The following is a 54,561-nucleotide window of genomic DNA, read 5'->3' as shown; positions in this document are numbered from 1 at the left end:
GGGTTCGCCGGTTCGGGTGCGGGCGCGGCGGATCCCGGGGCGGGCCCGGCTCTTCAGACACCGCCAAGGAGTCCGCCGCGATGCCGTTTCCGAGCAGAGCCCTTCTCGCCGTCGCGGTACCCGCGGCCGCGCTCTGTGCCGCACTGCTGCCGGGCGGCGCCCGGGCGGAGACCGGCGCGCCCGCTCTCCCGTCACCCGAGAAGGCCGCCGCGACCTGGACGGCCTCCCGGCTCACCGAGGGCACCCACGCCTCCGGCGACCAGGGCCTCACGGCCGACATCGTGATGGCGCTCGCCGCCACCGGCACCGGCGGCGCGACCGCGGAGAAGGCCACCGACTGGCTGGCCGCGCACGCCGCCGACTACATCGACCGCGGGACCCCGGGCCGGGTCTTCGCGGGCGGCACCGCCAAGCTCGCGCTGGTCGCCGCGATCGAGCACCGCGACCCGGGAGACTTCGGCGGCATCGACCTGACCGGGACCCTGCTGGGGCGGATGCAGGACAGCGGCCGGTTCACCGACGACCTGCCGAACGGCGACGGCTCCAACCAGTTCACCCAGTCCCTCGCGGTCCTCGCCCTCCAGCGCACCGGCGACCTCCCCGCGAAGGCCGCCGACTTCCTCGCCGCCTCCCGCTGCGCCGACGGCGGCTACCCACTCTTCTTCAAGTCCGATCCGGCCAAGTGCACTTCGCACACCGACAGCACCGGACTCGCCGTCCAGGCCCTGCTGGGCGCGGGCCGCACCGCGGACGCCGAGGCGGGGCTCGACTGGCTGGAGAAGCAGCAGCTCCCGGACGGCAGCTTCCGCGACAACGGCTTCGGCACCCCGCCGGGCAACGCCAACTCCACCGCCCTGGACGTCCAGGCGCTGGCGGCGGGCAAGCGGACCGCGGCCGCCGCCGAGGGCACCGCCTGGCTGACGTCCCGTCAACTCGGTTGCGGGGCACCGGCCGCCGACCGGGGCGCGGTGGGCTACGCCGAACCCGTGGTGGACGGCACCACCCTGCGCGCCACCGCCCAGGCGGTCCCCGCCCTCGCGGGCAAGTCCCTGGCCCGGATCGACGGCAAGGACTCCGCCTCGGCCCTGGAACCCGTCGACTGCGCTCCCGGCGACGGCAGCACGGGCGGCAGCGGCGGTACGTCGGGCGGCGACACCGGCGGTACATCCGGGGGCGGGACCGGGGGTTCGGCCGGCGGCGACTCCGGGGGCGGGGACGGCGGCACCGGCTCCGGCGGGGACGGCAACAGCGGTGGCAGCGGCGGCAGTTCGTCCTCGGGCTCGGCCTCCGGGACACCGGCCCCGGGCACCGTCGGCGGCGGTGCGGCCACCTCCGGCAGCACGGGCGGCTCGGCGACGGGCGGCGGTGGCCTGGCGGCGACCGGCTCGGCCGCGCTGCCGTACGCCGCGGGCTCCCTCGCCCTGCTGGCCGCGGGCGCCGCGGCGGTGGCCCTCACCCGCCGGGGCCGCAGGAGCCACTGAGCGGCACAGGAACCACCGCGTACGACACCGCCACCGCGCGCACCGGGCGGGCGACACCGGGACCATCACCGGCACGCGCGGTGGGCGGCCCCTGCCCTGTGCCGCCCGTCAGCAGAGGCCAACTCCACTCCCCCGCACGCCACTTGGCCTTCCCGGGCCGCAACTCCCCACCTCCACAAGCCCGCGCCTCCGCGAACCCGTGAAGACGCGAACCCGTGAAATCGCGAACCCTTCAAGACGCGAATCCGCGAACTCCCCTCCCACGAAAGCAGGTCACCATGTCCGCTGCCCTCCTCAGACGTGCCGCCGTCCTCACCGCCGCGCTCGGACTCGCGCTGACGGCCGCCCCCGCGGCCCACTCCGCCGAGGCACCGCTCGCGGTCAAGGCCCCCGTCACGGTGACGCTGACGGTCACCGGTCCGGACAGCACGGTCTTCGACGGCACGGTCTCCACGACCGGCCACGACGTCACCACCGCCTCCGGCGGCACCCACAAGTGCGACGGCACCAACAACGGGGCCAACCCGAGCGCGGGCCCGACCCCGACGGCCGCCCTCGACGACGCCGCCGCGCAGGCCGGCTTCACCTGGGACGGCGAGTGGTACGCCTCCTTCGAGGACTACTTCGTCTCCACCGTCGACGGCGCCACCGGGGGCCAGGACGCGTACTGGAACATCGCGGTCAACGGCACGGCCACCCCGGTCGGCGGCTGCCAGTTCCGGATCGAGGCGGGGGACGAGGTCGCCTTCACCTGGACCGCGCTCTGAGCCGTACGAGACGGGTCCGGTGACCGTATGGACGGTGATCCCGGGCATTGCCGGCACCCATCGGACATCCTCTCCGGCGGGTGTCCGGCGATGCCGCCCGCGCTCTCGACATCGGCCGCCGCGCCTCCCATACTCGTGCGCCGTATCCGAGCGACGGAGGCGTGATGACCGACCCTTCCCACCCGGTGACCGGCCGCCGGGCACTGCTGCGCGGCGCGACCGCCACGGTGGCCGCACTCGGCCTCGGCGCACTGGGCACCGGAACCGCCCAGGCACGGACGCCGGGACTCGACTCCCGCCGCAGGACCGCCCGTTCGGGCGCCGCGGCCGAACTCCTGTGGGCCGCGGACTTCTCGGCCGCGGACTCCAATGCCGCGGGCTTCGGCAATGTGCAGCGCCAGTACGAGGACGGCGACATCGAGAACAGCCGGGATCCCGTACCGGTGGTGGACGCGCCCTACGGCATGGGCCGGGCGGGCGAACTGCACCTGGTCGAGGGGCAGATGAGACTGGAGGCCGCGCCGCAGGAGGGCAGCGACCTCGCGGACGGGACCCGCCGGTTCTTCCGCTTCGACTTCGCCCTGGGCCCGGACTATCCGCTCGACCAGGACAACTCCTTCTGCCTGCTGAACCAGATCCACCACGCGGGCAACGACGGTTCGCCGCCGCTGGAGTTCGACGTGTACAGCAACCAGCTGGCGATCCGCGGCGGCTGGAACTCGCCCTCGGGGCGCACCTACGAGGAGCACGTCTGCGAGGTGGCCAAGGAGCGGCGCTACTCGGTCGTCTACGGGCTGACCCTCGGCTCCGGGGAGGCCGACTCGGTCATCGACGTCTGGGTCGACGGCGAGCAGCTGATCGCGGACTACCACCCGGCCTGCGGACTCACCTACGGCCAGGGCCCCGCGTACTGGAAGGGGATGACCATGTACTGCGACCCCTCCCTGTCGCCGCTGACGGTCTACGAGAACAACATCGCGACCGGCACGACGTACGCCTCGGTGGCCGAGTTGTAGCGGCTGCGGGCGGGAACTGCCGTCTGTCGCAGGGGACTTCACCCTGAGTCGGCGGCCAACTCGCGGGCGCGGCGGAGCAGGTCGGTGAGCATGGGCGCGGTGAGGGTGCCGGTGGCCATGTTGCGGCGGCTCGGGTGGTAGCAGCCGAGCAGGTGCAGCGGCGGGAGTCCGGCGCCGCCGGTGAGCAGGGTGTGCGCCCCGTGGCCGAAGACGGGCTGCGGGCGCGGCAGCTGCCGGCCGGCCGCGCGCAGCACCGGGAGCAGGGCGCGCCAGCCGAAGCCGCCGAGGCAGACGATCACTCTCAACCGGGGTGCCAGCAGGCCGAGTTCGGCGGTGAGCCAGGGCCGGCAGGTGTCGCGTTCGGCGGTGGTGGGGGCGTTCTCCGGCGGGGCGCAGTGCACCGGTGCGGTGATCCGGGTGTCCAGGAGCCGCAGTCCGTCGTCCGCCGCGCGGGAGGTGGGGCCGCTGGCGAGCCCCACCTCGTACAGGGCGCGGATCAGTACGTCTCCGGAGGGGTCGCCGGTGAACATCCGGCCGGTACGGTTGCCGCCGTGCGCCGAGGGGGCGAGCCCGACCAGGGCGATCGAGGCGTCGGGCGGCCCGAGCCCCGGCACCGGGCGGGCCCAGTACCGCTCCGCGCGGTGGGCCGGTGGTGCCTGGCGGGCGGCCTGTTCCCGCCAGGCGACGAGGCGGGGGCAGGCGCGGCAGCCGGCCACGGCGGTGTCGAGTGCGGTCAGGGTGGCGCAGCCGGGGGCGGCGCGCCCCGGGTAGGCCGCGTCCCCGGGGCCGGGTGGCGCCGGGACCGGTGCGTCGTTCATCTCCACGACGGTAGTCCGCCCCCGGCATCCGCACGACGCGGTCCGCCTCCCGCGCGGGCGCCGGAAGCCCGGGCCGGAGCCGCGGTGCGGTGCCGCGGGGCCCGCCCGGCGGTCCGCTCTCAGCCCATCGCGCGGTCCAGGTTCACGGCGGCGCTGATCAGTGCCAGATGGGTGAACGCCTGGGGGAAATTGCCGAGTTGCTCCCCGGTGACGCCGATCTGCTCGGCGTACTGCCCGAGGTGGTTGGCGTAGGTGAACATCTTCTCCAGGGCGAGCCGGGCCTCCTCGACGCGCCCGGTGCGGGTGAGGGCCTCCACCCACCAGAAGGAGCAGATGGAGAAGGTGCCCTCGGTGCCGTCGAGGCCGTCCGCGGACTCGGAGGCGTCGTAGCGGAAGACCAGGGAGTCGGCGACGAGTCCCGCGCCGATCGCGTCGAGGGTGGACAGGAAGCGGGGGTCCTTCGGGGAGAGGAACTTGACCATCGGCATCACCAGGAGGGATGCGTCCAGGATGCCGGGCGGCGGGCTGCCCTCCCCGCCGAGCCGCTGCACGAAGCTGCCCAGCTCCTCGTGCCAGCCCTCCGCCATCACCTGCCGGTAGAGCAGGTCGCGGACCGCCGTCCAGCGCGGCAGGTCGGCGGGGAGCCCGCGCTGGTGGGCCATCCGGATCATCCGCTCGACGGCGACCCAGCACATCACCCGCGAGTAGGTGTGCCGCCGGCGGCCCGCCCGGGTCTCCCAGATCGACTCGTCGGCGCCGTCCCAGTTGTCCAGGAGCCAGTCGAGCGCCGCGCACAGATCGGACCAGGTCTCCCAGGAGATGCCCTTGCCGTACTTGTTGAACAGGTAGATGGAGTCGACGAGTTCACCGTAGATGTCCAGCTGGAGCTGGCCGGCCGCGCGGTTGCCGACGCGTACCGGGGCGGAGCCGCGGTAGCCCTCCAGATGGGTCAGCTCCTCCTCGGGCAGATCGGCGTGGCCGTCGATGGAGTAGAGGACGCGCAGCGGGCCCGGTTCCCCGTCGCCGCCGCGCCGCAGGCAGCGCACCAGCCACTCCACGAAGGCCTCCGCCTCCTCGGTGAAGCCGAGCCGCAGCAGCGCGTAGAGGGAGAAGGCGGCGTCGCGGATCCATACGTAGCGGTAGTCCCAGTTGCGGCCGCCGCCGATCTCCTCGGGCAGGCCGAGGGTGGGCGCGGCGATGACCGCGCCGGTGGGCTCATGGGTGAGCAGCTTCAGTGTGAGGGCCGAGCGGTGCACCATCTCCCGCCAGCGGCCGGTGTAGCGGGACTGGCCGAGCCAGTCGCGCCAGAAGGCGACGGTAGCCCGGAAGAGTTCCTCGGCCCGCTCCGGCCGCAGTGGCTCGCGCGGGCAGTCCGCGCCGGGCTCGCAGGTCTCCAGGACGAAGAGCGCGCTCTCCCCCGCCCGCAGGGAGAACTCGGCCACGGCATCCGCCCCGTCCCCCTCCCGCGCGGTCAGCGGCACACTGCCGCGGACCCGGACGGTCAGCGCCCCGGAGCTGAACTCGGCGGTGTAGCCGTGCAGTTCGCGTACGTGGCGGTCGCGGCCGTAGTTCAGCCGGGGGGCGATCAGCGAGCGCATCGTCATGGTGCCGCGCACCGCGCTCACCCGGCGCACCAGGCGCTGGCGGTGCCCGGGGTCGTGGCGGCGCAGGACCGGCATGAAGTCCTGCACCTCGACGATGCCGTCCTCGGTGAGCATCCGGGTGATCAGGATGTTGGTGTCGGGGAAGTAGAACTGCTGCCGGGAGGCGACCCCGCAGACCGGGTCCATCCGCCAGCAGCCGCCCCGGTCCGCGTCGAGCAGCGAGCCGAAGACGCTCGGGGAGTCGAAGCGGGGCGCGCAGAACCAGTCGATACGGCCGTCGGCGGCGACCAGGGCGGCGGTGCGCAGATCGCCGATGAGCCCGTGCTCGGCGATCGGCACATAGGCCGCGTGGGCGTCCTCCCCAGCACCGGTCCGCGCCGTGCTCATGCCGCCCCCTTGTGTGGGCGGTGCCCGGCGGTGGGCTGCGGCAGGCGGTCCGCGTCCGGCAGGCGGTCGGGGGCGGTCGTGTCTCGTACGCGCTCCATGGCGGTCATGCTCTGCCGGGTCCGCGCGGCACGGAACCCGCCTCGCCGAGGGCGGCCCGCGCGCTCCCCCGTCCGCCCGGAGCGGGGCGTATGTTGCCCCTCATGAGTCCTTCCACAGCGAGCAACACCCGGGTCGACCTGAACGGTCTGCTGGACTTCGTACGGCCGCGGCACCGGGCCCTGCTGATCACCCGCCGCGCCGACGGTTCCCCGCAGGCCTCGCCGCTGACCGCGGGCGTGGACGACGCCGGGCGCGTGGTGATGTCGACCTATCCCGAGCGGGCCAAGACCCGCAACGCCCGCCGCGACTCCGCGGTCAGCGTGGTCGTCCTCTCCGACGACTGGAACGGCCCCTGGGTGCAGATCGACGGCGAGGCGGAGGTCCTCGACGCGCCCGATTCGGTGGAGCCGCTCGTCGAGTACTTCCGCAACATCTCCGGTGAGCACCCGGACTGGGACGAGTACCGGGCCGCCATGCTCAGGCAGGGCAAGTCCCTCATCCGGGTCACCCCGCGCCGCTGGGGCCCGCTGGCGACCGGCGGCTTCCCGGCCCGGCTCGTCGAGTAGGGCGCGGATACCGCGGACGCACGGGCCGCGCATGCTCCGGGCGGAAACGGATACGTTCCGAAGATGCGCCGTCATGATCTCCTCGTCCTCGGGGCGGGCACCGGCAACGCCCTCCTCGACGACCGGTTCGCCTCGCTGGATGTCGCCCTGGTCTCCGAGGGCCCCTTCGGCGGCACCTGTCTGAACGCGGGCTGCATCCCGAGCAAGATGCTCGCGGCCACGGCGGATGTCGCCGAGGCCGTCCGGGACTCCGCCCGGCACGATGTGGACGCCCGGCTGGACGGGGTGCGCTGGCGAGCGGTCCAGGAGCGCGTCTTCGGCCGCCTCGACGCGGACTCCCGGGAGGGTGAACAGGGGCGCCGGGACTCCGAGTTCGTCACCGTGCACCGGGGCCGGGCCCGCTTCACCGGCGAGCGCCGCGTGCGCGTGGACACCGAGGACGGGCCCCTCGACCTGGCGGCGGACCGGATCGTGATCGCGGCGGGCGGGCGGCCCGTGGTCCCGCCGGTGGTCGCGGACTCCGGACTGCCGTACGAGACCTCCGACACCGTGATGCGGCTGGCGGCGCCGCCCCGCCGTCTGGTGGTGCTCGGCGGCGGGTACATCGCCGCCGAGCTGGCGCAGGTGTTCCATGCCATGGGGAGCAGGATCACCGTGGTCGAGCAGCGGGACCGGCTCCTGGAGCAGCAGGACGAGTCGATCGCCGAGGCCTTCACCGAGGCGGTGCGCGGGAAGTGGGACCTGCGGCTCGGCCGGGAGCTGACCGGGGTGGCGGGCTCCCCGGGCGCGCTGCGGCTGACCCTGGACGACGGCGCGGAGCTGACCGCGGACACCCTGCTGGTCGCGGTGGGCCGCCGCCCCAACAGCGACCGGCTCGCTCTCGAGAAGGCCGCCGTCGAGGTCCGCGAGGACGGGCGGATCGAGGTCGACGACCGGCTGCGCACCAGTGCCGAGGGCGTCTGGGCGCTGGGCGACATCGCGACCCCCGTACCGCTCAAGCACGTGGCCAACCGCGAGGCCGAGATCGTCGCGCACAATCTCCTGCACCCCGACGACCCGCGCACCATGAGCTACCACGCGGTGCCCTCCGCGGTGTTCACCCGCCCGCAGATCGCCCAGGTCGGACTGACCGAGCAGGAGGCCAGGTCGCAGGGGCTCGACTACGCCGTGGGCATGCGCCGCTACGAGGATGTGGCCTACGGCTGGGCGCTCGAGGACACCACGGGCTTCTGCAAGGTGCTCGCCGACCGCGCGGACGGACGCCTGCTCGGCGCCCACCTCTTCGGGCCCCAGGCGGCCACCCTCGTCCAGCCGCTGGTGGTGGCGATGACGGCGGGCATGACGGCCCGCGCCCTCGCCGAGCAGCCGCTGTGGATCCACCCGGCGCTGACCGAGGTCGTGGAGAACGCGCTGCGGGAACTCGGGTAGCCGGGGCGGACTCCGGCGACGGCGGCCGGGGCCGGGGCGAGATCGGCAGGGGCGGGCAACCCGGGCCGCCGTCGCGACTCGGCCAATTCCGTGATCCGGGGCCGGGCACCTTCCCCGCGTGGGAACATCCCCTCCCCCAAGATTTACCCAGAGTGATTCCCCATGGATAGGTGCCCCATACAGGCACAGCCCGGCAACTCCCCACCCCCGCCCGGGGAATGAGAGATTCCGCCGATCCACCACAGGCCAGGAGGCACATTCGGGCCAGTCTCCCGCACGGGCCCGAAGCACCCTTTCCGGGCCGCGGAGTGGAGCATTACCGTGACGGAAGGTTAGGTGCCTGAGGCACCTTTCCGGCTGTTTCCCCACTCCACGAGGAGGCCTCCCCATGGCCGTGCCCGCACCGCAGACCCTCACGGAAGTGCCGGCGCCGCGCCGCAGCGGCTGCCCCTTCGACCCGGCGCCCGCCTACGAACAGGCCCGCAGAGCGGAGCCGGTGAGCCGGATACGGCTGTGGGACGGGACCTGGTGCTGGCTCGTCACCCGGCACCAGGACGTCCGTACCGTCCTGCGCGACCAGCGTTTCAGCGCCGACTCCAGCCGACCGGGCTTCCCCTTCCTGAGCCCCGGCCGCCGGGTCCTCGGCACCGGGCGGACCAGCTTCATCCGCCAGGACGACCCCGAGCACGCCCGGCTGCGCCGGATGCTCACCGCCGACTTCATGGTCCGGCGCACCGAGGAGCTGCGCCCGCGGATCCAGGAACTCGCCGACGCGCTCCTCGACACCATGACCGCGCACGGGCGCCGGGAGGCCGATCTCGTACCGGAGTTCGCCCTGCCGCTCCCCTCGGTGGTCATCTGCCTGCTGCTCGGTGTGCCCTACGCGGACCACGGCTTCTTCCAGCGCCTCAGCAGCGTCATGCTGCGCACCGCGTCGAGCCCGGCCGAGATCAGCGCGGCACAGGACGAACTCCAGGCCTATCTGGCCGACTTGGCCGGCCGCAGGCGCGGGCAGCCCGACGAGGGCATCCTCAGCAGGCTGGCCGCCGAGGGCGAGCTGGACGACGAGGAGATCGCCTCCGTCGGCCGGCTGCTGCTCATCGCCGGGCACGAGACCACCGCCAATATGACCGCCCTGTCGGTGCTCGCCCTGCTGCGCCACCCGGACCAGCTGGCACGGCTGCGCGCGGGCGGTCCGCAGGAGCACAAGGCCGCGGTCGAGGAGCTGCTGCGCTATCTGACCATCGTGCAGGACGGGGTGGTGCGGCTGGCCACCGAGGACGTCAGCCTCGGCGGCACCGCGATCGCCGCGGGCGAGGGCGTGCTGTGCATGCTCAGCAGCGCCAACCGGGACGAGGCCGCCTTCCCCGGTGAGGCGGGCCTCGACCTCGGCAGGGACGCCAGGCGGCACCTCGCCTTCGGCTTCGGCGTGCACCAGTGCCTCGGCCAGGCGCTGGCCCGGGTCGAACTCCAGGTGGCGCTCGGCACCCTGCTCTCGCGGCTGCCGGAACTGCGCCTGGCGGTGCCCTTCGAGGAGATCCGCTTCCGCGGGGACATGCTCGTCTACGGGGTGCACGCCCTGCCGGTGACCTGGTGAGCGCGGGAGTGCGTACGACGTCGGAGACGGCCCGGGAGGCGCGGATGCGGGTGGCGGTGGACCGGGAGAAGTGCTGCGGCGCGGGGCTGTGCGTGCTGACCGCGGGCGGGGTGTTCGACCAGGGGGAGGAGGACGGACTGGTCGTCCTGCTGGTGGCCGAACCCCCGGCGGCCGAGGCCGAGGACGTACGCGAGGCGGCTCAGGGCTGCCCTTGCGGGGCGATCACGGTGGAGGAGACGGCGGGGCAGTGACGGTGCCCCAGGACGGGGCAGGGACGGGGTGCGCCTCGCGGCGGGCCAGTGACGGGGGCGCCTCGGGACGGGGCGGCTCCGGCTGCGTCCCGAGGCGCGCCCCCGGCCGCCGGGCTCAGCTCTCCCGGTCCGCCTGCGCCTCGGCCGCCACGGCCGCGTCCAGGTGGCGCCGCTCCCCGGCGGCCCTGATCCGGTCGTGCACGGTGGCCTCGGTGACGTCGAGGAAGACCTGGTCGGCGAGCGGCCACCGGCGGGTGACCTCCTGTTTGATACGGACGAGCACCTCCTCGACCTCCTCGCTGTCCAGCCCGCCGACCAGGTCGACGCGGGCGGCGACCAGGGTGGAGCGGGTCCCCATCCGCATCGTCAGGAGAGTGGTGACCGCGTCGATCTCCGGCTCGCCGTCCAGGAAGCCGCGGATGTCCCGGCGCAGCGCGGGGTCGACCGCCTCGCCGATGAGCTGGCCGCGGGACTCCTTGGCCAACTGGTAGGCCACGTAGACGAGGAGGACGCCGATGAGCAGGGAGGCGCAGGCCTCGTAGACGACCTGGTGGGTGACCATGTGCAGCGCCATGCCGACCAGGGCGAAGACCACGCCCAGGCAGGCGGTGGAGTCCTCGGCGAGCACGGTCCGCAGCGCCGGGTCGTCACCGGCCCGCAGCTGACGGAGCATGCCGCGCCCCGCGGCCTTCGCCGCGTCCCGGACCTGGAGCAGCGCCCGGACCAGGGAGGCGCCCTCGGCGAGCAGCGCGACGCCGAGGACGGCGAGGCCGACCAGGTAGCCGGTGTGGCTCTCGGAACCCTCCGAGCGGAAGGCCTCGATGCCCTGGAAGAAGGAGAAGCAGCCGCCCATCACGAAGATGCCGACCGCGGCGAGCAGCGACCAGAAGTAGCGCTCCTTGCCGTAGCCGAAGGGGTGCCGGCTGTCCGGCTTCCGGCGGCTGCGCTTGAGGGAGGCGAGCAGGAAGACCTCGTTGAGGCTGTCGGCCACCGAGTGCGCGGCCTCGGAGAGCAGCGCGGGCGAGGCCGCGAAGAGCCCGCCCACCACCTTGGCGACGGCGATGACGAGATTGGCGGCGAGGGCGACCAGGACCGTCACCGCGGTGCGCTGGTCCTCCGCCGAGGGCTCCTCCTCTCCCGGGTGCTCCTCCTCCGGTGCCTCCGGATACCTCTCCTCCGGCTCCGTCGGCACCCCGGCCTCGGTCGTGTTCTTCGGTGCTCCGGCCTCGGGCAAGTCCGGCCTCCTTCCTCGGGTCCACCACCGGGTACCCAGGGACCTCTGCGCTACGCACGCGGCCGGCCCTCGACCGGGGGTACGCGGAACACCCCCGCCTCCCCTGCTCGGGGAGCCGCCCTCCGCAACAGATGAACCCGTACGGACCGGCCCCCTGGCCCTGTCTTCACTCCCTGAACACCGCGCGCCCGCGCCCTCACCTCCGCGCTCCCGGGCGGAACCGGCGCCGAACTGCCCCTGGCCGCCCGCACCTTGGGGAATCACCAGGCCGGGCGGCCCCGGGTGCGGTGCGCACCGGGTGGGCGGGCCCCGCACGGGGAGCGGCCCCGGGTGCCGGGCTTTTCAAAGGTTTGAGGCACAGGTCCAGACCAAAGTATTGACACGTACATGGTCGACTCCTTCAATCGGTGTCCTGTCCGCACGGCTGACGGCATCCGCCTCCGCCCCCCACCGGAACGGCCAGGCAGAAAGGGACGACATGACGACCCGGATCCCCCGCACCGCACTCGCCACGGCGGCCGCCGTGGCGGCACTCGCCGGACTGGCGCAGGCACCCGCCGCCGGTGCCGCGCCCGCCACCCCGCAGGCCGATGCGGCGGCCGCCCCCGCGATGGCGGTCGCCCCCTACCTCTACAACGGCTGGGGCAGCCCGCCCGACCCGAAGACGGTGATGGACGCCACCGGGGTCAAGTGGTTCACCCTCGCCTTCGTCCTCAGCAACGGCACCTGCGACCCGCAGTGGGACGGCAGCCGCCCGCTGAGCGGCGGCGTGGACGAGGGGACCGTCGAGTCCGTACGGGCCGCGGGCGGGGATGTGATCCCCTCCTTCGGCGGCTGGAGCGGCAACAAGCTGGAGAGCTCCTGCTCCAGCGCGCAGGAGCTGGCCGGCGCCTACCAGAAGGTCATCGACGCCTACGGGCTGAAGGCGATCGACATCGACATCGAGGCCGAGGCCTACGACAGCCCCGAGGTGCAGCAGCGCACCGTGGACGCCCTGAAGGCGGTGAAGGAGGCCAACCCCGGCCTGAAGGTGTTCATGACCTTCGGCACCGGCCAGGACGGCCCGGACACCAGCCTGATCAACCGCGCGGCGGAGGCCGGGCTGACCGTGGACAGCTGGACCATCATGCCGTTCAACTTCGACGGCAACGGCCAGAACATGGGCGAGCTGAGCGTACGCGCCGCCGAGGGGCTGAAGACCGCGGTCAAGGACGCCTACGGCTACTCCGACGACGAGGCCTACCGCAGCACCGGCATCTCCTCGATGAACGGGGTCACCGACGTCGGCGAGACCATCACCCCGGACGACTTCCGCACCCTCCTCGGCTACGCCCAGGAGCACAACCTGGCCCGGCTGACCTTCTGGTCCGTCAACCGCGACCGGCCCTGCGAGGGCGGCGGCGCCGACAGCTGCTCCGAAGTCCCGCAGGAGCCCTGGGAGTTCACCAAGGTCCTGGCCGGATACGAGGGCCCGGCCCAGGAGTCGGCGCGGTGAGCGGACCGCTCGGCGCGCGGGCCCCCGGTCAGCACGGGGTCCTGCGCACCGAGCGGCCCGGCAGCGCCTGGGTGCGGCGGCCCTCGGCGAGGGTGAACTCGCCGTCCACCAGGACGTAGGGGATGCCGACGGGGGTGCGCCGCGGCTCCTCGAAGCTCGAACCGGCGGCCACCGTACGGGGATCGAAGAGGACGAGGTCGGCGCGGTAGCCCTCGCGGACCAGGCCGCGGTCCGGCAGCCGCAGCCGGGCCGCGGGGCGTCCGGTGAGGTGGGCGACACACTCCTCCAGGGTGAGGACGCCCAACTCCCTCGCGTAGTGGCCGAGATAGCGGGGGAAGGTGCCGTACGCCCTGGGGTGCGGTTTGCCGCCCTGGAGGATGCCGTCGGAGCCGCCGGTGTGCGCGGGGTGCCGCATGAGGGCGCGCACGTTCTCCTCGTGGCCGACGTGCTGCAGGACGGTGGGCCCGAGTCCGTCGGCGAGCAGCAGGCGGCGGGCGGTGGCCCAGGGGCTCGTCCCGTCGAGGGCGGCGGAGGCGGCGACCGTACGGCCGACGTACGGGCGCAGGGCCGGGTCGCGGACGCCGGAGATCTCGATGGTCTCCCACTCCACGGGCACCCCGTGGCAGCCGTCGGCGCCGCGGACCTCCAGGTCGTGGCGGATGCGCGCGGCGCACTCCTCGTCCGCCAGGCGCCGCAGCGTCTCGCGGGGGCCGCCCTCGCCCGCCCAACTCGGCAGCAGGGCGGCGAGCGTGGTGCTGCCGGGGGTGTAGGGATAGGTGTCCAGGCTGATGTCGGCGCCCGCGGCGAGGGCCTCGTCGAGGAGGGCGAGCAGTTCGGGCGCCCGGCCCTTGTTGACGCCGAAGTTCATGGTGGCGTGCGCCAGATGGAGCGGGCAGCCGGCGGCGCGGGCCACCGCGAGCATCTCCCGGTAGGCCTCCAGGGCGCCGGCCCCGTAACTGCGGTGGTGGGGGCAGTAGTAGCCGCCGTAGGAGGCCACCACCCGGCAGAGTTCGGTGAGTTCGGCGTCGTCGGCGTACATGCCGGGGGTGTAGGTGAGCCCGGAGGACATGCCGACCGCGCCCTCGGCCAGTCCCTCGGCGAGGAGTTGGCGCATCCGCCGCCGTTCGGCGGGGGTGGCCGGGCGGTCCTCCCAGCCGACCACGAGCGCCCGCAGGGTGCCCTGCGGGACGAGATAGGCGGCGTTGACGGCGATGCCGCGGTCCAGCCGGTCCAGGTACTCCCCCACCGAGCGCCAGTCGAGGTCGAGGTCCGAGCCGTCGCCGTTCCAGCCGGTGATGGCGCTGCGTACCTCGGCCAGGGTGCGCTCGTCGACGGGTGCGTAGGAGAGCCCGTCCTGGCCGAGGACTTCGAGGGTCACGCCCTGGGCGGCCTTGGCGCTGTGGTCGGGGTCGCGCAGCAGGGCGAGGTCGCTGTGCGCGTGCATGTCGATGAAGCCGGGCGCGAGCACGAGTCCCTCGGCGTCGAGGACCCGGGCGGCGCCGGGCCGCCGCCGCCCGGGGGCGCCGGTGGTCTCCGGGGTGATCGCGAGGATCCGGCCGCCGCCGAGGAGGACATCGGCGCGGCGGGCGGGGGCGCCGGTGCCGTCCACCACCTCGGCGCCGCGGATGACGAGCTCTCGGGCTGCGGGCATCCCCGCTCCTTTCCTCGGTAGGGGTTCTCTCGGTACGGGTCCTCGGTACGGGTCCTCGGTGCGGGCGGGCTCAGAAGAAGGTGCGGACGTAGTCCACGACCGTGCCGTCCGCCCGGGCGACCGGGATCAGCTGCCATTTGTCGAAGACGGTGCACGGGTGGGAGAGCGCGAGGCCGACCCAGTCGCCCACCTCCAGATCGGCGTCCGGGGCGGTGCGCAGCCAGGCGTGCTGGTCCGAGAGGGCGGTCAACTCGACGCCGGTGGGCGGGTGTTCGGCGCCGCCGCGGCGGATCGTGGCGACCGTCGGCAGGCTCAGATCGTAGGCGGCGTCCCGCTTGCCGGCGTTGAGGAAGGCCTGCTCGGGCGAGGGCCGGGAGACCACCTGGGCCCAGAGCCGGAAGGCGGCCTGGAGCGCGCCCTCCTCGGGGACCCGGTTGAAGGGGGTGACCTCGCGGTAGTGCCCCTCGTCGTGGGAGACATAGGCGCCGGAGCGCAGCAGCTTGAGCACCGGCGCGCAGAGCGCGGGCAGCTCCTCGAAGACCTCGGCCACCGCGTCGAACCAGGCGCTTCCGCCCGCGCTCACCACGACCTCGTCCAGCCCCGCGAAGCGTCCCGCCGCGTCGAACTCGGCGGCGAGCGCGGTCAGTCGACGCAGCCAGGCCCGTACGGAATCGGGCCGCGCGTCCGGCACCTCGCCCTCGTACCCGGCGACCCCGACCAGCCGCAGCGCGGGCTCGGCGGCCACCGCGTCCGCCACCAGGCCGCACTCGCGCGCGCCGCGGGCACCGGTGCGCGCGCCCTGGCCCGCGGCGAGTTCGACCACCACATCCAGGGGGCGGGCGGGGGTGCCGAGGGCCGCGGCCATCTGCCGGACCCCGGCCACCGAGTCGGCGTAGCAGATCAGGCGGAAGTCCGGGTCGGCGGCCAGCTCGGCGGCGATCCAGCGCAGGGCGGCGGAGTCCACGAGTTCGTTGGCCAGGAAGATCCGCGGCACGCCGAAGGCGCGGGCGACGCGCACCTGGTGCGGGGTGGCCAGGGTGATCCCCCACGCACCGTGGGCGAGTTGGCGGTGGAAGAGCGCCGGGGCCATGGAGGTCTTGCCGTGCGGGGCGAAGGCGAGTCCGTGCCGGGCGGCGTAGGTCTCCATGAGGGCGAGGTTGTGCTCCAGGCGCTCGGCGGAGAGCGCGAGCACGGGGGTGGTGAAGCCGCCGGTGAACAGGTCCCGGCGCTCGGCGGCCAGCTCGCTCACGCGCAGCCCCTCGGCGTCCGGCGGGAGCCCTTTGAAGCGGTGGTCGACGCGTTCCCCGGCCAGCCGGGCGAGGGCCTCGGCGCCCTTCTCCTCCGCCATGAAACCTCCCTGATCTGCCACGTTGCATCATGTGCAATGCTCATTGCGGATGCTGGTCACCGCTGTCTAGCATCTCGGCCAACACCGGGTCAACGGACCGCCCACCAGCCCGGCAGCCCCCTCGGTCAGGAGCCCCACCGCGTGTCCACCACTCAGCCCGCCGGTCGCGAAGACGCCGGAGAAGCCGCGGCCCAGGCGGGTGCCGCGGAGTCCGGCGTCGATGTCGTCACGCTCGGGGAGTCCATGGTCACCTTCCTGCCGTCCCGGCCGGGGCGGCTCGCGGACGTGCCCTCCTTCGACCGGGCCATCGGCGGCGCCGAGTCCAATGTGGCCTGTGTGCTCGCCGCCGCCGGGCACGCGGCGCGCTGGGTGAGCCGGGTCGGCGCCGACGGCTTCGGCGACCATCTCGTCGAGGCGATCGCCGCCTACGGGGTGGACACCTCCCGGGTGCGGCGCGATCCGCTGCGGCCGACCGGCGTCTACTTCCGTACCGCCGGGGAACGGGGCGGCGCGGGGCACGAGGTGGCGTACTACCGGGCCGGTTCGGCGGCCTCCGCGATGGCCGCGGACACGGTGGACACGGCGGCGCTCACCGCCGGGCGGATCCTGCATCTGACGGGCATCACCGCCGCGCTCTCCGCCTCCTGCCGGGCGCTGCTCGGCGAACTGACCGCGCCCCGGCCCGGGCGGCCGCTGATCTCCTTCGACGTCAACCACCGCCCCGGCCTGTGGCGCGGCACCGGGGAAGCCCGTGTGCTGCGCGAACTGGCGGGCGGCGCCGACCTGGTGTTCGTGGGCGAGGACGAGGCCGAGGAGGTGTGGGGGGTGCGCGGCGGCCCCGGCGCGGTGCGCGCGGCGCTGCCGGAGCCCCCGGTGCTCGTGGTCAAGCAGGGCGCCCGCGGCGCCACCGTCTTCGCCCGCCCGCCCGGCCAGGAACCCCCGTACGAGAAGGCCGACACGGTGCTCTTCGTGCCCGCGCCGGGTGTCGAGGTGGTCGCCACCACCGGTGCCGGGGACGCCTTCGCCGCCGGTTTCCTCTCCGCGAGCCTGCGCGGGCTCGGCCTGCGCGAGCGGCTGCGGCACGGCCAGTTGTGCGCCGCGGCCGCCCTCACCGTCCCCGGCGACCTCGCGCCCCCGCCGGCCCGCGGGCACGCCGACCGGCTGGCCGCCCTGGACGAGGCCGAGTGGGGCAGACTGCGCCTCGGCCCCGGCTGGACACGCACCGCGGCCGGGAAGGAGGAGGCCACCCCATGAGCCAGACCCTCGACCGCGGGCTCCAGGTGCTTCCGCTGCTCGCCCAGGGGCCCACCGGTCTCGGCGAGGTCGCCGAACACCTCGGCGTCCACAAGTCGACCGCCCTGCGCCTGCTGCGCACCCTGCACGAACACGGCCTCGTCTACCGCCAGTCCGACCAGCGCTACCGGCTCGGCGCCCGCCTCTTCGCACTCGCCCAGGAGGCGATGGAGAGCCTGGACGTCCGCGAGATCGCCCACCCCCATCTGGTGCGCCTCAACGAGGCCTGCGGGCACACCGTGCACCTCGCGGTCCACGAGGAGGGCGAGGTCCTCTACATCGACAAGGTCGACAGCCGCTATCCGGTACGGATGTACTCCCGGATCGGCAAGCCGGTCGCGCTCACCGTCGCCGCCGTGGCGAAGGTGCTCCTCTCCGACCTTCCCGAGGCCGAGCGCCGCACCCTCGCGGAGGGCCTCGACTACCCCCTGTACACGCCCCGTTCGACACCGCACGCCGCCGCCTTCCTCAAGGAGCTGGCGGCCGTACGCGAACAGGGCTGGGCCACCGACCTCGGCGGCCACGAGGAGTCCATCAACTGCGTGGCGGCCCCGATCCGCGGCGCGGACGGCCGGACCGTCGCCGCCATGTCGGTCTCCACCCCCCATGTCGTCGTCCCGCGCGACGAACTCCTCGCCCTGCTCCCCCTGGTGCGCCGTACCGCGGACGCCATCAGCGGGGAGTTCTCCGGCAGACCCCCGACCAAGGACACCCCTTGAGCAAGGACACCCCCATGACCAAGAAGACCGCCTTCACGCCCGCCACCCACACCACCCCGCCGGCCGCCTTCTCGCACGGGGTGCGCAAGGGCAACATCCTCCAGGTCGCCGGGCAGGTCGGCTTCCTGCCCGCCCAGGAGGGACAGCCGCCCACGCCCGCGGGCCCGGACCTGCGCACCCAGACCCTGCAGACCCTCACCAACGTCAAGGCCGTCCTCCAGGAGGGCGGCGCGAGCTGGGACGACGTGGTGATGATCCGCGTCTACCTCACCGACACCGGCCACTTCGCCGAGATGAACGACCTCTACAACGGCTACTTCGCGGAGCAGGGCCTCACCGAGCCGCCCGCCGCGCGCACCACCGTCTACGTCGGCCTGCCCGCGGGCCTGCTGGTCGAGGTCGACGCCCTCGCCGTACTCGGCTGAGCCAGGCTCCGCCACCCGCACCCCGTACGCCGCCCGGCACGGTGTCCCCTCCCCCGGGGCGCCGTGCCGTGATCCGCCCTGCCCGAAAGCTCCATGCCGTCGCGAAGAGGACCCCCTGATGCCGCATCCGCTCGCCGCCGCCCCCGCCGAGGCACCACCGCACACCGGAGGGCTGCTGCTCCTCCTCGACGGCACCGCGGGGCTGCTCACCGTCGCCGCCCTCGGTATCGCCCTGCTGCTCTTCCTCATCATGAAGGTGCGCCTGCAGCCCTTCGTGGCCCTGCTCGCGGTGTCCATAGCCGTCGGTCTCGCGGCCGGTCTGTCGGTGACCGAACTCTTCGGCACCGTCCAGCGGTCGGAGGCCGTCTCCACCATCGAGTCCGGGATGGGCGGCATCCTCGGCCATGTCGCCATCATCATCGGACTCGGCACCATGCTCGGCGCGATCCTCGAAGTCAGCGGCGGCGCCGAGGTGCTGGCCTCCCGCCTGATGGCCGTCTTCGGCGAGAAGCGCGCCCCGCTCGCCATGGGCCTGACCGGTCTGGTCTTCGGCATCCCGGTCTTCTTCGACGTCGGCATCTTCGTCCTCGCCCCGCTCGTCTACGCGGCGGCCAAGCGCTCCGGCAAGTCCGTGCTCCTGTACTGCCTGCCGCTGCTCGCGGGCCTGTCCATGACGCACGCCTTCCTGCCCCCGCACCCCGGCCCGGTCGCCGCGGCCGGACTGCTCGGCGTGGACCTCGGCTGGGTCCTCCTGATGGGCATCGTCTGCGGCATCCCCGCCGTGCTCGCCGCCTGGGTCTTCTCCGCCTGGATCGGCCGCCGCATCTTCGTCGCCGTACCGCAGGACATGGTCGAGGCCGCCGAGGAGGCCCGGCAGGCGGTCCGCGCCGAGCGGCGCGCGGACGGTGAGGTGCCGCCCGAGCAGCCGGTCGCCCTCGGCACGGTCCTCGCCATCATCGGCACCCCGCTGGTACTGATCCTGGCGGCCACCTTCTCCTCGGTCGTCCTGGACCCCTCCACCCTCCGCTCGGTGATCGAGTTCTTCGGCAACCCCTTCGTGGCGCTGAGCCTCGCCCTGCTGCTCGCGTACTACCTGCTCGGGCTGCGGCGGGGCTGGTCCCGGTCCTCCCTGGAGGCGGTCTCCACCGCCTCGCTCAAGCCGGTCGGCAACATCCTGCTGGTGGTCGGCGCGGGCGGGGTCTTCGGTGCCGTGCTCAAGGCGAGCGGCGTCGCCCAGGCCCTCTCGGACACCTTCAACGGCCTGGGGCTGCCGGTGATCGTGCTGTCCTATCTGATCTCGCTGGTGCTGCGGGTCGCCCAGGGTTCGGCGACGGTCGCGATCGTGACCACCGCCGGGATCGTGGCGCCGCTGCTCTCCGAGGGCTCGTACTCCCAGGCCTTCCTGGCGCTGGTCATCATGGCCGTCTCCGCCGGTTCCATCTTCGCCTCGCACGTCAACGACGGCGGCTTCTGGATGGTCTCCAAATACTTCGGCATCAGCGAGCGCGACACCCTGCGGACCTGGACCGTACTGGAGTCGGTCCTCTCGGTGGCGGGATTCGCGGTGGCGGCGGTGCTCAGCCTCTTCGTCTGAGGCACTCCGGCGAGGCACTCCTCCGCAGCTCCCGCGGTACGCACCCAAGTCCCCGTGGGGGAACGGCACTTCACTTCCCCGGACGTCCGGCCGGGGGCCATACTCCGACCGGACAGGGGAGGCAGCCATGAGGTGGTTCGGGCGGCGGAAGTCCGCGCGCGGCGAGAAGGCCGGGGTCGGAGCGGCCGGACCCGGCGGGGTCTTCCTGCTCGTGCTCGCGGTCGGCGACGAGCAGAGCGAGCGCACCGTCTCCGCGGAGGTCGTCGCGCGGCTGGTCGGCGCCACCAAGGGCCCCGCGCTCGCCGCCCTCGACCGGTACTTCGGCGGCGACGCCTGGTGCCCGCAGATCAAGACGCACACCAGCCGTCAGGGCCCCTGCGCCTACTTCGCCGTGACCGTCGCCGTCCAGCGGGGGGAGACCCAGGCGAGCATGTCGGCGCGGATCCGTGCCGAGTTCACCAGCCGGTGGGATCAGGAGGCGGGGCGGCTGCTCTAGGCCCTGTCGTCCAGAGGGTGGCGAGGAGATGCCGTCGGCGGTCGTCGGTGGCTTGCTCAGGCACCCTGGCAGTGGCCGGATCTCGCGCAAAGCTGTCCCTGTCCGCACTTCCAGGACAAGATCCCTGTTCCGAGAATGGGCACTCGGCTTCGCCCGGGTCCAGTCACCCGGGCGAGGAATTCGTGAACCGGTAGGGGGAGTCATGGCACTGGAGATGCGCGACCGCTGCGAAAGATGCGAAGCGGCGCTGCCTCAGCTCTCGTCGGCCCGCATCTGCTCGTACGAGTGCACGTTCTGTGTGTCCTGCGGCGACGCCATGCAGGACACCTGTCCCAACTGCGGTGGTGAACTGGTCGCCCGCCCTCGCCGTGCGGCGGCCCCGGCCGCCGGATAGGGGTTCGGCCGCGCGGCCCGGTGCCGGGGCGATGGGTGGTCCGCCCGGGGTGCCCACCAGGTGCGGCCGCGGTCCCCGGAAGCCGCACGAGCGGCCGGTGCGGGAGGCGTACCGGGCCATCCGGCCAGGTGGATCCCTGCGCGCCCCCCAACAGGCAGCCGGGCCGCGCCATTTCGTCGACGGGCCGCGCCCCGTCGGAACGTTCCGCGCGGCGATCCGGGGGTAGCGTCCTCGGCATGGACTTTCGTACCACCGTTGAGCGCGCTCAACGCCTCAAGCAGCTGCACGCCGACCACCGGCCCCTCGTCCTGCCGACCGTCTGGGACGCCTGGTCCGCGCGGACGGCGGCCAAGGCAGGGTTCCCCGCACTGACGGTCGGCAGCCATCCGCTGGCCGACTCCCGCGGCGCCGCGGACCAGGAGGGGCAGACCTTCGAGGAGGTGATCGCCGCCGTCAGGCCGATCGTCGCGGCGGTCGACGTCCCCGTGTCCGTGGACCTGGAGTCCGGGTACGGGCAGACGCCCGCGGATCTCGTCGCCGGGCTCACCGAGGCTGGCGGGGTCGGCCTCAACATCGAGGACACCGTCCACTCCGAGGGCGGACGCCTGCGCAGCACCAAGGAGCACGCGGACTATGTCGCCGGTGTCCGGGCGGCGGCCGACGACGCGGGGATCCCGGTCTGGGTCAACGGGCGCACCGACCTCTTCCTGCACGCCGCGGACGCCTCCGCCGTCCTCGACGAGGCGATCGAGCGCCTGCGGGCCCTGGAGCAGGCCGGCGCCGACAGCGTCTACCCGGTGAAGATCCAGGACGACGACGAGCTGCTCGCGGCGGTGACCGCCGCCGTCGGCGTGCCGGTCAACTCCACGGCCCATCCCGTCAAGCACGACCTGGAGCGCTTCCGCCGCCTCGGCGTCGGCCGGATCACGTACGGCCCGCTGCTGCAACTCGCGCTGACGGACGCGATGACGGACATGCTGGGGCCGTGGGCGCCCTGAGGCCTGTCTTCGAAGTCCCGATCAGGCCGGAGGCGGATCGGGACGGGCGTGCGGCGGCGGTGCTCAGGCCGCCGTACGCCGCGCCGCCGCCATGAACGCCCGCGCGCGCTCGGTGATCTCGGCCCACTCCCCCGCGGCGACCGCCGCGGCCGGGACCACCTCGGAGCCCGCGCACACCGCCCGGGCCCCCGCCGCGAGGAACTCGGCGGCGTTGTCCCCGCTGACCCCGCCGGAGGCGACCAGCGGGGTGCCCGGGTAGGGGCCGGCGAGGTCCTTGAAGTAGCGCGGGCCGAAGGCGTGGGCAGGGAAGATCTTCACCGCGTCGGCGCCGAGGTCCACGGCGCGGGCGACCTCGGTCGGGGTGAGCGCCCCCATGACGACCGGGACGCCCGCCTCCTCGGCCGCCTCCGCGACGGCGGGCCGGCAGCCGGGCGTGACCAGATAACCGGCCCCCGACTCGATCGCCTCGCGCGCCTGCACCTCGGTCAGCACCGTCCCGGCACCGACCCGGCTCCCGGCCTCCTTCGCCGCGCGCCGCAGATGACCGGTGATGCCGGGGGTGGTGAAGGTGAACTCCACCCACCGGATGCCGCCCTCGGCGAGCGCCGCGCACAGCCCCGCCGCGTCGGCGATCCGCGGTGCCCGGATCACCGCGATGACCCCGTCGGCGGTCAGCTCGGGAAGGAAGTCCTCTGTCATACGGCCGACGCCTTTCGCGAGGTGGACCGGGCCCGGCCGCGGGTCCCTCCCGGGGCGCACCAGGCGTGCGCGAGGGCCTCCCGCGCCTTCGGGAGTGCCGGGAAGACCCTGTGCGGCACCCTCTGGCCCCGGACGCTAATTGAGCTGCGCTGACGTAGTCAATCGCGCGGCGGCCGGTCCGCCCCGCGGGGTCCAGACTGGGGGCATGCGTGCGCATCGACTCCGCTTCCACGGCTGGATCGCGGGCCTCGGCACCGCCTCCGGCACCCGCCTGGTCCTCGGCCACTGGCCGCGCTCCCCGCTGGGTTCCTTCAGCGATGTGATGGCCGAACTCCCGGACGGGCACCGGGTGCTGCTCGCCCCCTCCGCGCGGATCGCGGAGTTCGTCTCGGCCACCTACCGGTTCGACGAGGTGCGTACGCAACCGGTGACCGTCCTGCGCACGGAGGCGGACTGGTCGGTGGACGCCGGACCGCTGCGGCTGCGCTTCACGCCCGGGGCGCGCACCGCGCTCGGCGCCCTGCTGCGGGCGGTGCCGCCCGCTCTCGCCGCGAACACCACCTGGACCGCGCTCTGCGATCTGCCCGCCCGGCTGCTCCTGCCAGGGGTGCGCACCCGCGGCAGCGCGGGGGGCGGTCGCCGCGAGTGGTACGCGGCGCGGGATGTGCACCGCATCACCGCGGCGCGGGCGAGCTGGGAGGACCGGGACCTCGGCCCGCTGCGTCCGGTGGTGCCGCCGGTCCGCTTCGGCTTCGGCTCCGCCCCGCCGCGGCCCGCGCTGACCCGGATCCTGACCACCGTCGAGGCGGCCGGGACGGCAGCGGTTCCGGACACGGATCCGGCCGAACCGGGGCGGATGTGACGCAAGAAGCACAGGGGCCGGGCGTGAGACAGGTTAGGCATGCCTTACCTTTGGAGGACGGGTTTGCTCACCAAAGGGAAGGTTGCTCCATGTCACGTGCGCTGAGAGTGGCGATCGTCGGGGCCGGTCCGGCCGGAATCTACGCTGCCGACGCGCTGCTCAAATCCCACGCGGCGGCCGAGCCCGGCGTCTCCATCGACCTCTTCGAGCGGATGCCGGCCCCCTTCGGCCTGATCCGCTACGGCGTCGCCCCGGACCACCCGCGGATCAAGGGCATCGTCACCGCCCTGCACAAGGTCCTGGACAAACCGCAGGTCCGGCTCTTCGGCAATGTGGACTACCCCCGGGACCTCTCCCTGGACGACCTGCACCGGTTCTACGACGCCGTGGTCTTCGCCACCGGCGCCGACGCCGACCGCCCGCTGGACATCCCCGGCGCCGAGCTGGACGGCTCCTTCGGCGCCGCCGACTTCGTCTCCTGGTACGACGGCCACCCCGACGTGCCGCGCGAGTGGCCGCTCGACGCGGAGAAGGTCGCTGTCCTCGGCGTGGGCAATGTCGCCCTGGACGTGGCCCGCGTCCTCGCCAAGACCGCCGAGGAACTGCTGCCCACCGAGATCCCGCCGAACGTGCACGGCGGCCTGGCGGCCAACCGGGCCCGCGAGGTGCACGTCTTCGGGCGGCGAGGGCCCGCGCAGGCCAAGTTCAGCCCGATGGAACTGCGGGAGCTGGACCACTCGCCCACCATCGAGGTGATCGTCGACCCCGAGGACATCGAGTACGACGAGGGCTCCGTCTCCGCCCGACGCGGCAACAAGCAGATCGACATGGTGGCCTCCACCCTGGAGAACTGGGCGATCCGCGATGTCGGCAACCGGCCGCACCGGCTCTACCTGCACTTCTTCGAGTCGCCGAGCGAGATCCTCGGCGCCGACGGCCGGGTCGTCGGACTGCGCACCGAGCGCACCGAACTGGACGGCGAGGGCGGCGTACGCGGCACCGGCGCCTTCCGCGACTGGGAGGTCCAGTCCGTCTACCGCGCGGTGGGCTACCTCTCCGAGGAGCTGCCCAAGCTGCCCTTCGACACGGTCTCCGGCACCGTGCCGCACGAGGCCGGCCGGGTGCTCGACGGGGACGGTGCCCCGCTGCCGTCCACCTATGTCACCGGCTGGATCAAGCGCGGCCCCGTCGGCCTCATCGGCCACACCAAGGGCGACGCCAACGAGACCGTCGCCTGCCTGCTCGACGACCACGCGGCGGGCCGGCTGACCACCCCCGGGGCCCCGGACGAGCAGGCGATCGAGACCTGTCTGCGCGAGCGCGGGGTGCGCTTCACCACCTGGCAGCACTGGTACCGGCTCGACGCCCATGAGCGCGCGCTGGGCGAACCGCAGGGCCGCGAGCGGGTCAAGGTCGTCAGCCGGGACGACATGCTGGACGCGAGCGGCGCCTGAGCGCACCGGAGCCGACCGTCCGCCGCCGTGGCCGCCGAGGCCGCCGAGGCCGCCGAGGCCGCCGAGGCCGCCGAGGGAGCGTGCCCGGCGGCGGACCGGCCCCGGCACCGCCTCAGTCCGCGGCGGGATCCACCAGTACGTAGTCCGCGGGCAGCGGGTCCCCGGCGAGGTGGTCGCGGAGCATCTCCTGGACGCCGTCCGCGATGCGCCGCTGCGCCTCGACCGTCATGCCGGAGCAGTGGATCGTCATGGCGTGCTGCGGCATCGTCCGCCAGGGGTGGTCCGGCGGGGCGGGCTGCGGATACCAGGTGTCCCCCGCGTAACCGGCGAGTCGGCCGCTCTCCAGCGCCGCCACCAGCGCGTCCCGGTCCACCACGGCGCCCCGGGCGGTGTTGACCAGCCAGGCGCCCGGCTTCATGGCGGCCAGCCGGTCCCGGTCGAAGAGAGCCCGGCTGCCGTCCGTCAGCGGCAGTGCCAGGCAGACGACATCGGACTCGGCCACCAGCCGGTCCAGCCGCGCGTACCGCACCCCGAGGACGCTCTCGTCCGCGGGTGACCTGCGGTGGTTGGCGTAGTAGAGCATCGTCACGTCGAAGGCCTTGAGCCGCAGCGCGGTACGTGCCCCGATGGCGCCGAGGCCGATGATGCCGACCGTCTTGCCCTCCAGGTCGTGGGCCTTCGCGGTGGCCTCGGCGACGTCCCAGCGGCCGTCGCGCACCTGCTGGTGGGCGGGGACGAAGCCGCGCACCAGCGCCAGGATCTGCAGGACGTTGTGCTCGGCGACGCTCACCACATTGGAGCCGGTCACCTCGGCCACGGTGATGCCGTGCTCACGCGCCACATCCCAGTCGATGTGGTCGGAGCCGATGCCCGCCGTGATGACGAGCCCGAGGTCCGGGGCGCCCTCGATCCGCTCGCGGCTGAGGTAGACCGGCCAGAAGGGTGTGGTGATCAGGACCTCCGCGGCGGCCAACTCCCGGTCGAGCCCCTCGCCCGTCTCCGTCGTGGTGACCAGCTCGTGCCCGTGCTTCTCCAGCAACGGCCTCAGTTCCAGGGCCCGTTCGGTGTCGGCGAGGACACCGCCGCGCTCGCCGGAGTCCGTGGCGGGATAGGAGACGTAGACGACCTTCATGGCGCTGCTCCAGACATGTGCGGGCGCGTGCGGGCCTTTGCGGCAGACGGGATGACGGGCGCGGCAGGGCGCGGCGCGGAGTGCCCGCTCGCCGGACGGACGCCCTGTCGCGTGGCGCCGGGGGCTGGGGGCTCCGCGTAGCGGTGCGGCGCGCTGACCCCGGGCGGACGGCCGGGCGGCCCCGGGACCGGCGGTCCCGGGGCCGCGCCGGTTCACCCCGAAGGCTCCTCGGGCTGCGGGTCGGTGACCGGGCTGGACGGTTCGCTGCGGCGGCTGGTGCCCGCCTCGTCGGTGTCGGGTACGTCCTTGTGCGGCGGGGCGTTGTCCTCCTGCGGGGTCGAGCCCTCCCACGGGTCCGGCGCCTCGCTGTCGGCGTCGGCCTGCTGGTCCGGCGGGTCGTGGGGCACGGGCTTCGACTGCGGACCCGTCTCCTCTTCTTCGTCCCGGATCGCGGGCATACCTGTCTCCTTCCGGGCTGCTGTCACGGGTGCGGCCGCCGGGCCCTGGGGCGCGCGGGCGGCACGGGCGGTGGGCTCAGGGACGGTTCCGGGCCTCCCGCCGGGCGGACTTGGCCGCCGCCTCCGCCCTGCGAGCCGCCTCCGACTCCTGGCGCCCCTCCTCCTTGAGAGCCGCACGGCCGAGCGCGGCACCGTCGGTCCACTTCTTCGCGGCCTTGGCCCGGGCGAACTTCGCCCGCAGGATCTCCACTTCGCCTGCCATGGTCCGTCCTGTCTCCTTCCGCTCTTCTTTCTCTTTCACTTCGGCTTCGACTTTGGCTTTGGCTTTGGCTTTGGCTTTGGCTTTCGGGTTCTGCTCGCTTCCCTTCCGGGTTCTGCCCGCGGTCGTCGCACGGCTCTCTGACGGCTCTCGCGGTGCTCGCGAGCCCTGCCGCTCCCGGACGGCCGGCCGGTCGGGCGGACGGCCGGCCGGCCGCTCCGCTGCCGGACTCAGCCTCGGCCCGTCCCGGGTTCGGGCCGCGGATGCTCGCCCTCGGTGGCCCAGCGCAGCACGGCACCCAGACCGCCGACCGGCACCTCACCGGAGGCCTCGGAGCCCGAACCCGCCTGCCGTTCGGTCCGGTTGTCGGCCGCGAGGTCCTCCTGGGGCGCGCGTTCCGGTTCGCCGCCCGGCACCAGGACCACCGCGGCGGACGTGGTGACCGCGGACCGCAGCAGGGCGTCGTCGGCGCGGGTGGCGAAGGGCTCCGGCTCGCCGAGTTCGCGGACCTCGGTACGCCGGGTGGCGAGCTGGTCGGGGTCGGGTCCGGCCCAGACCTCGGCGTAGGTGTCGGGACCCTCGGGGTGCAGCAGCAGCGTCTCGATACGGTGCTCGCGCGCGGCCTCGACCAGGGCGGGCACGCCGTCGACGGCCTCGGTCCGGCCGTCGGGCCGCTGCCGGGCGGCCTCGAACCGCTCCAGCTGCTCGGCGGTACGCCGCCGCAGGAACCTCTGCTGCTCCTCCTCGACGGCCGCGTCGAGCGACTCCTCGGAGGAACCGGCGGCCCGCCCGCCGTGCCGGGTCTCCACGGCGAACGGCGCGAGATGCTGCGGGAGCGCCTCCCGTACGGTGCGGCGTTCCCGCTCGTCACCGGCGAGCACGATGAGTTCCGCGCCGGTCTCGGCGACCGCCTGCGCGATGCCCTCGGCGACGGTACGGGCGTTCTCCTTCCAGGAGTTCTCGACGCTCAGCTGGAAGTGACGCTCCGACCAGTCGGCGGAGGCCGTACGGTGCACCGGCCAGTCCCGGCCCGCCACCTCGTCCAGCGGCCGGTGGCGGTCGGCGGTGCGCAGTTCCAGGTCGGCGCCGGTGCGGTCGATGCGGGCGACCAGGCAGTCGGGCTCGTCGGGGAGCAGCCGCACCAGCGGGGCGACATGCGGCAGCGGCGCCCAGGAGGTGAGGCTCCCGCTCTCGGGCGGGGCGGTCAGCCCGGAGGCGTACACCACCTCTCCCCCGGTGGCGAACACCGCGACGCCCGCGCCGGGCCCGCCGTGGGTGGCGGCCTCCAGCGCCTCCCGCACCGCGCGGCAGGTGGCCTCGTCGGCGCCCTGCCGCGCGAGGTCCTCCGCTGTCTCGCGGGCCTGGAGTTCGCGGCGGGTGGCGAGGGCTTCGTCGGCCACCGAGGTGTCGAGGTAGGCGGTCGCCCACGGTCCTCGGCGCTCGTAGAGAGGGGCGAGAGGGGCGAGTTTCATGATTCCTCCAGCGCGAAGGGGCGGTGCTGGTGGTTCAGGGTGCCCGGACGGGTACGGACCATGCGGCCGCGGCCGCTGCGGATGCCGACGCCCCCATAGTGCACACACCTGGGGGCGGCCCGCCTGCCGCCACCGGCCGCCGCCCCGGCCGGCCGGCTCCGGGCCCTCAGCGCAGCTTCGCCAGCCTCCGCCGGGCCGGGCCGAGGGAGCGGCCGCGGGGTGTGCCGGACCAGGGCCGCCGGGCGGCGAGTTCGAGGACGGCGTCCGGTTCGCGCAGGGACCAGTCGCGCGGGCCGAGGCCGGGTTCGTCGAGCTGGTCCCAGGTCAGCGGTACGGCGACGGGGGCGTCCTTCCTGGCCCGCACCGACCAGGGGGCCACGGCGGTCTGCGCGTAGGCGTTGCGCTGCACATCGAGGTAGAGGCGCCCGCCGCGGGCCTCCTTGCGGACGGCGGTGGTGAGCGAGCCGGGGTGGCGGGCGGCGAGGACCTCGGCGACCTCGTGGGCGAAGGCCCGGGAGTCGTCGAAGGAGGCGCTCCTGTCGAGGGGGACGCTCACATGCAGTCCGCGGGAGCCGGTGCTCATCAGGCGTGCGGGCAGGCGGAGTTGGTCGAGGAGTTCACGCAGCAGGTACGCGGCCTCCCGGGCGGCGGCGAAGTCGCTGCCGGGCGGGTCGAGGTCGAAGACCAGCCGGTCGGGGTGGTCGGGGCGGTCGGCCCGGGAGAGCCAGCGGTGCAGGGTCAGACAGGCCTGGCCGGCGAGGAAGACGAGGGTGGCCGTGTTCTCGCAGAGGGTGTGCACGACGGTGCCGCCCTCCTTCTTCAGCTCCACCCGGTGCACCCACTCCGGGTAGTGGTCCGGGGTGTCCTTCTGCATGAAGTGCGGTGTGCCGCCCACGCCTTCGGGCAGGCGCTCCAGCATCAGCGGCCGCCCGCGCAGCTCCGGCAGCAGATACGGCGCGATGCGGCGCTGGTACTCGGCCAGGTCCGCCTTGGTCGGCCCGCCCTCGGGGAAGAGCCGCTTGCCGGGGCGCCGGATCTCCACGGTGCGGCGTCCGGCGCGCAGCCGCAGGGTCTCACTCATACCGGCCGGTTACCCGGGGCACAGAGCACACAATCCCGTCCGAATTCCCTAGCCCTCGACTCACTGCCGGGTGCCCGGGTAGCGGCCGGGCCAGCCCGCATACCAGCGCTTGTACGTATCCGTGGAGCGCCGTACGTACCCGTGGACCTGCGGATCTGCGGGACACCCGGCGCTCTGGGACCATTCCCGTAGGGATCCGGCGGGTGCCGGCGCCGCCCCGCGGCCCCGTGCGCACCGCCGAGGCCCGGCGCCCCGTGAAGGGAGACACCGATGGCCCGCACCACCACCCGCGAGCGCACCGTCGACGCCCTGCTGCGCACGCACGGCGAGACCTACGCGCACGAGGCGGGCATCCGGCTGCGCGACACCCCGCAACCGCTGTACCAGACCCTGGTCCTGGCCGCCCTGCTCAGCGCCCGCATCCGGGCCGGTGTCGCGGTGGCGGCCGCGCGTGCGCTGTTCGACGCCGGGATGCGCACCCCGCAGCGCATGGAGGCGGCCGACTGGCAGCGGCGCGTGGACGCCCTCGGCGAGGGCCACTACCGCCGGTACGACGAGAGCACCGCCACCACGCTCGGCAAGAGCGCCCGCTTCGTCCGCGAACGCCACGGGGGCGACCTGCGCCGGATGCGGGCCGAGGCCGACGGCGACCCGCGCCGGATGCGCGCGCTGCTACGCGAGGTACCGGGCATCGGGCCGACCGGCGCCGACATCTTCCTGCGTGAAGTCCAGGATCTCTGGCCGGAGTTCGCCCCGTACATCGACGGCAAGGCGGTCCAGGGCGCCGAACGCCTCGGGCTGCCGAAGACCTCGCGCACCCTCGGCCGCCTGGTCCCCGAGGGTCACCGCGCCGAGCTGGCGGCGGGACTGGTACGGGCCGCCCTGGACAAGGGCGTGGTCGAGGAGGTCAGGGAGGCGGCACCAGCGTAGGACCGAGGAGGGAGCGTGGACGGCCGCGGCCCGGGAAGGGCGGACGCGTCATGGGCAGGGGAACCGCACCGAGTACACCGAGTACAGGGAGCCCGGGCCGGTGGGCGGACGGCGGGTACGGGTGGTTCAGACGGCAGGTACGGGCGGTACGGGTGGTTCAGCGGGGCAGCAGCGAGCCCAGGGGGCCCAGGTCGAGATTGAGGTCCTCCATCTCCAGGCCGTGCTCCGCGCACAGCTCCCCCATGCGGTCGTGGAGCAGCATCAGGGTCAGGCCGATGCGCTCCTCCTGCTCGCTCGTCAGGTCCTCCTTGTCCACCCGGTGCAGGGCCGTGCGCTCCATCAGCTGGCGCAGCAGCTCCACCAGGGTGAGGACGAGCTTGAGCAGATCGCGTTCGACCGTCTCCGGGTCGGCGGCCAGCCGGCGCGCCCCGGCGGGTGCCCGGCCGGTCCCCGGCTCGGCGGGCAGCAGGTCGAAGGCCTGGGCGGCGCTGCGCGCGAGGGTGGTGAGCGGATCCTCGCCCTCCCGGTGGTCGGGGTCCGTGGCGCGGAGCTGGGTCATCGGGCTCTCCTTCGGGGGCGTGGACGGGGCGGGCGTCACCGGTGGGCACGGGGCGGTCAGCGGGGCGGGGGCCTCACCACGGCCCGGGGTTGTCCGCGTCGAGGGAGCGGATGACCGCGCGGAGGTCGATGTGGACGAGATCGACATCGGCGATGGACAGGACCAGGTCGCCCGTGAGCACCGCCCCGCCCTGCAGAAGGCGGTCGAGCAGGTCGATGAGCGCCACGGGAGGACCGGCCGCCGGGTGGGCGGCGGGCCGGTCGCCGGGGGCCGGGTGGACGCTCGTCATCGCGGCCCGCCGGTGGCTTCGGGTACCGGGGAGTCCGTGAAGGAGTAGGGCGCCCAGGGCCCGGTGACCTCGACGAAGACGCCCGGGGTGTCCGCGGCGAGGGCGGTGAGCCGGTCCCGGAAGGCGGCCGCGCTCCCGGCGGGCACGAGGTAGGCCTCGTTGGCGATGTTCTCCGCGCGGGTGGCCGCCAGTTCGCCCTGCTGCGGCCGGTGGACCACCCGGGCCCGGGCCAGGGAGTCCGCCAACCTCGCGGCCTCCTCGGCGAGTTGGGCCGCCTCCCGGTAGAGGTCCCGGCTCTGCCGCTGTTCGGTGCGGCGGCGTTGCAGATAGGCGCGGCCGGGGCCGGCGGCGGTCGGCGCCGCCGCGGGACGCCGGGCCGCGGCGGCGTCGGCGTAGACCTTCAGGCCCAGTTCGACCTGGCCGTCGAGCAGGTCCAGGAGGCGGCCGAGCCGGGCCGCCTCCCGGACCAGGACCTCGCGGGCGCGGGAGTCGTCGAGGTAGACCGTCGCCAGCCGCATCGGCAGCACCGTGGCGGCGGCGAAGGCCGCGTCCACCACGGCGTGGTGAGCACGGGCCAGCGCTTCCAGGCGTGCGAGATCCTCCAGCTGGGCATGGAGACCACCCTCGTCGAAGGAGCCGGCCGGGACCGAGGAGACCAGGGCGACGAGTTCCCCGTCGCGGACCGCGCGCAGCGGGCCCCCGTCCACACCCGGGGTGCGGGCGGCGAGTTCCTCCAGGGCGGCGGGGTCCCGGCCCACGGCGTAGACGTACGTCATCTCCGGTGCGGCGGCCGTCGTCTCCGGTGCGGCGGCGGTCACTCGGGCCGCCGCGCCGGTCGCGCCGGGCGCGAGGCGGGCCGCCTCCGGCGCCGTATCCGCCCTGTCCGACGGCTCCGGCCCCTCGGCCCTTCCCGGAACCGTGGTGGGGGCCTCCTGCGGCAGGCCGCTCATCGGGTGCCCTCCTCGTCCGCGGTGGCGGTGGCCGGCTGCGCGCCGCTCTCGGCGCGCAGCCGGTCCAGCTCGGCACGCAGCCGGTCGTTCTCCTCCCGCAGCGAGGCCGACCCGGACTCCTCGCGCGAGGAGAGCGCTTCGGCACCGTTCGCGGAACGTACGGACCCGGGGCGCTCCCGGCTCGCGCGCGAGGAGAGCGAGGGGTCGTGCTCCCACCAGTCGATGCCCATCTCCTTCGCCTTGTCGACGGAGGCGATCAGCAGCCGGAGCTTGATGGTCAGCAGCTCGATGTCCAGCAGGTTGATCTGGATGTCGCCCGCGATCACCACGCCCTTGTCCAGGACGCGCTCCAGGATGTCGGCGAGATTGGCCGAGGAACCCTGCTGCGAGGTGGCCGGAGTCGCCCGCGAAGGGGAAGGCAGACGGCCGGCGAAGGAGTCGGACACGGTGTCGTCCCTTCTTTCTGTGCTCTGCTAGGGCCTGTCGTCAAACTCTCCTCGTCGCCCGGAGGGCGGCGTTGCGGCGTCTGGTGCGTGCTTTCGGTGTGCCGGGTGCAAGGTCTCGTACTGGATGTATTTGGCCTTGTGCCCGGTGCGGCGAGAGTGCGTGCCAGGCGTCGCGACGCAAGAGGGGAGTTTGACGACAGGGCCCAGGGGGCGGTCAGCGGGCGGCGGAGGCCCTGCGGCGGGAGGACTTCTCCTCGTCCTCGGCGTCCTCGGCCTCTTCAGGGGCCTCGGGCTCGGCCTCCTCGTCCTCGTAGGCGAGTTCGTCCTCGTTCTCGTCCTCGTAGGCGGGATCGTCGTCCGCAGGGTCCTCCTCCGCCTCCTCTTCCTCGTCGGCGTAGGCGGCCTCGTCCTCGTCCTCGTCGAGCGGCTCGTCCTCGGCGGCGGGCTCCTCGTCCTGGTCCTGGACGGGCTCGTCCTCCTCGTACTCCTCCTCGGCGCCGGAGTCCTCGGCCTCGGTGCCCTCCTCGCCCTCCTCCTCGGCGGCGCGGGCCTCTTCCTCCTCCACCGCGTCCTCGTGGCTGAGGACGACCTCGCCGTCGCGGATCTCGCCGCGCCAGCCGTCGGTGGCCTCGCCGCGCATCATGAGGAACTTGCGGAAGAGCTTCAGATCGAGGCGGGCGCGGCGGCCCTGGGCCCGCCAGATGTTGCCGGTCTTCTCGAACAGCCCCTTGGGGAAGTACTCCAGGACCAGCAGGACGCGGGTGAGGTCCTCGGTGAGGGCGTGGAAGGTGACGACGCCCTTGACGGTGCCCTTGGCGCCCTCGGTGGTCCAGGTGATCCGCTCGTCCGGGATCTGCTCGGTGACATTGGCCCGCCAGCTCCGGGTGGACTTGGCGACCTTCACCTTCCAGTTGCTGGTGGTGTCGTCCGCGCGCTCCACGCTGACGACGCCCTTGGCGAAGGTGCTGAACTCCTGGAACTGCGACCACTGGTCGTAGGCCTCGCGCACGGGCACGCCGACGTCGATGTCCTCGACGATGGTCACGCTCTTGGACTTGCCGCCGCCCGATTTGCCGCCCTTGCCGAAGGCGCCCTTGATCTTGTCCTTGACGGTGTCCTTCAGGTGCGAGGCACCGGCGGTCAGGGCCGCCTTCGCGGGCGACTTGCCCTCGCTGAGGGCCTTGCTGCCCTTGGCGAGGGGGCCGCTGCCCGATTCACCGAACTTCGCGGCGGCGTCGCCCAGCTTGCTGCCGAGGTTGCTCACGGCATGCTCGGCGCGCGCCTGGAGGTAGTTCCCCAGCTCCTGCTTGAGGCGGTCCGTCGCGGGGTTGCCGACGACGTCGTCCTTCAGGCGGCCCAGTGCGTTCTCAGCCATTGCGCTCACCCCGCGCCTTACGGGCGGAGGCCGAGGTCTTCTTCGCCGCCGCGGCGGTCCGCTTGCGGGCGGGCGAGCCCTCGCCTCTGGAAGCCGATCCCTCCCGCGTACGGCGGCCGCCCTCCTGGGACGTGCGGGAGGTACGTGTGGCGGTCTTCTTCGCGGGCGCCTTGCGGCGGGCGGCGGTCTTCTTCGGCCGACTCTCCTCGGCCTCCTCGCCGTCCTCCTCGGCGCCCCGGGCCGCACGCCCGTCCTCCTCGGCTCCCCCGGCCTCGTCCTCGTCCTCGTCCGCACGGCGCGCGGAGTCGGCGGTGCCGATCGCCTTCGTACGGTCCTGGAGGGAGTCGGCGAGTCCGGAGACCCGCTTGGTGAGGGCGTCGGTGGCCGCGGACTTGGTGGCGTCCACCAGCTCCTTGCGGACCTGCTGGTTGAGGCCGCTGAGCGCGGGTGAGGCGGCGAGGGTCTTGGCCAGGGCCCGGGGGTCCAGGTCCAGCTTCTTGCCGGCCAGGAACATGCCGAAGCCGATGGCGAGTTTGGCCTTCTTGGTGCGGCCTAGCAGGTAACCGCCTGCCAGGGCCGCGCCTATCTTGATGTTGGTCATCGTGGTACCTCGGTCGATGGGATGTCAGGTGCTGCGGGAGGGGAGGAGCGGGCGGTTCAGCCCCCGGCGATCCGGTCCTGGTAGGCCTCGATCTCCTCCAGCCGGTCGAGGAGGGCGTCCTCCCGCCGGTCGAACTCCTCGTCGTCGATGAGTCCGTTCGTCAGCTCCCCTTCGAGATCGGCGAGTTGGCGGCGGACCACCGCGGGGTCGTAGTACTCGCGTTCCGCGGCGAGGATCACCTGGTCGAGAACCCAGGTCGTCCCCCGCACGGGAGCGAGCGGCAGCGTGAGAATGCTCGTGAGGAGGCCCATGGGGGCCACCACCTCCGCGCGCTCGTGGGACAACTGCCGGTGGCGGCGGGGCCGTTCAGACGAAGCTGTACGGCGGCAGCGGACCGGTCAGGGTGAAGGTGTAGGCCTCGCCCGCCTCGTCGGCCGTCGTGCGCACCGTCTGGTGGAAGAGCGCTTCCCGCTCCTTCGGCACCAGGAAGGAGGTGTTCATGAAGTGGCCTTCGGCGCCCTCCCCGAGGAAGGCCTCCGCGGCGCAGGAGGAGAGGGCGTTCTCGACCCTCTCGGCGGCCGCGCGGTGGCGGGCTGCGACCTCGCCGGAGACGAGTTCGCCGAGGGCCACCCGGTCCTCGTGGGTGCCCTGGCCGGTGCGGATGCGCTCGTTGAGCTGCCGGGCCGGCTCGGAGTCCCGCAGGATCTCCCGGAGCAGGTCCTCCTCGTCCCGGGACGCCTTGAGGTTGTACTCCGCGTGTCCGGCGATCTCCTCCAGACGCTGCTGGTAGGCGCTCTCCCGTTCGATCAGGGAGGCGGAGAGCTGCTCGTCGTCCGGGGCCACCAGGCCGAAGCGCATCGGCAGCACCGCGGTCTCCCGCATCAGCGCCTCCACCACCTCCTGGTGGGCGCTCACGTCCCGCCGCTTGGCGCGCAGACGGTCGGGCGCGTCGCTGACCACTGCCATCAGCTCACGGCCCCGCACCGTCCGCAGCGCGGCGGCGGGTTCACCCACGCCCCGCAGCTCCTCCAGGGGGAGCGGCTGGCCGGCGCCGGTGAGGGCGTACACGTAGGTGGACATGGATCAGCCCTCCGAGCGCTGGGCGGACTGCCTGCTGGAGGAGGACTTGCGGGCCGGCCGCTTCCTCGGCGCCTCCTCTTCCTGCCCGGAGTCGTCCTTCTTGCCCTGGAGCGACTCGGTGACCGCCTCGACGGCGCCGGTGAGCGCGCCCTTCGACTTGCCCTTGGCGCCGTTCTCGGTCATGTCGCCGACCAGATCGGTGAGTTGGCTGGGCGCCTTGCGGCCCGACTCCAGGTCGAGGCGGTTGCAGGCCTCGGCGAACCGCAGATAGGTGTCGACGCTCGCGACGACGATACGGGCGTCGATCTTGAGTATCTCGATGCCGACGAGCGAGACGCGCACGAAGGCGTCGATCACCAGACCGCGGTCCAGGATGAGTTCGAGGACGTCGTAGAGGTTTCCGGACCCACTACCGCCGCTCGTCGCACTGCTCTGCTGGACGAGTGTCACAGGGGACTCCTTTCGGGGATCATGGCCGCCGCGACCGCTCGGCTCATTCGCCGGTACGCGGGGGCCGCCGAGGGGCAGGACGATGCTCAGCGCCGGTCGATCTGACCGCGGGCGTAGCGCTTCACGCGCTCGTAGGCGAGGAGTTCGCCCTGCCCGTCGAGTTCGACGCGGTAGGAGGCCATCACGGTCATGGTGTCCGGGACCTTCTCGATCTCGACCACCTCGACCTGCGCGGACCAGCCCTCATCGGTCGCCTTGACGGCCGACACCTCGCCGGATTCACGCTGCAGCAGCTCGGCCAGCTGTGCGGCGGCCCGCCGCATGGCCGCGGGCAGACCGATCCGGTCCTGGTCGCTCTTGCTGTCGTCGCTGCTCATCAACTGCCTGCTTGTCCTCGGGGCATACGGGAAAAATCGGCATCCGCGGCTTCTTTACGGAGTGCCGTGTTGCTGGGGTTCTGCCGTGATGAGAACCGGGGTGCCCCTGCTTTTCGCACGTATGCATGAACGAGCCGAGGAATTCGGACGCGCGGGCGGCGGTGTGCCGGAGGGACCGGCACCGGAGGTACGGCGCCTACTGGTTGAAGCGGTGCGCCGCCCGGTCGTTGAGGCGGCTGCCGAGGCGGCGCAGCGTGTCCTGCCAGCGGCCGAGCCGGGGCTCCGCCAACCGGTGCCCGGCCGCGAGGTCGTCGCCGGGTCCGGGGGCGGGCAGCAGCCGGGCGGCGAGCCCGCTCGCCCGGGTGGTGAGCGCGGGAGCCACCCCGTGGGCCAGGCCCGCGGCGCGGGCGGCGGGGGTGAGGACCAGCCGGACGCGGCGCCGTTCGGCCGCCCGCACGATCCGCTCGGCGGCGCGCCGGGCGTCCATCGAGACGAGGGGCGCTCCGGAGAGCGCCGCGAACCAGGCGAACTCCCGGGCGCGGTCGCCCCCGAACTGCGCCTGCCGGTGCGAGCCGGTACGTATCAGCCCCGGGTGCGCGGCGGTCACGCTCACCGCGGAACCGGCCAGCTCGGTGCGCAGCCCCTCGGCCAGCGCGGCGACGGCGGCCTTGGCGCAGGAGTAGGGCACCAGATGCGGCACCGCGAGCAGGCCGCCGACCGACCCGACCAGGATCAGCCGGCCGCCGTACGGGCTGCGGCGCAGATGGGGCAGGGCAGCCAGCGAGGTGTGGACATTGCCGTGGAACATGGTGTCCATCGCCGCGCGGAAACTCTCCGGGTCGAGGGCCGCGACCGGGGCGACCTGGATGATGCCCGCCACGGAGAAGACCGCGTCGAGTCCGCCCTGCTCCTCGGCCGTCTGCGCGACGAGCGCGCCGACCGCCTCCTCCTCGCGGACGTCGCACACCCGCGTGGTGGGGGTGGTACCGGTGTGCCGGGCGACCCAGGAGGCGGCCCGCTCCAGCTCCTCCGGGTCCCGGGCGGCGATGGTCACACGGTTGCCGCGGGCGGCCAGGCGCTCCGCGAGCAGCAGGCCCAGTCCCCTGGACCCTCCGGTCACCAGCGCCGACTGCCCGGTGAGGGCGGACTTGGTGGGTTCGCGGTCCATGAGGGCCTGCCTTTCCGTGTCGCCTTGCCTGTCGCCGGACCCTTGCGTGTCGCCAGCCCCCTTGTGTGGTCGCCGGACCGTCCCGCCGTACGGGGCGGCCGCGCGCTCCGGCGGATGCGGTCCCGCTCAGGGCCTGAGCAGGGTCTTCACCATGCCGTCCTCCTTGGCCCGGAAGGTGGCGTAGGCCTGGGGCGCCTCGTTCAGGGGGAGGTGGTGGGTGGCGAAGCCGTCGACGCCGAGGGGATCCTCGTCGGTGAGCAGCGGCAGAAGGTCCGGCACCCAGCGCAGGACGTTGGCCTGGCCCATCCGGATCTGGAGCTGCTTGTCGAACATGGTCAGCAGGGGCAGCGGATCGGCGGCCCCGCCATAGACCCCGGAGACCGACAGGGTGCCGCCGCGGCGGCAGATGTCGATGCCCGCGAGCAGCGCGCCGAGCCGGTCCACCCCGGCCTTCTCCATGAGCGGCCGGGCCACGGCGTCGGGCAGCAGTCCGGTCGCCCACTGCGCGGCCTTGGCGACCGGCGAGCCGTGCGCCTCGAGGCCGACCGCGTCGATGACTGCGTCGGTGCCCCGCCCGTCGGTCAACTCGCGTACCGCATCCGGGAGTTTCCCGCCGTGCTCGCGCACGTCGAGACAGGTGACACCGCGGGCGCGGGCGCGCTCCAGTCGGGCGTCCACCAGGTCCACGCCGATCACCAGTTCCGCGCCGCGGTGGCGGGCGATCCGCGCGGCCATGTCGCCGATCGGGCCCAGGCCGAGCACGGTGACGCTGCCCCCGGGCGGGACGGCGGCGTACTCCACGGCCTGCCAGGCGGTGGGCAGCACGTCCGAGAGGTAGACGAAGCGGTCGTCGGGCGGGCCCCCGGGGACCACCACGGGCAGCGTGTTGCCGAACGGGACGCGCACGAACTCGGCCTGGCCGCCCGGCACTTGGCCGTACAGCTTGGTGAAGCCGAAGAGCGAGGCGCCGGTGCCCATGCTCCGCACCTGGGTGGTCTCGCACTGCGAGTGCAGTCCGCGGGAGCACATCCAGCAGGTGCCGCAGCTGACGTTGAAGGGCACCACCACGCGGTCGCCGACGGACACCGCGGTGACCTCGGGCCCGGTCTCGGCGACGATGCCCATGGCCTCGTGGCCCAGGATGTCACCGGGGTCGAGGAAGGGGCCGAGTACCTCGTAGAGGTGCAGGTCGGATCCGCAGATCCCGGTGGAGGTCACCTGGACGATCACGTCGTCCGGCTTCTCGATCCGCGGGTCGGGCACGTCCTCCACCCGTACCTCGCGCTTTCCCTGCCAGGTCAGTGCACGCATGGCGCTGCTCTCCTGTCGTCGGTCCGGTCCGTTCTCGTCCGGGTCATGCCTTGCCGGGGTGCCCCGAGGTGGCCGGCAGCCGCGCCAGGTGCGGGGAGTTCGGCGCGAGGGTCCGGTTGGCGGACGCCGTGGTCTCGGGGGTCTCGGAGGGGTCCTTGTGGTCGGTGCCCCGCACGGCCTCACCGACCCGGTGGGCGTCCGCGTCGGGGTCCGGCGAGTGGCCCGCGTCGTCGAGGCCCCGGTGGAGGTCCGCGCTCACCTTGTGCGCGCCGTCCTCGCCGCCCGCCACGGCGACCATGGCGGGTCAGTAGCCGAGGGCGCGGCGGAGTTCCTGCTTGTTCATCGAGGAGCGGCCCTCGACGTTCTTCTTCCGCGCCTCCGCGTAGAGCTGGTCCTTGGTGGGCCCTTCGGCTCCGGAGTGCGAGCGCGAACCGCCGCGCTCGGAGGCGGACTTGGGGTCCTCGACCGACGTACGGCTGGCGCTGCGGGACTCACCGGAGCGCGCCCGCTCCTTGTTCACGGTGCGGGCGGCGATCTCCTCGGCCCGCTCCTCCCCCACGCTGCGCCGCTGGGCGCCCTCCTTGATGTGCTCGTACTGGCGCTCGCGCTTCGCGTTCGATCCGGCAGGCATGTCGGTGTCCTTTCGAGCGGTTCGTACGGGAAGGTCGTACGAGACAGGTCGTCGGGGCGGTTCACGGCAGCGGGGTGCCGCCGGTGGCGTTGAGGATCTCGCCGGTGAGGTAGCTCGCCCGGTCGGAGGCGAGGAAGACGTAGGCGGGCGCCAGTTCGGCGGGCTGGGCGGGGCGGCCCAGCGGCGACTGCTCCCCGAAGTGCGCGGTCTCCGGCATCGTGGCGGGGATCAGCGGGGTCCACACCGGGCCGGGGGCCACCGCGTTCACCCGGATCCCGTCCCCGGCGAGCATCTGGGCGAGCCCCTGGGTGAAGGTGGTGATGGCGCCCTTGGTCATCGCGTAGTCCAGGAGGTGGGGGCTGGGTTTGTAGCCCTGGACCGAGGTGGTGTTGAGGATGACGGAGCCCGGCCCCATGTGCGGCAGGCACATCTTGCTGAGCCAGAACATGCCGTGGAGATTGGTCCGCACCACCCGGTCGAACTGCTCCGTCGTGATGTCACCGATGCCTTTGGGCTGCGACATCTGGTACGCGGCGTTGTTGACCAGGATGTCGACCCCGCCCAGCTCCGCCACCGTACGGTCCACCAGATCGGCGCACCGGCTCTCCTCGCGGATGTCGCACTCCACGGCGAGTGCCCGGCGCCCCGCGTCCGTCACATGGCGGCGGGACCGCTCGGCCTCCTCGCGCTCCTCGGGCAGGTAGGTGAAGGCGACGTCCGCGCCCTCCCGGGCGAAGGCGAGCACCACCGCCCGCCCGATCCCGGAGTCCCCGCCGGTGATCAGCGCCCGCCGCCCCTGGAGCAGCCCGCTCCCCCGGTAGGAGTCCTCTCCGTGGTCGGGGCGGGGCTCCATCTCCTCGGTGCTGCCGGGGTGCTGCTGCTCCTGCTCGGGCTGCTGCGGGCGGGGGCGCGGGGAGTCCGGGTCCTGCGAGCCGCGGGGGTCGGTCATCGTTCCTCCTTCGCGAGCGCCGCCTCAGGCGAGGCACGGGGCGGCGGGGCCGGGCGGCGTCTGCCGGGGCCTTGGCACCGCCTCGCGCGCCACCGGGCCGCTCATGTCCTCGCCGACGCGCGAGGCGGTACTCCCGGTGGGTGACCGGAATCGTCATGTCTACACATGGATATGGCTCCGGATCTCTCGGTCCCGGCCGGGCGAGGGCGGGCGGTGACCGCGCTTCGGGTACGGGCCCGTGCCCGGGGGATCCACCGCGCCACGTTTACCGTGCCCGGGCGCGGTCACTCCGCTGGGTGTCGCCGCCGTACCTCCCCACCGTGCTCCCCGCTCCCGGCGGGGGCAACCGGTACGGATCGCGGCCCGGACCGTGGCCGTAGCAGACTGCCGGGTCGGGGACGGATCGCGGACGGCGCGCACGGGCCCGTGCGGCGCGGCAGGCCAGTTCCCCTCCAGCTAGTCCAGGTAGTCCAGCTCGTCCAGGTAGTTCAGGTAGTTCAGGTGGCTCAGTTGATACAGCGAACCCGGCAGGCGATGGGCGCGGTGCGGCGCCGGCTCCCCTGGGAGGCGGCGGGCGTCTGGTCCTCGGCGCGCAGGGCCTGCCAGGGCCCGGGGCCGGAGCGCGAACTTCTGGTCCAGTCGCTCAAGGCCGCCGGGGCCGCGGCCCTCGCCTGGGCGGTGGCGGGCTGGTGGTGGAACGCCCCGATGGCGCTGATGGCCCCCTGGGCCGCGGTCGTCCTGGTGCAGGCCACCGTCTACCGCTCGCTGCGCTCCGCCGTGCAGCACGTCCTGGTGGTGACGGCCGGGACCGCGATCGCCGCCGCCACCGCGGCGCTCACGCACAACACGATGGTCGCGATGGTCATCGCGCTGCCGCTGACCGTGCTGCTCGGCAACTACAGCCGCTTCGGCAGCCAGGGCCTCTACGCCGCGAGCACCGCGCTCTTCGTCCTCGCCTACCAGTCCTCCACCCCGGCGGACGTCGGCCACCGCGTCATGGAGACCCTGCTCGGCGCCTGCATCGGGGTGGCCGTCAACGCGCTGATCCTGCCGCCGCTGCACACTCGCGGACTGCGCCGGCTCCAGGCGGACATCCCGCACCGGAGCGCGCTGCTCCTCCAGGACATGGCCGACTCCGTGAGCATCGGGTACGACATCGACCAGGCCGAGGAGTGGCACGCCGCCGCACGGGCGCTCGGCACCGCGGTCACCGAGCTGCGTACCGCGCACGGCTGGCACGAGGAGAGCCTGCGGCTGAATCCGGGCCGCCACCTGCGGCGCACCACGCCCGCCCGCCGGGTCTTCGAGGAGGACCTGCACTGGGCGCACATCACCGACCATCTGGAGGCCCTGGCCCGCACCCTGTGGGAGGCCGCGGGCACCCGGCCGGGATTCGACCTCCCCTCGCAGCCCGCCCTCGACATCCTCGCCGAACTGCTGCGCTCGGCCGCCGAGGTCTGCCGCGCGGACGCGGCCCTGTACGCCGCCGAGGAGGATGAGGCGGACGGGGCGGACGGGGAGACCGTCACCGCCTCGCGCGGCAGGCATCTCCACGAGGCGCATCTCGCCATGGAGCGCCTGAAGGACCTGATGCGTTCCGGACCCGGCACCGGCACCCCCGGCCTCGGCGCCCTGAACGCCGAGAGCCAGCGGCTCCTGGTCGAACTGGCCGAGGTGGCGGGGTCACCGTACGCACCCCGGTGAGACCGCCGTACGGACTCCGGTGAGACCGGCTGTACGGACTCCGCTGACAGACCGGCCGTAGGGACTCCGGTGAAGCGCGGTACGGCTCCGGCGAGACGGACGCGGGGGCGTGCCGGCGTACGTGCGGCCGTGCGGCCCTGCGGTCAGGGGTGCGGGTGGCCCTGGTCCGGGTCGTCGGCCGGGGTCTGCCAGGTGTCGCCGCGCTGGGTCTCGCCGCGGGAGAGCTGGGCCCCGGTACCGGCGGGCGTGCTGGCGGTCCGGCGGGCAGCGGCGCGGCGCCGTCCGGCGAGGAAGGCACCGATCAGCCCGAGGACGACCACGACGCCGATGACGATCAGGAACATGGAGGTGGTGGTCGATGCGGCCAGTACGGTGTGGCTGTTGCTGTTCATCCCTCTCCCCTACCCGGCTCGGCCGCCTCTACCGGTTTCGGCTGCCCCATCCGGGTTGTTCCGCCCCGGCGGTGCCCCACGCGGGCAGGCCGCCGTCGCCGGGCCCGATTGCGATCACCGCCCCGGTGGCCTGCGATGGAGGCAGGACCGCGGGCGCCCGCGGAGGAGGGAGTCCGGGTGATGGCCCGACCCGTGTGGACCGGCACGCTCTCCTTCGGCCTGGTCAGCGTGCCCGTGCAGCTGTACGGCGCGACCCGCGGCCACAGCCTCCGCTTCCACCAGCTCCAGCGCGGCACCTCCGACCGGATCCGCAACCGCCGGGTCAACGAGCGCACCGGCGAGGAGGTCCCCGCGGACGACATCGTCAAGGGCCTCGACGTCGGTGAGGAGTACGTGGTGGTCGAGCCGGAGGAGCTGGACGACATCGCGCCCGGCCGGTCCCGCTCCCTGGAGATCAGCGGCTTCGTCGACCTGGACGAGGTCGAGCCGGTCTACTTCGACCGCACCTACTACCTGGGCCCGAAGGGCGAGGAGAACGAGAAGGTGTACGGGCTGCTGCGGGACGCCCTCGCCCAGTCCCACCGCGCCGGGATCGCCACCTTCGTGCTGCGCGGCCGGGAGCATCTGGTCGCGGTCACCGCGGAGGGGGACATCCTCGCCCTGCACACCCTGCACTGGGCCGACGAGGTGCGCAGCCCCCGCGAGGAGGTCGGCCCGGTGCCCGAGCGGGTCAGGGGCGGGCCCTCGAAGAACAAGGAGCTGCGTACGGCGGTGCAGCTGGTGGAGGCGATGAGCACCGCTTGGGACCCCGAGGAGTACCACGACACGTATCAGGAGAGCGTGCGCTCGCTGGTGGAGGCGAAGAGCCGGGGCGAGTCGGTGCCGAAGGCGGCGGAACCCGCGGAGTCGACCAATGTGATCGATCTGATGGACGCGCTGCAGGCGAGCGTCGACTCGGCCCGGCGGGGCCCGGGGCGGGGCGGCTCGGGGCGGCGGGGCCCGGGCCGCGGCGGCCGGTCGGACGGTGGCGCCGAGGGCGGCAAGCAGGGCGGCGGCAAGGCGAAGAGCGGTGCCGCGGGCGGGAGTTCGGGCGGCGGACTGGACGGGCTCAGCAAGGAGGAGCTGTACGAGCGGGCCGCCGAGGCCGGGGTGCGCGGCCGCTCCTCGATGAACCGGGGGCAGTTGATCGAGGCGCTGGGCGGCGCCGGGTCCAAGACCGCCTGAGCCCGCGCCGGGAGCGGGTCGGAGCCCGGGTCCGGGCCCTGACCGCCGGGTGCGCTCCAGGTGCGCTCGCCGGTGCGGGGTCAGGTCGCGAGCGGGACGGCCAGGGTTCTCGCCCGCCGGTGCAGGAACTCCAGGGCGTCCATCACCACCGTACGGCGATGCCAGTCCAGCCAGGCGCCCGTCTGCGCGGCGATCAGGTCGAGGGCCTTCGATTCCGTCTCGGAGAGCCGGTCGCGGCCCACCGGGGCGAAGACCGTGATCACACCGGTACGGGCGCCGGCCGGCGAGAGCAGCGGAGCGCAGTGCGCCCTGCCCACCCCCGCCTTCCGCAGCAGCCGGCCGAGGCCCTCGCCGAAGGGCGAGCCGTCCTCGTCCTCGACGTGGTCGATCCGTACGCCGTGTTCCAGCGCCCTGGCCGCCATGCTCTGCTCGTCCGGCTCGGGGACCCGGGCGAGGAGGTCGAGGAGTTCCTTCGGCATCTCGTGGTCGGCCTCCAGTTGCAGGCCGATCACCGGGTCCACCACCTGGAGCAGGCCCCAGTCGCTGCGGGTGCCGCGCAGCGCGGCCCGCAGCGCGGCCTCCGCGAGCGCGCTGCGCGGCACCCGGCTGCGCTCCATCTGCCGGGCGAAGTCCAGGGCCGGGACGGGCGCCCGTTTGCGGCCCGGGAACCACAGCGGCACCTCGCCCGGGGGCCGCGGCGCGCTCAGGAAGGCGGCGGCCAGGGAGCGCAGCTTGATGTTGTGGCGCTGCGAACTCTCCCGCAGCAGATCGAAGGTGCTCACCGAGGCGGACAGCGCGTACCGCTCCTGGAGCACGCCCTGCGCCTGGGCGATGAGCGGTCTGGTCAGCAGGCTGGCCCGCAGGTCCTGGAGCTGGCGTTCGAGTACGGAGGCCTCCTCGCCCGGCGCCCCGGCCGGTTCGCTCCGGTGCCGGGCGAGGTCCGGGTGGGAGAGCCATTCACCGGTGAGGACGACCCGGGGGTGCCGCTCACCGCCCGCGAGCACCAGCCGGATCAGGGCGTGGGCGGCGGCCTCCGAGAGCCGGACGGCGCGGGAGAGCTCCAGTGCCACGAAAGGGCCGGCGTCCGCCTCGCCCGCGAGCCGGTGTATCCGGGCGGTGAGTTCGGCGCAGTCCTCCTCGTCCACGTCTCCGCTGAGGTGCAGAGTCCTCACCCGCGCCGCCGGCCAAGGCCGTTCACCGGGGGAAGACGTGAAGGAACTGGAGGGCACGGAGGTCTCCTGAGCAGCGCGAGATGGCGGGCCGCGCTGCTGGACCCGGGAACACCCTAGACGATCACTCTTCTTCGCGCCTCGCCCGCCTCGGGAAGGCGGCCCCGCGCCCGCTCACGCCGCCTCTGCGCCCTCTGCGCCTTCTTCTTCATTTTCGACATCCCGGCGGACCTGGGCGCAGGCCTGGCTGATGAGGCGGGAGACATGCATCTGGGACAGCCCCAGCTCCGCCGCGATGGTGCTCTGGGTCATGGAGCGGAAGAAGCGCATGTAGAGGATGCGGCGTTCGCGGTCCGGCAGCCGCGCCAGGGCGGGGCGCACCGCCTCCCGGCCGATGACGAGGTCGAAGCCGGGGTCCGAGGCGCCGAAGCGGTCGGTGAGGGTGCTCTCGCCGCCCTCGCCGTAGCTCACGTCGGTGGAGAGCGGGCGGTAGCTGTGCAGCGCCTGCATCCCCTCGCGGACCTCCTTCTGGCTCAGCCCCGAGTATTCCGCGATGTCCTCGACCTGGGGCCGGCGGGGCGAGGTCCGCGGCGCGAGTTCCCGATAGGCGGCGCGTACGGTGCCCCGCAACTCCTGTACCCGGCGGGGCACATGGACGCCCCAGGTGTTGTCCCGGAAATGGTGCTTGATCTCGCCCTGAATGGTGGGCACGGCGTATGTCTCGAAAGCCGGTGAGACCTCGGGATCGAATCCGTTCACGGCCTTCACCAGGCCGAGCGCGGAAATCTGGCAGAGGTCTTCCCAATTCTCGCCGCGGCCGCGGTATTTGGCGGCTATACGGCGGGACATCGGAAGCCAGTCCGACACGATACGGTCCCGCAGCAGCCAGCGTCCGGGCCCTTCCGGCAGTGCGCGCAGCCGCCGGAAGTCGTCCTTGGTGTCACTGGTGGTGTCAGCGGACGAGACCGGCATCCGTGATGCCGACGTCCGTTGTTCGGGTACCGGCAGAACTGCTGTAACCATTCGGTGATCCTCCGCAAGGCTCTCTATGGCGAGCGATCACCGAAAACAGTGTCCGGACACACGACCACCCGCGAGGGTGCCTGGTGTCTCAAGCACTGGAGCTTCTTCTAACCTCCTTTTGTCCGCTCACACATCCTCGTTCCGACGGATGTCACCCCCGGGTATCACCGTCGGGGTGCGCGGCGGGCGGTGGCCGGTCAGCCGCGTCGGGCCCGCGGTGCCGTGGCCAGGGGTTCAGGCGGCCGGGCGCAGCGCGCTCTCCCCTTCCGTCCACCGGCCGAGGACGGCCTCGCCGAACCTGTCCTCGACCAGCGCGGTGGCCTCGACCCCGAAGCCGATCTCGCCCGCCAGCCAGGGCTCCTCGCGCAGCAGTCCGCCGACCACCTGGTGGCGCACCACCTGCTCGTGCACGGCGTCGGCCTCGACATGCTCGGTGTAGAAGCGGACCGCCGCCGGTCCCGCGCAGACCCGCCGCATGGCCGCCGCCAGCTGCCGCGAGGCGGGCGAGGAGGTGGTCTCCACCTGGGCGAAGTGCCCCACCAGGGCGCCGCGTCGGGCACGGTGCAGCCCGAAGAGCGACATCAGGTTGACGACGGCCAGCATGGCGGCCGGGGCCCGGTCCAGATAGCGGCCGTACGCGGTGTCCAGGCCCAGGTCCGCCAGGAGGTCCGCGAAGAGCCGGGCATGGATGTCCTCGGCCCGCCCCGCCCCGAACTCGTCGAACTCGACCGCCACCATGGCCGCCTTCGCCGTCCCGGTCAGCCGCGGGATGACCCAGGCGTGCGGATCGGCCTCCTTCAGGTGGTAGAGGGAGCGCAGCGCCGCGTACTCCCGCACCTGGGCGAGGGTGGCCTTGCGCGCCAAGTAGTGGCTGAGCCCGGGACGCGGGGCGGGTCCGGCCTCGTCCGTGAGCGCGTCCAGCGCCCGGGCGGGGTCGCCACCGGGTACGGAGGCGCGCAGCACCGCCAGATAGCGGCGCTCCAGTCCCCCGCGCAGCCGCAGCAGCTCGGGGTCCCATTCGCGGTCGTCTCCGACATCCGCGAACCCGCGGTAGTGCAACTCGTAGAGCGTGTAGAGCGCGAGGTGCAGATCCTCGCCCCAGGGCTCGGCCTCGTCCGCCAGTCCGAGGACCGCGGGCGGCACCGGCCCCCCGGTACGCAGCGTCCGGACGACCGCCTCCGACAACGGGCCTCGCGGCTCGGGGAGTCGCGGCCCCGCCGGTCCTGGATCACCGGGGGCTGGGCGGGCGGTCAGGGTGTCCACGCTCGATCCCTCGTCTCTCCGGTCAGTTTCTTGCCCGATCGGCGTCTCTCCGGTCGGTGTCTCTCCGCTCGGCGTCTGTCGGGCAGGGTCTCTCGGGTGGCGTCATCCGGGTCGGCCTTCGCCGCGCGCGGATGCTGTCGCCGGTCCGGGTTCCCCTCTCTCGCGATTCAGTCCTCTCCCCTCTCCCGGGGCTCTGGCGATTCAGTCCTCGCGCTGCTTCTCCGGCCCGGCGTCACCCCTTCTTCCTTCTGCGGCTTCTCCGGGCGGCTCTCGGACCCCTGGCTCGTGCTCCGGTCCGTCTCGGGTACGCGCCACTTCGCCGTGCCCTCCTGCCGGGCGGCGAGGCGGCGGTGGCTCGTATCGCACCAGGGGTATCCGGCGCTGTGGCGGCAGGTGCAGATCGCCACCATGAAGCGGTCCGAGCGGACCGTCTCGCCGTTCGGCAGGCGGAACTCCACGGGTCCTTCGACCATCAGCGGCCCGCCCGGCTCGGCCCACGCCCGCCGCGCCGCGCGCCGGTCACCGCTCGGCACACCGGGGTGAGGGGCCTCGCCGCTCGCCTCGGTTCCACCTCCCGCGCCGCTGCTGTCCGGGGGCTCAGGAGCGCTGGGCACGGATCACCACGAGTTCCTCGGTGACGGCGCGTTCACCGTCACCGGGCGCAGCGTTGCGGGTGTCGCCGGAGTCAGTGCCCGTGCCGGAGTCGGCGTCGGTGCCGGAGTCGGTGTCGCCGGTCGGGCCGCCGGGTGCTCCCCGGTCGGCGTCGGCCCTCGGCGGCCGGGTCGGCTCGCCGGGCGGCGCGGGCGGCAGCATTCCGCGCTGTTCCAGCCAGGGGCGCCGGGATCTGAGTACGGGCCCGAGCGGTACCCGCTGGCGGTCGGTGACCGCGGCGTGCAGTCCGGCGCGCCGCAGCCGGGCCAGGGACAGCTGGGGGCGGGAGAGCGCCGAGTGCACCATGAGCAGCACACCCCCGCGGTCCAGGGCCTCCGGCGCCGCCTCGCAGACACGGTCGAGCACCGCCCGGCCGTCGCTGCCCGCGTCCCAGGCGAGAGCGGCGCGGTGCGGGGAGGGCGCCGGGGCACGGGAGGGGACGTAGGGCGGGTTGCAGAGGATCACCTCGTACCGCTCGCCGTGCACGGCGGCGAAGAGGTCGCCGCGCCGCACCCGTACGCGCTTTCGGGCCAGTTGGCAGTTGAGCCGGGTGGCGAGCACGGCGCGGCGGGCGAGGTCCACCGCGGTCACCTCGGCGCCGAGCCGGGCGGCGCCCAGGGCGAGCGCCCCGCTGCCCGATCCCAGGTCGAGCAGCCGGGCCCCGTTGCGCACGCCCTCCGCGGCCAGCGCCTTCAGCAGCAGCCGGGTGTCGTCCTGCGGGGCGTACACCCCGGGCAGGCGAAGGAGGAAGCCGCCTGCCCCATTGCTCTGCCGACTGTCGGGCATGGTTTCTCCTCCGGTGCGGAAACCTGCTCCTTCCACCCTGCGCCCGCACCGGCCGGGCGACCACTCCGGGCCCCGGGAAACACCGTGCCGCGGGGATTCTCAGCGGTCGAAGACCTCACCGAAGCGCAGTCCGGTGGTGTCCGCGAAACCGAGGTCGGCGCCGTTGAAGGAGGTGATACCGCGCGTCGTCGGACCGGTGGCGGCGCCGCGCAGCACCCAGACCGCGCCCGCGTCCGGCACCTCCCCGATGTCCTCGCCGTCGGCGGCGGCGAACAGATCCGCCCTGCCGTTCCCGTCGATGTCCCCGAGGTGGACACCGGAGCCGAAGCGGTCACCGTCCTCGCCGACGCCGGGGACGCCCGTACTCTCCTGGTGCAAGCTCACCGCCCCGCTCGTGCTGACGCCGTCGGCGCCGCCCCTGAGCAGGACGAGGGCACCGGCCCGGCTGCCGCGTACGTCCTCGTGCGGGACGCCGACCACGAGGTCCGGGTAGCCGTCACCGGTCACATCGCCCACCGAGACATCGGCACCGAAGCCGTCCCCGCTCTCGCCGGTACCGGGGACGCCCGGGCTGTCCTGGTCGTAACCGGTGGGCTCGCGGCCGGTGTCGAGGCCCCCCGGGGCGCCCCACCGGACCGTGACCGCGCCCGCCTCACGGCCGCCCACCGGCTCCCCGGTGACCAGGTCGTCCCAGCCGTCCTTGTCGATGTCCCCGGTCGCGACCGCCCGCGTCTCGGTGCCGCCGTCGGAGAGGACGCGGTGGTAGTAGCCGATGTCACCGGCCCCGCCCTGGAAGGTCGCCAGATAGTCGCCGTCGCCGTCACCCCGTCTCCCGTACAGCACGTAGTCGGTGCCGGAGGTGCCCGCGAAATGTCCGGCGGCGACCCCGTCCAGCTCCACGTCCTCGGGGAGGAAGTCGTCCTCCAGGGGCAGGGCCACATCGGTGCCGTCGCCCTTGGGCACGGCCTCCGAGTACCACCAGAAGTGCCGCCCGCTGACCACCTGGAGCTGCGGGGTGCCGTCGCCGTCCAGGTCGCTGAAGGAGGCGCCCTGGCCGAAGTCGCGGTCCCCGGCCTCGGGGGCGGTCAGCGCGATGCCGCCCTTGGTGAAGCCCTTCGCGCCGCCCCAGATCACCGACAGGCTGCCGTCCGGCTTGCCGTCGACCTTCTCGTCCGGGGCGCCCGCGATCAGGTCGTCGTAGCCGTCGTGGTTCACATCCCCGCTGGTGACGTTCTCGCCGAACCGGTCGCCCGGCTCGGCCACCCCGGGCACCCCCTTGCTGTCCTGACCGAGGCGCACCGAACGGGCCGGATCCACCCCGGAAGCCGAGCCGAACATGACCACCACGGCACCGGCCCCGCCGTCCGCCCGGGGTACGCCGACGGCCACATCGGGGTAGCCGTCGCCGTTGAAGTCCCGCTGCTGGGAAGGGGATCGGCCCTCCGGCACCTGGGCCGCGGCGGGCGGGATCGCGAGGGCACCGGCGGACAGCGCCGTCATGGTCGCCGCGAGGACAAGGGGGCGGGTGCGGGTGCGGATACGCATACGGGAGGTCTTCGCTCTCTTCGGGAAGCGGGTACGGGGACTCTGACCCGCTGAGAGGGCGAAGGGTTGTGTGCGGGAGGGGGAGGGATGGGGTGGTGGTCGGAGGCTGCTGGAGGGCGGCCTGGTCGGCGGGCCTCCGGCTACCCGGCCGCCGACCACCGACCACCGACCACCGACCACCGACCACCGAGGCAGAGTTCCCGACCACCGAGGCAGGGTGCCCCGCCGAGGCCGGTCAGTCCCGCAGCGGGCCCGCGTCCAGGGCCGAGAGCAGGGCCGCGGGCGAGTCGTAGACGGCGACGGCCCCGGCCTCGGTCAGTTCCGCGCGGGAGGTGCCGCCCGTGCAGACCCCGAGGCAGGCGACCCCGGCCGCCGTGGCCGCGTACACGTCCCACACCGAGTCGCCGACGAAGCGCGCGGACTCGGGTGCCACCCCGACCAGGTCCAGCGCCGCCCGTACCGGTTCGGGCGCGGGCTTGCCGTGCTCCACGTCCTCGGCGCTGGTCAGGGCGTCGATGGCGTCGTCGGCACCGATCGCCCGGCGCAGCGCCGCCAGGTCACCGCCCTTGGCGGAGGTCGCGAGCACCACCCGCCAGCCGCGACCGGCGAGGGTACGCAGCAGCTCGGGCACCCGGTCGAAGGCGCGCAGCCGGTCGTGCCACTGCCCGTACAGGGTGCCGTGGGCGGCGGAGACCGCGGCGCCGAGCTCCGCGTAGTCCGCCTCGCCGAGCAGCCGGGTCAGCAACTCCTGGGCGGGGAGCCCGATCGCGCGATGCAACTCGGCCGCCGGGACCAGCCGATCGTGCTGGCGCAGCGCCTCCCACCAGGCCACCGTGTGCAGATAGGTCGAGTCGACCAGGGTGCCGTCGACATCGAAGACCACCGCTCTGGGTTCCCCGCGTCCCCGCACTGTCCACTCCTCACCGCTCGGTCACCGCGCTTCCGGTTCCGATGGTGCCCCAGCGACCGGAATACGGCAGGGCGAAGGAGCCGGAGAAGCAGAAGGAGCCGAAGGAGCCGAAGGAGCCGGAGAAGTAGACAGGAGAAAGGGGCAGGAGCCCGGGTAAAGCGGCCGCGTTCAGGCGGGAGCGGGCTGGCAGCGCGGGCACCAGTACGTGCCGCGCCCGGCGATCCGGCCCCGCCGCAACGCGGTCCCGCAACGCGGACAGGCGGCCCCCGGGTCGTCACGGCGGCCGGTGAGCCAGGAGCCGCGCGGCGGGACCCGCCCGGCGTCGATGCTCGTCCGCAGGACCCCGCGCAACGCCCCGTACAGACGGCGCCGCTCCGCCTCGCCGAGGCCCGCCGCGGGGCGCGAGGGGTGGAGCCGGGCGCGCCAGAGGATCTCGTCGGCGAGCAGATTGCCGAGACCGGCGAGCACGGACTGCTCGGTGAGCGCCGACTTCAGGCCGCCGCGGCGGGCGAGCAGCAGCCGGTCGAAGTCCGCGCGGTCCACCGCCGCCGCATCGGGCCCGAGACCGGCGAGCAACCGCCGCACGCCTGCCTCGTCGAGCAGCCACAGGCCCTTGAGCTTGCGCTGGTCGCGATAGTGCAGGCACCGGCCGCCGCCCACCGCGATCAGGACCCGGTCGTACGTGCCGGGCTCCGCGTCCCGCGTGCACCGGAGCTCCCCGGTCATCCCGAAGTGGAAGGCGAGCGTGGGCCCGTCCGTCCCGCCGAGCAGCCACTTCCCGTGCCGCCGCGGGGCCCGCAGCCGCCGGCCCTCCAGCTCCCGTACGAACCGCCGCACGCCGATCCCATGCAGCACGGACTCATCCCGCACCTCGACGCCTTCGATTCGACGGCCCTGGCCGCAGGTGGCCAGCACCTCGCGGAAGGCTTCGACATCGGGGAGTTCCGGCATGGGAGCACCTGCCGAGGTGTGCGTGCAGGGAACGCGGCTGTCGGGCCGATGACCTGAGGTCGGGGCTCGGCATCGATGGCCCGGCCTCGTTGGCTTGGCGTCGTTGGCTTGGCGTCGTTGGCTTGGCGTCGATGACCTGCGAGACCGGCCGCTCAGCCCAGAAGGCTCGGGCCGGATACGACGTGCCGAGGGCACCCTCGTAGCGGTCCACCAACCGCGTCAGGACACCTCCGAGGGTAGCTCCCGGGGCAGAGACCCTGCCCGGGCGAGTCCTGCCGTCGGCGCGGGTGAGGCCCGGCCCGTGCGCCCGCGCGGCAGCCGCACCGCCGTCGACAGGCACGCCTCCCGGACCAGCCCCGAGGACGGCCCTCCCGCGTGACGGCGGACCATGAACCGGAGCCGTACCGGACAAACACCGTAGCCGTACCGGAGAGACACAGGAGCCGTACCGGAGGGACAGCAGAGCCAGAAGACTCCGCCGATCGGGGCCGGAGCAGAATGGAGGATGGGCGGCGGACCACGTCGGAGCCGTGGGCGATACGACCGCTACCACCGGGACGGCCGGTACGGCGACCGTGCCAACTGTTCCGCCGCGGGCACGATCCGCCGGACAGATCCTCAGGAGGGGAAGCGTGACCGAGACCAGCGACACCCGATCCGCCACCGGTGAAGCGCACGGGGGGCCACCCAGCCGGTTGCAGCGCCTGATGCGCTACCTCCCCCTGATCGCCCCCGTACTGCTGTGGGCCGTACCGTGCGGGGTTCTGCTGCACACCGGCCAGCACTGGCCGCTCCCGGTCACGCTGACCGGCACCGCGCTGTTCGTCCTCGGCCTGATCGGTATGCCCCTCGCGATGGCGCGCGGCCACGGCCGGCGCCAGCAGGACCGGGCGGCGATCGTCGGCGACACGCTGCTCGGCGGCATCTGGGTCCTGTTCACCTGGTCCGTGCTGCTCGGCGTCCTGCTGCGGCTCGCCCTGACCGTGGCCGGTACCGGTGACGGACAGGACCGGGCGCGCATCGTCACCTGGGCCGTCCTCGGCGTAACCGCCGTGCTGCTCGCCTGGGGGTACGCCGAGGCCCGACGGGTGCCGCGGGTGCGCCGCCTCGACGTACAACTCCCGCGTCTGGGAGCCGGGTTGGACGGCACCCGAGTCGCCCTGATCACCGACACGCACTACGGTCCGCTCGACCGCGCCCGCTGGTCGGCACGGGTCTGCGAGACGGTGAACACCCTGGAAGCCGACCTGGTCTGCCACACCGGCGACATCGCGGACGGCACGGCGGAACGCCGTCGCGCCCAGGCCGCACCCCTGGGCACCGTGCGGGCGAGCCGGGCCCGTGTCTACGTGACCGGCAACCACGAGTACTACAGCGAGGCCCAGGGCTGGGTCGATCTGATGGACGAGCTGGGCTGGGAGCCGCTGCGCAACCGCCATCTGCTGCTCGAACGCGGCGGTGACACCCTGGTGGTCGCGGGCGTCGACGACGTCACCGCCGAGTCCTCCGGGCTGGCGGGCCACCGCGCCCACCTCGCCGGAGCCCTGGACGGCGCCGACTCCGAGCTCCCCGTCCTCCTCCTCGCGCATCAGCCCAAGTTCGTCGACCGCGCGGCGGCCCACGGCATCGACCTCCAGCTCTCCGGCCACACCCACGGCGGCCAGATCTGGCCCTTCCACCACCTGGTCCGCCTCGACCAACCGGCCCTCGCCGGACTCAGCCGCCACGGCACCCGCACCCTCCTCTACACCAGCCGCGGCACCGGCTTCTGGGGCCCGCCCTTCCGCGTCTTCGCCCCGAGCGAGATCACCCTGCTGGTGCTCCGGTCTCCGCAGGGGGGCGACTTGTCCTAGGGGGTGTCGTCAACGTCCCGCACAGAGCGCCGTCCAGAACGGGAAGTGCCGACGGCCCCGGGAACCGGCCAGAGGCACTGGAGGTCAGGGGTCGTCACGCGTCGCGGCCCACCCGACTCACCGGCAGGAGGCCCCCGTTCAGGGCGCCGTTCTCCCGCCCGGATGCCGGTCGGCCGGCGGTTTCCTGGCGGGTGCGATACGTCCGTGGCGGGTGAGGATCAGGGTCGCCAGACCGGTCCAGGCCAGGGCGAGGCACCATCCGGCGGCCACGTCCCCGGCCCAGTGCACGCCCAGCCAGACCCGGCTGGCACCGACGGCAGCGGCCCAGACCAGGGCGAGGCCCGCCCACCAGCGGTGCCCGGGCGGCCGACGCAGCAGCAGTGCGAGTACGAGCAGTCCCGCGGCCATGGCCGAGCTGGTGGTGTGGCCGGAGGGAAAGGACCAGCGCGAGGCGTGCACGAGCCAGTCCTGCCGGGCGGGCCGCGGGCGGGCGAAGGACGCCATCAGGCCGAAGCGCAGTTCCTGTCCGAGCGCGAGCCACGCGGCGAAGGCGAGCGCCCCCGTGGCAGGCCCCGCCGCCCCCATGCGCCGGCGGTCGGGATCGAGCGCGGGAGCGGCGATGGCGCCCGCGGCCAGGGCCACCACGTAGGGGAAGACGGCGGTGCCGGTGTCCGTCACGGCGCGGAACACCGTCACGAGGGGACCGGGCCGGTGCTCCGTCGCCAGGCGGTGGACGGCCGCTTCGAGGGGAAGCGGTCCGCCTCCGGTGGCGATCACCCCGACCGACAGCAGCGCGAACAGGGAGGCGGAGGACACGCACCACCAGCCGGCGCGGGACGGGCCGCACGGCGAAGCAGCCGTGGTCCGGGCGGTGTCGCCGGTCTTCACGAGACGAC

General features: G+C 73.7%; 57 protein-coding genes and 1 pseudogene (1 of these 58 running past the window's edge). 21 read left to right on the top strand and 37 right to left on the bottom strand.

All coding sequences use genetic code 11. The features are described 5' to 3' along the window. The first annotated feature begins 80 nt into the window (after positions 1-80). The 3 genes from HFV08_RS12150 to HFV08_RS12140 all read left to right on the top strand — a co-directional run bounded on the left by HFV08_RS12150 (position 81) and on the right by HFV08_RS12140 (position 3,264). Entirely contained in the window at positions 81-1,481 is a 1,401-nt protein-coding gene (locus HFV08_RS12150) for a hypothetical protein (RefSeq protein WP_168538729.1), read from the top strand. 278 nt (positions 1,482-1,759) lie between these two features. Next, positions 1,760-2,248: a DUF4430 domain-containing protein gene (locus tag HFV08_RS12145; protein ID WP_168538727.1), complete on the top strand. Its 489-nt coding sequence runs from the start codon at positions 1,760-1,762 to the stop codon at positions 2,246-2,248. 164 nt (positions 2,249-2,412) lie between these two features. Beyond that, a complete protein-coding gene (locus HFV08_RS12140) occupies positions 2,413-3,264 on the top strand; it encodes a heparin lyase I family protein (protein WP_168538725.1) in 852 nt (283 codons plus the stop codon). A 38-nt stretch (positions 3,265-3,302) separates the two neighbouring features. Here the strand turns inward: HFV08_RS12140 and HFV08_RS12135 are convergent, their stop codons facing one another. Together HFV08_RS12135 and HFV08_RS12130 are read right to left on the bottom strand one after the other, a co-directional pair. After that, a complete protein-coding gene (locus HFV08_RS12135) occupies positions 3,303-4,082 on the bottom strand; it encodes a uracil-DNA glycosylase (RefSeq protein WP_168538723.1) in 780 nt (259 codons plus the stop codon). A gap of 119 nt (positions 4,083-4,201) precedes the next feature. Further along, positions 4,202-6,073, bottom strand: coding sequence for a glycoside hydrolase family 15 protein (locus HFV08_RS12130; RefSeq protein WP_168538721.1), 1,872 nt, complete (start codon positions 6,071-6,073; stop codon positions 4,202-4,204). 200 nt (positions 6,074-6,273) lie between these two features. On the opposite strand from HFV08_RS12130, the gene HFV08_RS12125 reads away from it, so the two are divergent. The 4 genes from HFV08_RS12125 (at position 6,274) to HFV08_RS12110 (ending at position 10,014) form a co-directional block, all read left to right on the top strand. Next, positions 6,274-6,738 (top strand): PPOX class F420-dependent oxidoreductase, encoded by a 465-nt coding sequence (locus HFV08_RS12125; RefSeq protein WP_168538719.1) that lies wholly within the window; start codon positions 6,274-6,276, stop codon positions 6,736-6,738. A gap of 63 nt (positions 6,739-6,801) precedes the next feature. After that, a complete protein-coding gene (locus tag HFV08_RS12120; protein ID WP_168538717.1) occupies positions 6,802-8,166 on the top strand; it encodes a mycothione reductase in 1,365 nt (454 codons plus the stop codon). A gap of 388 nt (positions 8,167-8,554) precedes the next feature. Next, positions 8,555-9,763: a cytochrome P450 gene (locus tag HFV08_RS12115; RefSeq protein ID WP_168538715.1), complete on the top strand. Its 1,209-nt coding sequence runs from the start codon at positions 8,555-8,557 to the stop codon at positions 9,761-9,763. A gap of 8 nt (positions 9,764-9,771) precedes the next feature. Then, positions 9,772-10,014: a ferredoxin gene (locus HFV08_RS12110; protein WP_376770606.1), complete on the top strand. Its 243-nt coding sequence runs from the start codon at positions 9,772-9,774 to the stop codon at positions 10,012-10,014. 115 nt (positions 10,015-10,129) lie between these two features. Here HFV08_RS12110 and HFV08_RS12105 read toward each other — a convergent pair whose 3' ends face one another. After that, a complete protein-coding gene (locus tag HFV08_RS12105; protein WP_376770619.1) occupies positions 10,130-11,206 on the bottom strand; it encodes a cation diffusion facilitator family transporter in 1,077 nt (358 codons plus the stop codon). 643 nt (positions 11,207-11,849) lie between these two features. On the opposite strand from HFV08_RS12105, the pseudogene HFV08_RS12100 reads away from it, so the two are divergent. Continuing rightward, a pseudogene (locus HFV08_RS12100) lies at positions 11,850-12,743 on the top strand (chitinase); the annotation flags it as partial. A 28-nt stretch (positions 12,744-12,771) separates the two neighbouring features. Here the strand turns inward: HFV08_RS12100 and HFV08_RS12095 are convergent. Together HFV08_RS12095 and HFV08_RS12090 are read right to left on the bottom strand one after the other, a co-directional pair. Next, a complete protein-coding gene (locus tag HFV08_RS12095; protein WP_168538709.1) occupies positions 12,772-14,394 on the bottom strand; it encodes an N-acyl-D-amino-acid deacylase family protein in 1,623 nt (540 codons plus the stop codon). 70 nt (positions 14,395-14,464) lie between these two features. Then, positions 14,465-15,742 carry an alanine racemase gene (locus tag HFV08_RS12090; RefSeq protein WP_168538707.1) on the bottom strand — a complete coding sequence of 426 codons (1,278 nt, stop codon included), beginning with the start codon at positions 15,740-15,742 and terminating at the stop codon, positions 14,465-14,467. A 243-nt stretch (positions 15,743-15,985) separates the two neighbouring features. Here HFV08_RS12090 and HFV08_RS12085 point away from each other — a divergent pair, with 243 nt between their 5' ends. The 7 genes from HFV08_RS12085 (at position 15,986) to HFV08_RS12055 (ending at position 21,661) form a co-directional block, all read left to right on the top strand. Further along, on the top strand, positions 15,986-16,996 hold the full coding sequence (locus tag HFV08_RS12085; RefSeq protein ID WP_246341699.1) for a sugar kinase: 1,011 nt from the start codon (positions 15,986-15,988) through the stop codon (positions 16,994-16,996). Next, entirely contained in the window at positions 16,993-17,754 is a 762-nt protein-coding gene (locus HFV08_RS12080) for an IclR family transcriptional regulator (protein ID WP_168538703.1), read from the top strand. Before HFV08_RS12085 ends, HFV08_RS12080 begins: the two co-directional genes overlap by 4 nt. A 14-nt stretch (positions 17,755-17,768) precedes the next feature. Then, the gene (locus HFV08_RS12075; RefSeq protein ID WP_168538701.1) at positions 17,769-18,179 is read left to right on the top strand and encodes a RidA family protein; all 411 of its coding nucleotides are present in this window, start codon (positions 17,769-17,771) and stop codon (positions 18,177-18,179) included. A 118-nt stretch (positions 18,180-18,297) separates the two neighbouring features. Beyond that, on the top strand, positions 18,298-19,773 hold the full coding sequence (locus HFV08_RS12070; RefSeq protein ID WP_168538699.1) for a GntP family permease: 1,476 nt from the start codon (positions 18,298-18,300) through the stop codon (positions 19,771-19,773). A 127-nt stretch (positions 19,774-19,900) separates the two neighbouring features. Next, positions 19,901-20,269: a hypothetical protein gene (locus tag HFV08_RS12065; protein WP_168538697.1), complete on the top strand. Its 369-nt coding sequence runs from the start codon at positions 19,901-19,903 to the stop codon at positions 20,267-20,269. A 202-nt stretch (positions 20,270-20,471) separates the two neighbouring features. Beyond that, on the top strand, positions 20,472-20,663 hold the full coding sequence (locus tag HFV08_RS12060) for a DUF1272 domain-containing protein (RefSeq protein WP_168538695.1): 192 nt from the start codon (positions 20,472-20,474) through the stop codon (positions 20,661-20,663). 236 nt (positions 20,664-20,899) lie between these two features. After that, positions 20,900-21,661, top strand: coding sequence for an isocitrate lyase/PEP mutase family protein (locus tag HFV08_RS12055; RefSeq protein ID WP_168538693.1), 762 nt, complete (start codon positions 20,900-20,902; stop codon positions 21,659-21,661). A gap of 63 nt (positions 21,662-21,724) precedes the next feature. On the opposite strand, the gene HFV08_RS12050 is transcribed toward HFV08_RS12055, so the two are convergent. Further along, positions 21,725-22,360, bottom strand: coding sequence for a bifunctional 4-hydroxy-2-oxoglutarate aldolase/2-dehydro-3-deoxy-phosphogluconate aldolase (locus HFV08_RS12050; RefSeq protein WP_168538691.1), 636 nt, complete (start codon positions 22,358-22,360; stop codon positions 21,725-21,727). A gap of 205 nt (positions 22,361-22,565) precedes the next feature. Between HFV08_RS12050 and HFV08_RS12045 the strand changes: the two genes are divergently transcribed. After that, entirely contained in the window at positions 22,566-23,222 is a 657-nt protein-coding gene (locus HFV08_RS12045) for a hypothetical protein (RefSeq protein WP_168538689.1), read from the top strand. An 89-nt stretch (positions 23,223-23,311) separates the two neighbouring features. Continuing rightward, entirely contained in the window at positions 23,312-24,676 is a 1,365-nt protein-coding gene (locus HFV08_RS12040; protein ID WP_168538687.1) for an FAD-dependent oxidoreductase, read from the top strand. A 112-nt stretch (positions 24,677-24,788) separates the two neighbouring features. Here HFV08_RS12040 and HFV08_RS12035 read toward each other — a convergent pair whose 3' ends face one another. From HFV08_RS12035 to ligD, 5 genes are all read right to left on the bottom strand, one after another. Next, positions 24,789-25,808 carry an NAD-dependent formate dehydrogenase gene (locus HFV08_RS12035; RefSeq protein WP_168538685.1) on the bottom strand — a complete coding sequence of 340 codons (1,020 nt, stop codon included), beginning with the start codon at positions 25,806-25,808 and terminating at the stop codon, positions 24,789-24,791. A 212-nt stretch (positions 25,809-26,020) separates the two neighbouring features. Continuing rightward, positions 26,021-26,266: a hypothetical protein gene (locus HFV08_RS12030; RefSeq protein WP_168538683.1), complete on the bottom strand. Its 246-nt coding sequence runs from the start codon at positions 26,264-26,266 to the stop codon at positions 26,021-26,023. A gap of 76 nt (positions 26,267-26,342) precedes the next feature. Further along, positions 26,343-26,528, bottom strand: coding sequence for a hypothetical protein (locus HFV08_RS12025; protein WP_168538681.1), 186 nt, complete (start codon positions 26,526-26,528; stop codon positions 26,343-26,345). Between the two features lie 227 nt (positions 26,529-26,755). Continuing rightward, the gene (locus HFV08_RS12020) at positions 26,756-27,997 is read right to left on the bottom strand and encodes a baeRF2 domain-containing protein (protein ID WP_168538679.1); all 1,242 of its coding nucleotides are present in this window, start codon (positions 27,995-27,997) and stop codon (positions 26,756-26,758) included. A gap of 166 nt (positions 27,998-28,163) precedes the next feature. After that, complete coding sequence (gene ligD, locus HFV08_RS12015; RefSeq protein ID WP_168538677.1) at positions 28,164-29,078, bottom strand: non-homologous end-joining DNA ligase; 915 nt, start codon at positions 29,076-29,078, stop codon at positions 28,164-28,166. Between the two features lie 270 nt (positions 29,079-29,348). Here ligD and HFV08_RS12010 point away from each other — a divergent pair, with 270 nt between their 5' ends. Continuing rightward, complete coding sequence (locus HFV08_RS12010) at positions 29,349-30,008, top strand: HhH-GDP family DNA glycosylase (RefSeq protein WP_168538675.1); 660 nt, start codon at positions 29,349-29,351, stop codon at positions 30,006-30,008. 157 nt (positions 30,009-30,165) lie between these two features. On the opposite strand, the gene HFV08_RS12005 is transcribed toward HFV08_RS12010, so the two are convergent. From HFV08_RS12005 to HFV08_RS11935, 15 genes are all read right to left on the bottom strand, one after another. Beyond that, the gene (locus HFV08_RS12005) at positions 30,166-30,567 is read right to left on the bottom strand and encodes a gas vesicle protein K (RefSeq protein ID WP_168538673.1); all 402 of its coding nucleotides are present in this window, start codon (positions 30,565-30,567) and stop codon (positions 30,166-30,168) included. 73 nt (positions 30,568-30,640) lie between these two features. Continuing rightward, positions 30,641-30,856: a gas vesicle protein gene (locus HFV08_RS12000; RefSeq protein WP_168538671.1), complete on the bottom strand. Its 216-nt coding sequence runs from the start codon at positions 30,854-30,856 to the stop codon at positions 30,641-30,643. Next, on the bottom strand, positions 30,853-31,806 hold the full coding sequence (locus tag HFV08_RS11995) for a GvpL/GvpF family gas vesicle protein (protein ID WP_246341684.1): 954 nt from the start codon (positions 31,804-31,806) through the stop codon (positions 30,853-30,855). The genes HFV08_RS12000 and HFV08_RS11995 overlap by 4 nt, the downstream gene beginning before the upstream one ends. Then, positions 31,803-32,252: a gas vesicle protein gene (locus HFV08_RS11990; RefSeq protein WP_168538669.1), complete on the bottom strand. Its 450-nt coding sequence runs from the start codon at positions 32,250-32,252 to the stop codon at positions 31,803-31,805. The genes HFV08_RS11995 and HFV08_RS11990 overlap by 4 nt, the downstream gene beginning before the upstream one ends. A gap of 214 nt (positions 32,253-32,466) precedes the next feature. Beyond that, complete coding sequence (locus HFV08_RS11985) at positions 32,467-33,627, bottom strand: SRPBCC family protein (RefSeq protein ID WP_168538667.1); 1,161 nt, start codon at positions 33,625-33,627, stop codon at positions 32,467-32,469. After that, positions 33,620-34,228 (bottom strand): hypothetical protein, encoded by a 609-nt coding sequence (locus HFV08_RS11980; RefSeq protein WP_168538665.1) that lies wholly within the window; start codon positions 34,226-34,228, stop codon positions 33,620-33,622. Before HFV08_RS11980 ends, HFV08_RS11985 begins: the two co-directional genes overlap by 8 nt. 56 nt (positions 34,229-34,284) lie before the next feature. Further along, on the bottom strand, positions 34,285-34,539 hold the full coding sequence (locus tag HFV08_RS11975; RefSeq protein WP_168538663.1) for a gas vesicle protein GvpG: 255 nt from the start codon (positions 34,537-34,539) through the stop codon (positions 34,285-34,287). Between the two features lie 55 nt (positions 34,540-34,594). After that, positions 34,595-35,308 (bottom strand): GvpL/GvpF family gas vesicle protein, encoded by a 714-nt coding sequence (locus HFV08_RS11970; RefSeq protein WP_168538661.1) that lies wholly within the window; start codon positions 35,306-35,308, stop codon positions 34,595-34,597. A 3-nt stretch (positions 35,309-35,311) separates the two neighbouring features. Continuing rightward, positions 35,312-35,758, bottom strand: a complete 447-nt coding sequence (locus tag HFV08_RS11965; RefSeq protein WP_168538659.1) for a gas vesicle structural protein GvpA — start codon at positions 35,756-35,758, stop codon at positions 35,312-35,314. Positions 35,759-35,844: 86 nt separating this feature from the next. Then, the gene (locus HFV08_RS11960; protein WP_168538657.1) at positions 35,845-36,135 is read right to left on the bottom strand and encodes a gas vesicle protein GvpO; all 291 of its coding nucleotides are present in this window, start codon (positions 36,133-36,135) and stop codon (positions 35,845-35,847) included. Between the two features lie 196 nt (positions 36,136-36,331). Beyond that, positions 36,332-37,303, bottom strand: coding sequence for an SDR family NAD(P)-dependent oxidoreductase (locus HFV08_RS11955; RefSeq protein ID WP_168538655.1), 972 nt, complete (start codon positions 37,301-37,303; stop codon positions 36,332-36,334). A gap of 126 nt (positions 37,304-37,429) precedes the next feature. After that, entirely contained in the window at positions 37,430-38,614 is a 1,185-nt protein-coding gene (locus tag HFV08_RS11950) for an alcohol dehydrogenase catalytic domain-containing protein (protein WP_168538653.1), read from the bottom strand. A 43-nt stretch (positions 38,615-38,657) separates the two neighbouring features. After that, entirely contained in the window at positions 38,658-38,912 is a 255-nt protein-coding gene (locus tag HFV08_RS11945) for a hypothetical protein (RefSeq protein ID WP_168538651.1), read from the bottom strand. Positions 38,913-38,918: 6 nt separating this feature from the next. Next, the gene (locus HFV08_RS11940) at positions 38,919-39,245 is read right to left on the bottom strand and encodes a plasmid stabilization protein (protein ID WP_168538649.1); all 327 of its coding nucleotides are present in this window, start codon (positions 39,243-39,245) and stop codon (positions 38,919-38,921) included. A gap of 61 nt (positions 39,246-39,306) precedes the next feature. After that, a complete protein-coding gene (locus HFV08_RS11935) occupies positions 39,307-40,194 on the bottom strand; it encodes an SDR family oxidoreductase (RefSeq protein WP_168538647.1) in 888 nt (295 codons plus the stop codon). A gap of 510 nt (positions 40,195-40,704) precedes the next feature. Here HFV08_RS11935 and HFV08_RS11930 point away from each other — a divergent pair. After that, on the top strand, positions 40,705-41,898 hold the full coding sequence (locus HFV08_RS11930; protein ID WP_246341683.1) for an FUSC family protein: 1,194 nt from the start codon (positions 40,705-40,707) through the stop codon (positions 41,896-41,898). A gap of 143 nt (positions 41,899-42,041) precedes the next feature. Here the strand turns inward: HFV08_RS11930 and HFV08_RS11925 are convergent, their stop codons facing one another. Further along, positions 42,042-42,290 (bottom strand): DUF6479 family protein, encoded by a 249-nt coding sequence (locus tag HFV08_RS11925; RefSeq protein WP_168538645.1) that lies wholly within the window; start codon positions 42,288-42,290, stop codon positions 42,042-42,044. A gap of 180 nt (positions 42,291-42,470) precedes the next feature. On the opposite strand from HFV08_RS11925, the gene ku reads away from it, so the two are divergent. Then, the gene (ku, locus tag HFV08_RS11920) at positions 42,471-43,514 is read left to right on the top strand and encodes a non-homologous end joining protein Ku (protein ID WP_168538643.1); all 1,044 of its coding nucleotides are present in this window, start codon (positions 42,471-42,473) and stop codon (positions 43,512-43,514) included. A gap of 80 nt (positions 43,515-43,594) precedes the next feature. Here the strand turns inward: ku and HFV08_RS11915 are convergent, their stop codons facing one another. From HFV08_RS11915 to HFV08_RS11880, 8 genes are all read right to left on the bottom strand, one after another. Further along, positions 43,595-44,686, bottom strand: coding sequence for an ANTAR domain-containing protein (locus HFV08_RS11915; RefSeq protein ID WP_312885543.1), 1,092 nt, complete (start codon positions 44,684-44,686; stop codon positions 43,595-43,597). 171 nt (positions 44,687-44,857) lie between these two features. Next, positions 44,858-45,655 (bottom strand): SigB/SigF/SigG family RNA polymerase sigma factor, encoded by a 798-nt coding sequence (locus HFV08_RS11910; protein ID WP_246341682.1) that lies wholly within the window; start codon positions 45,653-45,655, stop codon positions 44,858-44,860. 285 nt (positions 45,656-45,940) lie between these two features. Continuing rightward, the gene (locus HFV08_RS11905) at positions 45,941-46,960 is read right to left on the bottom strand and encodes an iron-containing redox enzyme family protein (protein ID WP_168539088.1); all 1,020 of its coding nucleotides are present in this window, start codon (positions 46,958-46,960) and stop codon (positions 45,941-45,943) included. 176 nt (positions 46,961-47,136) lie between these two features. Next, positions 47,137-47,442: a CDGSH iron-sulfur domain-containing protein gene (locus HFV08_RS32520; protein ID WP_168538638.1), complete on the bottom strand. Its 306-nt coding sequence runs from the start codon at positions 47,440-47,442 to the stop codon at positions 47,137-47,139. Between the two features lie 124 nt (positions 47,443-47,566). Further along, positions 47,567-48,406: a HemK2/MTQ2 family protein methyltransferase gene (locus HFV08_RS11895; protein ID WP_168538637.1), complete on the bottom strand. Its 840-nt coding sequence runs from the start codon at positions 48,404-48,406 to the stop codon at positions 47,567-47,569. A 99-nt stretch (positions 48,407-48,505) separates the two neighbouring features. Then, on the bottom strand, positions 48,506-49,951 hold the full coding sequence (locus HFV08_RS11890) for an FG-GAP repeat protein (RefSeq protein ID WP_168538635.1): 1,446 nt from the start codon (positions 49,949-49,951) through the stop codon (positions 48,506-48,508). Positions 49,952-50,186: 235 nt separating this feature from the next. Continuing rightward, entirely contained in the window at positions 50,187-50,861 is a 675-nt protein-coding gene (locus HFV08_RS11885; RefSeq protein ID WP_168538633.1) for an HAD family hydrolase, read from the bottom strand. A gap of 168 nt (positions 50,862-51,029) precedes the next feature. Continuing rightward, entirely contained in the window at positions 51,030-51,812 is a 783-nt protein-coding gene (locus HFV08_RS11880) for an Fpg/Nei family DNA glycosylase (protein ID WP_168538631.1), read from the bottom strand. Positions 51,813-52,444: 632 nt separating this feature from the next. Between HFV08_RS11880 and HFV08_RS11875 the strand changes: the two genes are divergently transcribed. Beyond that, positions 52,445-53,665 carry a metallophosphoesterase gene (locus HFV08_RS11875; RefSeq protein ID WP_168538629.1) on the top strand — a complete coding sequence of 407 codons (1,221 nt, stop codon included), beginning with the start codon at positions 52,445-52,447 and terminating at the stop codon, positions 53,663-53,665. A 138-nt stretch (positions 53,666-53,803) separates the two neighbouring features. Here the strand turns inward: HFV08_RS11875 and HFV08_RS32340 are convergent, their stop codons facing one another. Next, positions 53,804-54,481, bottom strand: a complete 678-nt coding sequence (locus HFV08_RS32340) for a phosphatase PAP2 family protein (RefSeq protein ID WP_168538627.1) — start codon at positions 54,479-54,481, stop codon at positions 53,804-53,806. A gap of 68 nt (positions 54,482-54,549) precedes the next feature. After that, positions 54,550-54,561 carry the 3' end of a phosphatase PAP2 family protein gene (locus HFV08_RS11865; protein ID WP_168538625.1) on the bottom strand. Its footprint extends 615 nt past the window's final position, so 12 of the gene's 627 nt are visible here — the last part of the coding sequence; its start codon lies off the right edge, out of view; it ends in the stop codon at positions 54,550-54,552.

The sequence above is a fragment of the Streptomyces physcomitrii genome (genome assembly GCF_012273655.1).
Taxonomy (GTDB): Bacteria; Actinomycetota; Actinomycetes; order Streptomycetales; family Streptomycetaceae; genus Streptomyces; species Streptomyces physcomitrii.
The sequence above is the reverse complement of the archived record's forward strand: the minus strand, read 5'-3'. Positions and strand labels throughout refer to the sequence as shown.

Coding starts and splice junctions, on each gene's coding strand:
- HFV08_RS12150 (WP_168538729.1), top strand. CDS start 81: ATGCCGTTTCCGAGCAGAGCCCTTCTCGCCGTCGCGGTACCCGCGGCC.
- HFV08_RS12145 (WP_168538727.1), top strand. CDS start 1,760: ATGTCCGCTGCCCTCCTCAGACGTGCCGCCGTCCTCACCGCCGCGCTC.
- HFV08_RS12140 (WP_168538725.1), top strand. CDS start 2,413: ATGACCGACCCTTCCCACCCGGTGACCGGCCGCCGGGCACTGCTGCGC.
- HFV08_RS12135 (WP_168538723.1), bottom strand. CDS start 4,082: ATGAACGACGCACCGGTCCCGGCGCCACCCGGCCCCGGGGACGCGGCC.
- HFV08_RS12130 (WP_168538721.1), bottom strand. CDS start 6,073: ATGAGCACGGCGCGGACCGGTGCTGGGGAGGACGCCCACGCGGCCTAT.
- HFV08_RS12125 (WP_168538719.1), top strand. CDS start 6,274: ATGAGTCCTTCCACAGCGAGCAACACCCGGGTCGACCTGAACGGTCTG.
- HFV08_RS12120 (WP_168538717.1), top strand. CDS start 6,802: ATGCGCCGTCATGATCTCCTCGTCCTCGGGGCGGGCACCGGCAACGCC.
- HFV08_RS12115 (WP_168538715.1), top strand. CDS start 8,555: ATGGCCGTGCCCGCACCGCAGACCCTCACGGAAGTGCCGGCGCCGCGC.
- HFV08_RS12095 (WP_168538709.1), bottom strand. CDS start 14,394: ATGCCCGCAGCCCGAGAGCTCGTCATCCGCGGCGCCGAGGTGGTGGAC.
- HFV08_RS12090 (WP_168538707.1), bottom strand. CDS start 15,742: ATGGCGGAGGAGAAGGGCGCCGAGGCCCTCGCCCGGCTGGCCGGGGAA.
- HFV08_RS12085 (WP_246341699.1), top strand. CDS start 15,986: ATGGTCACCTTCCTGCCGTCCCGGCCGGGGCGGCTCGCGGACGTGCCC.
- HFV08_RS12080 (WP_168538703.1), top strand. CDS start 16,993: ATGAGCCAGACCCTCGACCGCGGGCTCCAGGTGCTTCCGCTGCTCGCC.
- HFV08_RS12075 (WP_168538701.1), top strand. CDS start 17,769: ATGACCAAGAAGACCGCCTTCACGCCCGCCACCCACACCACCCCGCCG.
- HFV08_RS12070 (WP_168538699.1), top strand. CDS start 18,298: ATGCCGCATCCGCTCGCCGCCGCCCCCGCCGAGGCACCACCGCACACC.
- HFV08_RS12065 (WP_168538697.1), top strand. CDS start 19,901: ATGAGGTGGTTCGGGCGGCGGAAGTCCGCGCGCGGCGAGAAGGCCGGG.
- HFV08_RS12060 (WP_168538695.1), top strand. CDS start 20,472: ATGGCACTGGAGATGCGCGACCGCTGCGAAAGATGCGAAGCGGCGCTG.
- HFV08_RS12055 (WP_168538693.1), top strand. CDS start 20,900: ATGGACTTTCGTACCACCGTTGAGCGCGCTCAACGCCTCAAGCAGCTG.
- HFV08_RS12050 (WP_168538691.1), bottom strand. CDS start 22,360: ATGACAGAGGACTTCCTTCCCGAGCTGACCGCCGACGGGGTCATCGCG.
- HFV08_RS12045 (WP_168538689.1), top strand. CDS start 22,566: ATGCGTGCGCATCGACTCCGCTTCCACGGCTGGATCGCGGGCCTCGGC.
- HFV08_RS12040 (WP_168538687.1), top strand. CDS start 23,312: ATGTCACGTGCGCTGAGAGTGGCGATCGTCGGGGCCGGTCCGGCCGGA.
- HFV08_RS12035 (WP_168538685.1), bottom strand. CDS start 25,808: ATGAAGGTCGTCTACGTCTCCTATCCCGCCACGGACTCCGGCGAGCGC.
- HFV08_RS12030 (WP_168538683.1), bottom strand. CDS start 26,266: ATGCCCGCGATCCGGGACGAAGAAGAGGAGACGGGTCCGCAGTCGAAG.
- HFV08_RS12025 (WP_168538681.1), bottom strand. CDS start 26,528: ATGGCAGGCGAAGTGGAGATCCTGCGGGCGAAGTTCGCCCGGGCCAAG.
- HFV08_RS12020 (WP_168538679.1), bottom strand. CDS start 27,997: ATGAAACTCGCCCCTCTCGCCCCTCTCTACGAGCGCCGAGGACCGTGG.
- ligD (WP_168538677.1), bottom strand. CDS start 29,078: ATGAGTGAGACCCTGCGGCTGCGCGCCGGACGCCGCACCGTGGAGATC.
- HFV08_RS12010 (WP_168538675.1), top strand. CDS start 29,349: ATGGCCCGCACCACCACCCGCGAGCGCACCGTCGACGCCCTGCTGCGC.
- HFV08_RS12005 (WP_168538673.1), bottom strand. CDS start 30,567: ATGACCCAGCTCCGCGCCACGGACCCCGACCACCGGGAGGGCGAGGAT.
- HFV08_RS12000 (WP_168538671.1), bottom strand. CDS start 30,856: ATGACGAGCGTCCACCCGGCCCCCGGCGACCGGCCCGCCGCCCACCCG.
- HFV08_RS11995 (WP_246341684.1), bottom strand. CDS start 31,806: ATGAGCGGCCTGCCGCAGGAGGCCCCCACCACGGTTCCGGGAAGGGCC.
- HFV08_RS11985 (WP_168538667.1), bottom strand. CDS start 33,627: ATGGCTGAGAACGCACTGGGCCGCCTGAAGGACGACGTCGTCGGCAAC.
- HFV08_RS11980 (WP_168538665.1), bottom strand. CDS start 34,228: ATGACCAACATCAAGATAGGCGCGGCCCTGGCAGGCGGTTACCTGCTA.
- HFV08_RS11975 (WP_168538663.1), bottom strand. CDS start 34,539: ATGGGCCTCCTCACGAGCATTCTCACGCTGCCGCTCGCTCCCGTGCGG.
- HFV08_RS11970 (WP_168538661.1), bottom strand. CDS start 35,308: ATGTCCACCTACGTGTACGCCCTCACCGGCGCCGGCCAGCCGCTCCCC.
- HFV08_RS11960 (WP_168538657.1), bottom strand. CDS start 36,135: ATGAGCAGCGACGACAGCAAGAGCGACCAGGACCGGATCGGTCTGCCC.
- HFV08_RS11955 (WP_168538655.1), bottom strand. CDS start 37,303: ATGGACCGCGAACCCACCAAGTCCGCCCTCACCGGGCAGTCGGCGCTG.
- HFV08_RS11950 (WP_168538653.1), bottom strand. CDS start 38,614: ATGCGTGCACTGACCTGGCAGGGAAAGCGCGAGGTACGGGTGGAGGAC.
- HFV08_RS11945 (WP_168538651.1), bottom strand. CDS start 38,912: ATGGTCGCCGTGGCGGGCGGCGAGGACGGCGCGCACAAGGTGAGCGCG.
- HFV08_RS11940 (WP_168538649.1), bottom strand. CDS start 39,245: ATGCCTGCCGGATCGAACGCGAAGCGCGAGCGCCAGTACGAGCACATC.
- HFV08_RS11935 (WP_168538647.1), bottom strand. CDS start 40,194: ATGACCGACCCCCGCGGCTCGCAGGACCCGGACTCCCCGCGCCCCCGC.
- HFV08_RS11925 (WP_168538645.1), bottom strand. CDS start 42,290: ATGAACAGCAACAGCCACACCGTACTGGCCGCATCGACCACCACCTCC.
- ku (WP_168538643.1), top strand. CDS start 42,471: ATGGCCCGACCCGTGTGGACCGGCACGCTCTCCTTCGGCCTGGTCAGC.
- HFV08_RS11910 (WP_246341682.1), bottom strand. CDS start 45,655: ATGCCGGTCTCGTCCGCTGACACCACCAGTGACACCAAGGACGACTTC.
- HFV08_RS32520 (WP_168538638.1), bottom strand. CDS start 47,442: ATGGTCGAAGGACCCGTGGAGTTCCGCCTGCCGAACGGCGAGACGGTC.
- HFV08_RS11895 (WP_168538637.1), bottom strand. CDS start 48,406: ATGCCCGACAGTCGGCAGAGCAATGGGGCAGGCGGCTTCCTCCTTCGC.
- HFV08_RS11890 (WP_168538635.1), bottom strand. CDS start 49,951: ATGCGTATCCGCACCCGCACCCGCCCCCTTGTCCTCGCGGCGACCATG.
- HFV08_RS11880 (WP_168538631.1), bottom strand. CDS start 51,812: ATGCCGGAACTCCCCGATGTCGAAGCCTTCCGCGAGGTGCTGGCCACC.